Source organism: Mangrovibacter sp. MFB070, assembly GCF_000705335.1.
Classification (GTDB): Bacteria; Pseudomonadota; Gammaproteobacteria; order Enterobacterales; family Enterobacteriaceae; genus Mangrovibacter; species Mangrovibacter plantisponsor.
Genome location: NZ_JJMI01000053.1, coordinates 115,344 through 173,014 on the forward strand (window position 1 = coordinate 115,344; position 57,671 = coordinate 173,014).

The 57,671-nt window shown below is 50.1% G+C and carries 55 protein-coding genes and 4 tRNA genes (2 of these 59 cut by a window edge); 28 read left to right on the plus strand and 31 right to left on the minus strand.

What is annotated here, in order from left to right; translation table 11 throughout:
- A protein-coding gene (gene gltX, locus DT73_RS23635; protein WP_036116164.1) for a glutamate--tRNA ligase crosses the window boundary here: on the minus strand, window positions 1-1,041 show its 5' portion. 375 nt of this gene lie to the left of the window's left edge; only the first 1,041 of its 1,416 coding nucleotides appear in the window; the start codon lies at window positions 1,039-1,041; its stop codon lies off the left edge, out of view.
- 258 nt (window positions 1,042-1,299) lie between these two features.
- Here gltX and DT73_RS23640 point away from each other — a divergent pair.
- From DT73_RS23640 to DT73_RS23660, 5 genes are all read left to right on the plus strand, one after another.
- Window positions 1,300-1,375, plus strand: a tRNA-Val gene (locus DT73_RS23640).
- A 43-nt stretch (window positions 1,376-1,418) separates the two neighbouring features.
- Window positions 1,419-1,494 (plus strand) — tRNA-Val (locus tag DT73_RS23645).
- A 47-nt stretch (window positions 1,495-1,541) separates the two neighbouring features.
- Window positions 1,542-1,617, plus strand: a tRNA-Val gene (locus tag DT73_RS23650).
- A 4-nt stretch (window positions 1,618-1,621) separates the two neighbouring features.
- A tRNA-Lys gene (locus DT73_RS23655) sits at window positions 1,622-1,697 on the plus strand.
- Window positions 1,698-1,847: 150 nt separating this feature from the next.
- On the plus strand, window positions 1,848-2,885 hold the full coding sequence (locus DT73_RS23660; RefSeq protein ID WP_036116166.1) for an AI-2E family transporter: 1,038 nt from the start codon (window positions 1,848-1,850) through the stop codon (window positions 2,883-2,885).
- Between the two features lie 45 nt (window positions 2,886-2,930).
- On the opposite strand, the gene thiI is transcribed toward DT73_RS23660, so the two are convergent.
- The gene (thiI, locus tag DT73_RS23665) at window positions 2,931-4,379 is read right to left on the minus strand and encodes a tRNA uracil 4-sulfurtransferase ThiI (protein ID WP_036116167.1); all 1,449 of its coding nucleotides are present in this window, start codon (window positions 4,377-4,379) and stop codon (window positions 2,931-2,933) included.
- On the opposite strand from thiI, the gene DT73_RS26965 reads away from it, so the two are divergent.
- The 5 genes from DT73_RS26965 (at window position 4,366) to DT73_RS23685 (ending at window position 8,757) form a co-directional block, all read left to right on the plus strand.
- Complete coding sequence (locus DT73_RS26965; protein ID WP_255358370.1) at window positions 4,366-4,500, plus strand: hypothetical protein; 135 nt, start codon at window positions 4,366-4,368, stop codon at window positions 4,498-4,500. The two genes, thiI and DT73_RS26965, sit on opposite strands and share 14 nt — an antisense overlap.
- A gap of 89 nt (window positions 4,501-4,589) precedes the next feature.
- The gene (xseB, locus tag DT73_RS23670; RefSeq protein WP_036116168.1) at window positions 4,590-4,832 is read left to right on the plus strand and encodes an exodeoxyribonuclease VII small subunit; all 243 of its coding nucleotides are present in this window, start codon (window positions 4,590-4,592) and stop codon (window positions 4,830-4,832) included.
- Between the two features lie 2 nt (window positions 4,833-4,834).
- Complete coding sequence (gene ispA, locus DT73_RS23675) at window positions 4,835-5,734, plus strand: (2E,6E)-farnesyl diphosphate synthase (protein ID WP_036116169.1); 900 nt, start codon at window positions 4,835-4,837, stop codon at window positions 5,732-5,734.
- Between the two features lie 110 nt (window positions 5,735-5,844).
- Window positions 5,845-7,707, plus strand: a complete 1,863-nt coding sequence (gene dxs / locus DT73_RS23680) for a 1-deoxy-D-xylulose-5-phosphate synthase (protein ID WP_036116170.1) — start codon at window positions 5,845-5,847, stop codon at window positions 7,705-7,707.
- A gap of 75 nt (window positions 7,708-7,782) precedes the next feature.
- On the plus strand, window positions 7,783-8,757 hold the full coding sequence (locus DT73_RS23685) for an aldo/keto reductase (protein ID WP_036116171.1): 975 nt from the start codon (window positions 7,783-7,785) through the stop codon (window positions 8,755-8,757).
- Between the two features lie 171 nt (window positions 8,758-8,928).
- On the opposite strand, the gene pgpA is transcribed toward DT73_RS23685, so the two are convergent.
- The 6 genes from pgpA to nrdR form a co-directional block, all read right to left on the minus strand.
- Complete coding sequence (gene pgpA, locus DT73_RS23690) at window positions 8,929-9,450, minus strand: phosphatidylglycerophosphatase A (RefSeq protein ID WP_036116173.1); 522 nt, start codon at window positions 9,448-9,450, stop codon at window positions 8,929-8,931.
- Window positions 9,428-10,405 (minus strand): thiamine-phosphate kinase, encoded by a 978-nt coding sequence (gene thiL / locus DT73_RS23695; protein ID WP_036116176.1) that lies wholly within the window; start codon window positions 10,403-10,405, stop codon window positions 9,428-9,430. Before thiL ends, pgpA begins: the two co-directional genes overlap by 23 nt.
- 99 nt (window positions 10,406-10,504) lie before the next feature.
- The gene (nusB, locus tag DT73_RS23700) at window positions 10,505-10,924 is read right to left on the minus strand and encodes a transcription antitermination factor NusB (RefSeq protein ID WP_036116178.1); all 420 of its coding nucleotides are present in this window, start codon (window positions 10,922-10,924) and stop codon (window positions 10,505-10,507) included.
- Window positions 10,925-10,946: 22 nt separating this feature from the next.
- The gene (gene ribE / locus DT73_RS23705; RefSeq protein WP_036116180.1) at window positions 10,947-11,417 is read right to left on the minus strand and encodes a 6,7-dimethyl-8-ribityllumazine synthase; all 471 of its coding nucleotides are present in this window, start codon (window positions 11,415-11,417) and stop codon (window positions 10,947-10,949) included.
- Between the two features lie 140 nt (window positions 11,418-11,557).
- Window positions 11,558-12,670: a bifunctional diaminohydroxyphosphoribosylaminopyrimidine deaminase/5-amino-6-(5-phosphoribosylamino)uracil reductase RibD gene (ribD, locus tag DT73_RS23710; RefSeq protein WP_036116181.1), complete on the minus strand. Its 1,113-nt coding sequence runs from the start codon at window positions 12,668-12,670 to the stop codon at window positions 11,558-11,560.
- Between the two features lie 3 nt (window positions 12,671-12,673).
- Window positions 12,674-13,123: a transcriptional regulator NrdR gene (gene nrdR, locus DT73_RS23715; RefSeq protein ID WP_036116183.1), complete on the minus strand. Its 450-nt coding sequence runs from the start codon at window positions 13,121-13,123 to the stop codon at window positions 12,674-12,676.
- A gap of 150 nt (window positions 13,124-13,273) precedes the next feature.
- Here nrdR and DT73_RS23720 point away from each other — a divergent pair, with 150 nt between their 5' ends.
- Both DT73_RS23720 and DT73_RS23725 read left to right on the plus strand, forming a co-directional pair.
- Window positions 13,274-13,843: a DUF3251 domain-containing protein gene (locus DT73_RS23720; RefSeq protein WP_036116185.1), complete on the plus strand. Its 570-nt coding sequence runs from the start codon at window positions 13,274-13,276 to the stop codon at window positions 13,841-13,843.
- Between the two features lie 367 nt (window positions 13,844-14,210).
- On the plus strand, window positions 14,211-15,068 hold the full coding sequence (locus tag DT73_RS23725) for a nucleoside-specific channel-forming protein Tsx (protein ID WP_036116188.1): 858 nt from the start codon (window positions 14,211-14,213) through the stop codon (window positions 15,066-15,068).
- A 273-nt stretch (window positions 15,069-15,341) separates the two neighbouring features.
- Here DT73_RS23725 and secF read toward each other — a convergent pair whose 3' ends face one another.
- The 5 genes from secF to queA form a co-directional block, all read right to left on the minus strand.
- Window positions 15,342-16,313 carry a protein translocase subunit SecF gene (gene secF / locus DT73_RS23730; protein WP_036116190.1) on the minus strand — a complete coding sequence of 324 codons (972 nt, stop codon included), beginning with the start codon at window positions 16,311-16,313 and terminating at the stop codon, window positions 15,342-15,344.
- 10 nt (window positions 16,314-16,323) lie between these two features.
- Window positions 16,324-18,171 carry a protein translocase subunit SecD gene (gene secD / locus DT73_RS23735; protein WP_072007008.1) on the minus strand — a complete coding sequence of 616 codons (1,848 nt, stop codon included), beginning with the start codon at window positions 18,169-18,171 and terminating at the stop codon, window positions 16,324-16,326.
- A gap of 27 nt (window positions 18,172-18,198) precedes the next feature.
- Window positions 18,199-18,531: a preprotein translocase subunit YajC gene (gene yajC, locus DT73_RS23740; protein ID WP_036116194.1), complete on the minus strand. Its 333-nt coding sequence runs from the start codon at window positions 18,529-18,531 to the stop codon at window positions 18,199-18,201.
- A 22-nt stretch (window positions 18,532-18,553) separates the two neighbouring features.
- A complete protein-coding gene (gene tgt / locus DT73_RS23745; protein WP_036116196.1) occupies window positions 18,554-19,681 on the minus strand; it encodes a tRNA guanosine(34) transglycosylase Tgt in 1,128 nt (375 codons plus the stop codon).
- A 173-nt stretch (window positions 19,682-19,854) separates the two neighbouring features.
- On the minus strand, window positions 19,855-20,925 hold the full coding sequence (queA, locus tag DT73_RS23750; RefSeq protein ID WP_036116207.1) for a tRNA preQ1(34) S-adenosylmethionine ribosyltransferase-isomerase QueA: 1,071 nt from the start codon (window positions 20,923-20,925) through the stop codon (window positions 19,855-19,857).
- A gap of 95 nt (window positions 20,926-21,020) precedes the next feature.
- On the opposite strand from queA, the gene acpH reads away from it, so the two are divergent.
- On the plus strand, window positions 21,021-21,602 hold the full coding sequence (gene acpH, locus DT73_RS23755) for an ACP phosphodiesterase (protein WP_036116208.1): 582 nt from the start codon (window positions 21,021-21,023) through the stop codon (window positions 21,600-21,602).
- A gap of 129 nt (window positions 21,603-21,731) precedes the next feature.
- A complete protein-coding gene (locus DT73_RS23760) occupies window positions 21,732-22,097 on the plus strand; it encodes a FlxA-like family protein (RefSeq protein WP_036116211.1) in 366 nt (121 codons plus the stop codon).
- Here DT73_RS23760 and DT73_RS23765 read toward each other — a convergent pair.
- Window positions 22,094-23,029 (minus strand): LysR family transcriptional regulator, encoded by a 936-nt coding sequence (locus tag DT73_RS23765; protein WP_036116212.1) that lies wholly within the window; start codon window positions 23,027-23,029, stop codon window positions 22,094-22,096. The two genes, DT73_RS23760 and DT73_RS23765, sit on opposite strands and share 4 nt — an antisense overlap.
- A gap of 137 nt (window positions 23,030-23,166) precedes the next feature.
- Here DT73_RS23765 and DT73_RS23770 point away from each other — a divergent pair, with 137 nt between their 5' ends.
- The gene (locus DT73_RS23770) at window positions 23,167-24,180 is read left to right on the plus strand and encodes a bile acid:sodium symporter family protein (RefSeq protein ID WP_036116219.1); all 1,014 of its coding nucleotides are present in this window, start codon (window positions 23,167-23,169) and stop codon (window positions 24,178-24,180) included.
- Here the strand turns inward: DT73_RS23770 and DT73_RS23775 are convergent.
- The 3 genes from DT73_RS23775 to zipA all read right to left on the minus strand — a co-directional run bounded on the left by DT73_RS23775 (window position 24,177) and on the right by zipA (window position 27,480).
- Window positions 24,177-24,395, minus strand: coding sequence for a DUF3820 family protein (locus DT73_RS23775; RefSeq protein ID WP_036116220.1), 219 nt, complete (start codon window positions 24,393-24,395; stop codon window positions 24,177-24,179). The two genes, DT73_RS23770 and DT73_RS23775, sit on opposite strands and share 4 nt — an antisense overlap.
- Window positions 24,396-24,397: 2 nt before the next feature.
- Window positions 24,398-26,416: an NAD-dependent DNA ligase LigA gene (gene ligA, locus DT73_RS23780; protein WP_036116221.1), complete on the minus strand. Its 2,019-nt coding sequence runs from the start codon at window positions 26,414-26,416 to the stop codon at window positions 24,398-24,400.
- Window positions 26,417-26,478: 62 nt separating this feature from the next.
- Window positions 26,479-27,480, minus strand: coding sequence for a cell division protein ZipA (gene zipA, locus DT73_RS23785; RefSeq protein ID WP_036116222.1), 1,002 nt, complete (start codon window positions 27,478-27,480; stop codon window positions 26,479-26,481).
- A 295-nt stretch (window positions 27,481-27,775) separates the two neighbouring features.
- Between zipA and cysZ the strand changes: the two genes are divergently transcribed.
- From cysZ to crr, 5 genes are all read left to right on the plus strand, one after another.
- Window positions 27,776-28,546 (plus strand): sulfate transporter CysZ, encoded by a 771-nt coding sequence (gene cysZ / locus DT73_RS23790; protein ID WP_036116224.1) that lies wholly within the window; start codon window positions 27,776-27,778, stop codon window positions 28,544-28,546.
- Window positions 28,547-28,765: 219 nt separating this feature from the next.
- On the plus strand, window positions 28,766-29,737 hold the full coding sequence (gene cysK, locus DT73_RS23795; protein WP_036116226.1) for a cysteine synthase A: 972 nt from the start codon (window positions 28,766-28,768) through the stop codon (window positions 29,735-29,737).
- A gap of 383 nt (window positions 29,738-30,120) precedes the next feature.
- Window positions 30,121-30,378 carry a phosphocarrier protein Hpr gene (gene ptsH / locus DT73_RS23800; protein ID WP_036116227.1) on the plus strand — a complete coding sequence of 86 codons (258 nt, stop codon included), beginning with the start codon at window positions 30,121-30,123 and terminating at the stop codon, window positions 30,376-30,378.
- Window positions 30,379-30,430: 52 nt separating this feature from the next.
- Window positions 30,431-32,158 (plus strand): phosphoenolpyruvate-protein phosphotransferase PtsI, encoded by a 1,728-nt coding sequence (gene ptsI, locus DT73_RS23805; RefSeq protein ID WP_036116230.1) that lies wholly within the window; start codon window positions 30,431-30,433, stop codon window positions 32,156-32,158.
- Window positions 32,159-32,197: 39 nt separating this feature from the next.
- The gene (gene crr, locus DT73_RS23810) at window positions 32,198-32,707 is read left to right on the plus strand and encodes a PTS glucose transporter subunit IIA (RefSeq protein ID WP_036116237.1); all 510 of its coding nucleotides are present in this window, start codon (window positions 32,198-32,200) and stop codon (window positions 32,705-32,707) included.
- A 63-nt stretch (window positions 32,708-32,770) separates the two neighbouring features.
- Here crr and cysM read toward each other — a convergent pair whose 3' ends face one another.
- The 9 genes from cysM to DT73_RS23855 all read right to left on the minus strand — a co-directional run bounded on the left by cysM (window position 32,771) and on the right by DT73_RS23855 (window position 40,770).
- A complete protein-coding gene (cysM, locus tag DT73_RS23815; RefSeq protein WP_036116238.1) occupies window positions 32,771-33,679 on the minus strand; it encodes a cysteine synthase CysM in 909 nt (302 codons plus the stop codon).
- A gap of 63 nt (window positions 33,680-33,742) precedes the next feature.
- Window positions 33,743-34,828 carry a sulfate/thiosulfate ABC transporter ATP-binding protein CysA gene (gene cysA / locus DT73_RS23820; protein WP_036116241.1) on the minus strand — a complete coding sequence of 362 codons (1,086 nt, stop codon included), beginning with the start codon at window positions 34,826-34,828 and terminating at the stop codon, window positions 33,743-33,745.
- Window positions 34,818-35,690, minus strand: a complete 873-nt coding sequence (gene cysW / locus DT73_RS23825) for a sulfate/thiosulfate ABC transporter permease CysW (RefSeq protein WP_036116243.1) — start codon at window positions 35,688-35,690, stop codon at window positions 34,818-34,820. The genes cysA and cysW overlap by 11 nt, the downstream gene beginning before the upstream one ends.
- The gene (gene cysT, locus DT73_RS23830; RefSeq protein WP_036116244.1) at window positions 35,690-36,523 is read right to left on the minus strand and encodes a sulfate/thiosulfate ABC transporter permease CysT; all 834 of its coding nucleotides are present in this window, start codon (window positions 36,521-36,523) and stop codon (window positions 35,690-35,692) included. Before cysT ends, cysW begins: the two co-directional genes overlap by 1 nt.
- On the minus strand, window positions 36,523-37,539 hold the full coding sequence (locus DT73_RS23835) for a sulfate ABC transporter substrate-binding protein (protein ID WP_036116245.1): 1,017 nt from the start codon (window positions 37,537-37,539) through the stop codon (window positions 36,523-36,525). Before DT73_RS23835 ends, cysT begins: the two co-directional genes overlap by 1 nt.
- Before the next feature lie 584 nt (window positions 37,540-38,123).
- The gene (locus DT73_RS23840) at window positions 38,124-39,023 is read right to left on the minus strand and encodes a Dyp-type peroxidase (RefSeq protein WP_036116247.1); all 900 of its coding nucleotides are present in this window, start codon (window positions 39,021-39,023) and stop codon (window positions 38,124-38,126) included.
- A 100-nt stretch (window positions 39,024-39,123) separates the two neighbouring features.
- On the minus strand, window positions 39,124-39,699 hold the full coding sequence (locus DT73_RS23845) for an RpoE-regulated lipoprotein (protein ID WP_036116249.1): 576 nt from the start codon (window positions 39,697-39,699) through the stop codon (window positions 39,124-39,126).
- Between the two features lie 43 nt (window positions 39,700-39,742).
- Window positions 39,743-40,198, minus strand: coding sequence for a DUF2919 domain-containing protein (locus DT73_RS23850; RefSeq protein ID WP_036116251.1), 456 nt, complete (start codon window positions 40,196-40,198; stop codon window positions 39,743-39,745).
- Window positions 40,199-40,344: 146 nt separating this feature from the next.
- Entirely contained in the window at window positions 40,345-40,770 is a 426-nt protein-coding gene (locus tag DT73_RS23855) for a GNAT family acetyltransferase (protein WP_036116253.1), read from the minus strand.
- 218 nt (window positions 40,771-40,988) lie between these two features.
- On the opposite strand from DT73_RS23855, the gene amiA reads away from it, so the two are divergent.
- Both amiA and hemF read left to right on the plus strand, forming a co-directional pair.
- Window positions 40,989-41,864, plus strand: a complete 876-nt coding sequence (gene amiA / locus DT73_RS23860) for an N-acetylmuramoyl-L-alanine amidase AmiA (protein ID WP_036116255.1) — start codon at window positions 40,989-40,991, stop codon at window positions 41,862-41,864.
- 3 nt (window positions 41,865-41,867) lie between these two features.
- Window positions 41,868-42,770, plus strand: coding sequence for an oxygen-dependent coproporphyrinogen oxidase (hemF, locus tag DT73_RS23865; RefSeq protein WP_036116257.1), 903 nt, complete (start codon window positions 41,868-41,870; stop codon window positions 42,768-42,770).
- Window positions 42,771-42,929: 159 nt separating this feature from the next.
- Here the strand turns inward: hemF and maeB are convergent, their stop codons facing one another.
- Window positions 42,930-45,209: an NADP-dependent oxaloacetate-decarboxylating malate dehydrogenase gene (gene maeB / locus DT73_RS23870; RefSeq protein ID WP_036116259.1), complete on the minus strand. Its 2,280-nt coding sequence runs from the start codon at window positions 45,207-45,209 to the stop codon at window positions 42,930-42,932.
- 273 nt (window positions 45,210-45,482) lie between these two features.
- Here maeB and tal point away from each other — a divergent pair, with 273 nt between their 5' ends.
- Window positions 45,483-46,439, plus strand: a complete 957-nt coding sequence (tal, locus tag DT73_RS23875) for a transaldolase (protein WP_036116460.1) — start codon at window positions 45,483-45,485, stop codon at window positions 46,437-46,439.
- Between the two features lie 63 nt (window positions 46,440-46,502).
- Here the strand turns inward: tal and DT73_RS23880 are convergent, their stop codons facing one another.
- From DT73_RS23880 to aegA, 3 genes are all read right to left on the minus strand, one after another.
- A complete protein-coding gene (locus tag DT73_RS23880; RefSeq protein WP_051691533.1) occupies window positions 46,503-47,516 on the minus strand; it encodes a DUF1176 domain-containing protein in 1,014 nt (337 codons plus the stop codon).
- 171 nt (window positions 47,517-47,687) lie between these two features.
- Window positions 47,688-48,263, minus strand: coding sequence for a GDP-mannose pyrophosphatase NudK (gene nudK, locus DT73_RS23885; RefSeq protein ID WP_036116271.1), 576 nt, complete (start codon window positions 48,261-48,263; stop codon window positions 47,688-47,690).
- An 83-nt stretch (window positions 48,264-48,346) separates the two neighbouring features.
- A complete protein-coding gene (gene aegA / locus DT73_RS23890; protein WP_036116272.1) occupies window positions 48,347-50,317 on the minus strand; it encodes a formate-dependent uric acid utilization protein AegA in 1,971 nt (656 codons plus the stop codon).
- A 397-nt stretch (window positions 50,318-50,714) separates the two neighbouring features.
- Here aegA and narQ point away from each other — a divergent pair, with 397 nt between their 5' ends.
- From narQ to acrD, 3 genes are all read left to right on the plus strand, one after another.
- Entirely contained in the window at window positions 50,715-52,421 is a 1,707-nt protein-coding gene (narQ, locus tag DT73_RS23895) for a nitrate/nitrite two-component system sensor histidine kinase NarQ (RefSeq protein WP_036116273.1), read from the plus strand.
- Between the two features lie 17 nt (window positions 52,422-52,438).
- Window positions 52,439-52,849 (plus strand): response regulator, encoded by a 411-nt coding sequence (locus DT73_RS23900; RefSeq protein WP_051691529.1) that lies wholly within the window; start codon window positions 52,439-52,441, stop codon window positions 52,847-52,849.
- 220 nt (window positions 52,850-53,069) lie between these two features.
- On the plus strand, window positions 53,070-56,186 hold the full coding sequence (gene acrD / locus DT73_RS23905; RefSeq protein WP_036116274.1) for a multidrug efflux RND transporter permease AcrD: 3,117 nt from the start codon (window positions 53,070-53,072) through the stop codon (window positions 56,184-56,186).
- 130 nt (window positions 56,187-56,316) lie between these two features.
- Here acrD and ypfM read toward each other — a convergent pair whose 3' ends face one another.
- Window positions 56,317-56,376, minus strand: a complete 60-nt coding sequence (ypfM, locus tag DT73_RS26345) for a protein YpfM (protein WP_110025756.1) — start codon at window positions 56,374-56,376, stop codon at window positions 56,317-56,319.
- Window positions 56,377-56,580: 204 nt separating this feature from the next.
- On the opposite strand from ypfM, the gene DT73_RS23910 reads away from it, so the two are divergent.
- The gene (locus DT73_RS23910) at window positions 56,581-57,012 is read left to right on the plus strand and encodes a GNAT family N-acetyltransferase (protein ID WP_036116275.1); all 432 of its coding nucleotides are present in this window, start codon (window positions 56,581-56,583) and stop codon (window positions 57,010-57,012) included.
- Window positions 57,013-57,393: 381 nt separating this feature from the next.
- Window positions 57,394-57,671, plus strand: partial view of an ArsC family reductase gene (locus DT73_RS23920; protein WP_036116278.1) — the 5' portion only. It continues 103 nt past the right edge of the window; 278 of the gene's 381 nt are visible here — the first part of the coding sequence; it begins with the start codon at window positions 57,394-57,396; its stop codon lies off the right edge, out of view.

Here is a 57,671-nt window from a genome sequence, read left to right on the forward strand (position 1 = left end):
CAGCAGTTTCACCAGGTCGGCCAGTTGAGGGCCTGTCTGGGTATTAATATTTTGCTGTTCAATATGCCACTGCAAGTGCGTGGCAACATATTCAGCCGGTAAGGTATTAATGTAATGGTGGTTCAGCCACAACAATTTGTCGGTGTTGAAAGCACTGGCAGATTTACTCACCGCTTCCAGCGTGAACAATTGTTTCATTTCATCAATAGTGAAAATTTCCTGATCGCCGTGTGCCCAGCCCAGTCGAACCAGGTAGTTCAGCAACGCTTCTGGCAAATAGCCTTCATCGCGGTACTGCATAACGCTTACTGCACCATGGCGTTTAGATAATTTTTTACCGTCATCACCCAGAATCATAGAAACATGGGCGTATTCCGGTACAGGTGCTTTTAACGCTTTCAGGATGTTTATCTGACGCGGAGTATTGTTGATATGGTCTTCGCCACGAATAACGTGGGTAATCCCCATATCCCAGTCATCTACCACAACACAGAAGTTATAGGTCGGGGAGCCGTCGGTACGGCGGATTATCAGGTCATCAAGTTCCTGGTTGCTGAACTCAATAGGGCCGCGAATTTTATCATTAAAGATAACGGAGCCTTCCTGAGGGTTAGCAAAACGCACAACATGGGGTTCATTTGCGTCATGATGGCTGTGATCATGGAGGCAGCGCCCGTCATAACGTGGTTTATCACCCTTTGCCATCTGGTCTTCGCGCAGTTTTTCCAGGCGCTCTTTAGAGCAGTAGCATTTATATGCGGTCCCTTCTTCCAGCATTTCATCAATGACCTTGTTATAACGGTCAAAACGTTTGGTCTGGTAGTACGGGCCTTCATCCCAATCCAGACTCAGCCAGTTCATTGCATCCATAATCGCATCGATAGCAGGCTGCGTAGAGCGTTCAAGGTCGGTATCTTCAATGCGCAGGACGAACTCGCCCCCCAGATTACGGGCATAAAGCCAGGAATATAAGGCAGTACGGGCACCACCAACATGCAGGTAACCAGTTGGACTTGGCGCAAAGCGGGTTTTGATTTTCATTAAGTGGCCTTAGTACGTAAATATGCCGGAACACGGCAAATGCCGGGAAAACAAAGTGGGCAATATTCTACCACTGTATGCTGATTCCTCAATCTTGAGTCTGTCTGTGTGAACAGAAAGGTGACTTTTTGCTGGTTAATCTTATAAAAACGGGCATTTCGTCACCATGATGGCTAAATTTACGACGAACAAATAAAAACTTTAGAAAAGGCGTTGACTCATTTCGTTCTCTCCCTATAATGCGACTCCACACAGCGGGGGTGATTAGCTCAGCTGGGAGAGCACCTCCCTTACAAGGAGGGGGTCGGCGGTTCGATCCCGTCATCACCCACCACTTTTAATGTGGTTCCCGCAGTGTAAAGTAAGAAATTGAGATTGGGTGATTAGCTCAGCTGGGAGAGCACCTCCCTTACAAGGAGGGGGTCGGCGGTTCGATCCCGTCATCACCCACCAATCTCACCAGCTGGATTTCTTGCAATGAAGTAATGTAGTACCGAAGTGGGTGATTAGCTCAGCTGGGAGAGCACCTCCCTTACAAGGAGGGGGTCGGCGGTTCGATCCCGTCATCACCCACCACTTCGGGTCGTTAGCTCAGTTGGTAGAGCAGTTGACTTTTAATCAATTGGTCGCAGGTTCGAATCCTGCACGACCCACCAATGTAGAAAGGCGCCCTAAAGGCGCCTTTTTGCTATGCGTAAAAAGTGCAGAATGAGAACCTGCCTTTCCCCCGGACTCATCCCATATCTTCCTGCCAGCACAATCCGTATTATCATCAATAAAAAGGATTCAATCTGTCAGGAAAAACCATGAGTAAACCCATCATCACACTTAACGGGCTAAAAATTGTCATCATGCTGGGAATGATGGTTATCATCCTCACCGGTGTGAGAATTGCTGCAGAAATAATTGTGCCGTTCGTTCTGGCAATATTTATCTCCGTTATTCTTAACCCCGTCATCCAGTATATGGTGCGCTTACGCGTCCCCCGGGCACTGGCTATTTTTACATTGATTTCATTGACCATTTTTTTGGTCGTTGTGCTACTGGCTTATTTGGGTACCACGCTTAACGATTTGGCGCGCACCCTGCCCCAGTACCGAACGTCATTAGTGATACCTCTGCAGACCATTGAGCCCTGGTTGCAGCGGGCCGGGATAAAAGTCTCCGTTGAGGAACTCATCAAATATATTGACCCCAACTCCGCTATGACCTTTATTTCAACGTTGCTAACTCAGCTATCCAGTGCCATGACCAGTATATTTCTGCTGCTACTGACAGTGGTATTTATGTTACTGGAAGCCCCTCAGTTGCCAACAAAACTGCAATATACCTTGTCACGTCCCAATGCCGGTATGGCAGCTATGCAACGGGCTATCGACAGTGTGTCCCGTTACCTGGTGTTGAAAACTGCCATCAGCCTGCTAACCGGGTTAATCGTCTGGCTAATGCTACTGGTGCTTGGTGTACAGTTCTCCTTTATTTGGGGCCTGCTGGCGGTAGCGCTGAATTTCATTCCCAATATAGGATCGGTGCTGGCAGCCATTCCGCCGATTTTGCAGGTACTGGTCTTCCGGGGTGTGTACGATGCGCTGACAATAATGGCGGGCTATATGGTGATTAACCTGGTTATCGGTAATATTCTGGAGCCACGTATGATGGGGCGCGGATTGGGTTTATCCACTCTGGTGGTTTTTTTGTCATTGATCTTCTGGGGATGGTTACTGGGAGCCGTAGGAATGCTGCTCTCCGTGCCACTCACTATTGTGGTGAAAATTGCTCTGGAACAGTCTGAAGGGGGCAAGCGTATTGCCATGCTGCTGAATGACGTACCGAACTATAAGTAAAACAATCCCCCTGGAGCAAAGCTTCAGGGGGTTACATATGGGGGATTACGGGCGGTATACTTTTACATTGGCAAACCCTTGCTCACGCAGGTAAAGGGCCTGTAACCGGCTCATTACGCCACGCTCACACCACAACAAATAGTTTTTGCTCTGGTCGAGGTCACCAAATTTGGTGCTCAGTTTGTAAAAAGGCAGTGACGCCACCTCCACTCCATCCACAGCGAATGGTTTGTCTTCCTGCTCATCAACCGAACGAATATCCAGTAATACATCGTTTGGCCCAAAACCGTTTACGGTCTCAACTTCAACCACGACTTCATCGGTTTGTGTGGCGATATCGCGAATATCCATATTCACTGCATTCTCTACCACCTGGTCGAGGATGCTGAAATCAAAATGGGCTTCTTCCGCCTCAATTTTAGCTTTCACCGCTTTTACTGTCGGGCTTTTGGAGATAACACCGCAGTATTCAGGCATGGTACGGGCAAAATCTTCAGTACCAATTTCACGCGCCAAATCGATAATGTGTTCTTTATCCCAGGAGATCAGTGGGCGCAGTACCAGCGTGTCGCTTACATTGTCGATAAGCCGCAAGTTAGTCAGCGTCTGGCTCGATACCTGCCCCAGCGCTTCACCTGTCACAATTGCCTGGACACCGTAACGCTCTGCAACTTTGGATGCGGCGCGCACCATCATACGTTTCAGTACCACGCCCATCTGGCCGTCATCCACTTTTTCGAGGATTTCACCCACAACGGGCTCAAAGTTAATCGCAACAAAACGTACACGGTGCGAACTGCCGAAGCGGTTCCACAAATAGTGTGCAACCTGGCGAACCCCAATTTCATGGGCGGCACCACCAAGGTTAAAGAAGCAGTAATGCACCCGGCAACCACGGCGCATCAGCATATAACTGGATACACCTGAATCAAAACCACCAGAAATCAGTGACAACACATCTTCCTGGGTACCAATGGGGAAGCCGCCAATCCCTTCATAGCGCCCTTCAACAACCAACAGCCTGTCGTCTTCAATTTCCAGGTTGACCGTCACATCGGGTTTCGTCAACTTCACTTTAGCTGACTCGATATGCTGATTCAGGCCACCGCCAACATAGCGCTCAACCTCGATAGAGCTGAACGGGTGTTTGCCACGGCGCTTAACACGAACACAAAACGTTTTATTTTCCAGTTGGGAACGGTAACGCTCCAGCGTCTGCTCGAAAATATTGTGCATGTCAGTGAACGGCAGGTCTTCCACCTCAAGAATATGGTGGATACCAGGAATACGGGTCAGCGCATCACGAATTGTTTCGCGTTGTGTTTCGTCTTTCGCGCGTACAATGATGTGGTCCCAGTGGCGGACAACAGCAAGGTCTTCATCGTAATGCTTGAGAACGTTACGGATGTTTCCGGTCAGAATCTTAATGAAGCGCAACCGCACAGATTGGCTTTTGATGGTGATTTCCGGGAACAATTTAATGATAAACTTCATGGCGGCAAGGATTCGTTGGTCAGCCTGCATAAGCGGGCAGGAAAATGAAGTACTGCTGGCGAAAGGCCAGCATCCGAAAGCGCGACAGTATATCATCATCATTGTGAAACTGCGCACATAACCTGGCCTGGATACATTATTTGCTTATCATTTTTACTCCGCTACCATGTGGCTTAGTAAAGATGACTTAATCAGGAAGCTGTATTCGCTATGCCGAAGAAAAATGAACAACCCGCCAGCTTTGAAACGGCGCTGCAAGAACTGGAAACCATTGTTTCCCGTCTGGAAAATGGCGACCTTCCGCTGGAAGACGCGCTCAACGAGTTTGAACGTGGTGTACAACTGGCTCGCCAGGGCCAGCAAAAATTACAGCAAGCCGAGCAACGCGTACAAATTTTGCTGTCGGAAAATGAAAACGCACCGCTGACTCCTTTCAAGCCGGATGCCGAATAACAATGGATTTTAATCAGTTATTAACTGTGTATGCGGCCCGGGCAAATACGGCAATAGCCGGTTTTATCAATACATTACCTTTTCAGGGTTCTGCATTGGTTGGCGCAATGGAATATGGCGCACTCCTCGGGGGTAAGCGCCTGCGTCCTTTTCTGGTTTATGCCACCGGGAAAATGTTGGGTATGCCACTCAGTGTGCTGGACACACCTGCCGCGGCCATTGAATGTATCCACGCTTACTCATTGATCCATGATGATCTGCCGGCCATGGACGACGACGACCTGCGCCGTGGGCAGCCAACCTGCCATATTCGTTTTGGCGAAGCCACCGCCATTCTCGCAGGCGATGCCCTGCAAACCCTGGCTTTCTCTATTCTGAGTGATACCGACATGCCCGGTGTTTCTGATTCTTCCCGGGTGGCAATGCTCCGTGAATTAGCCAGTGCCAGCGGTGCTGCAGGAATGTGCGCAGGCCAGGCACTGGATCTTGAAGCTGAAGGTAAGCATGTTGATTTGGCGGCACTTGAGCGTATTCATCGCCATAAAACCGGCGCACTGATTCGTGCAGCTGTACGCCTGGGCGCACTGAGTGCCGGTGAAAAAGGCGCTGCGGCATTACCTTTATTGAGCCAGTTTTCAGACAATATCGGGCTTGCTTTCCAGGTCCAGGATGACATTCTGGATGTCATCGGTGATACCGCTACGCTTGGGAAACGCCAGGGGGCAGATATTCACCTTGGCAAAAGCACCTACCCGGCTTTATTGGGGCTGGAGCAGGCACAAGCCCGGGCACATGAGCTGTGTACTCAGGCACTTGAGGCCCTTGCCGGTTTACGTGCACAACATCTGGATACACAGCCGCTGGAAGCACTTGCACATTTTATAATTCAAAGGGATAAGTAAACACCGGGTTAGCATGATGTAAACGCATGCTAAATACGGGATAATGTCTCTTACCGGGAGGATGCCGCCGGGCGGTATCCTGTTTCCCATTATTACCATATGAGTCTCTGATGAGTTTTGATATTGCCAAATACCCGACCCTGGCGCTGGTTGACTCCCCGCAAGAGTTACGGCTGTTACCACGCGAAAGTCTGCCTAAAGTGTGCGATGAACTGCGCCGCTATTTGTTGGACAGTGTCAGCCGCTCCAGTGGGCACTTTGCTTCGGGCCTGGGCACCATTGAACTGACAGTGGCCCTGCACTATGTCTATAACACACCGTTTGACCAGTTGATTTGGGATGTCGGTCACCAGGCATATCCACATAAAATTATCACTGGCCGCCGCGATAACATTGGCACCATTCGTCAGAAAGATGGGCTGCACCCTTTCCCGTGGCGCGAAGAAAGTGAATACGACGTGTTAAGCGTCGGGCACTCATCCACTTCGATTAGTGCCGGGCTGGGCGTTGCTGTTGCCGCAGAAAAAGAAGGCAAAGGCCGCCGTACTGTGTGTGTTATTGGCGATGGCGCCATCACTGCAGGTATGGCGTTTGAAGCGATGAACCATGCGGGTGACATCAAATCCGACATGCTGGTTATTCTCAATGATAACGAAATGTCGATTTCGGAAAACGTGGGCGCGCTGAATAACCACCTTGCACAATTGTTGTCTGGCAAGCTCTACTCCAGCCTGCGAGAAGGCGGTAAGAAAGTGTTCTCTGGTGTACCACCTATTAAAGAATTACTGAAACGCACTGAAGAACATATTAAAGGCATGGTGGTTCCCGGAACCTTGTTTGAAGAGCTGGGTTTTAACTATATTGGCCCGGTTGACGGCCATGATGTGGCAGGGTTAGTGAGCACCCTGAAAAATATGCGCAGCCTGAAAGGGCCACAATTTCTGCATATCATGACCAAGAAAGGCCGTGGTTACGCTCCGGCTGAAAAAGATCCCATTTCATTTCATGCGGTACCTAAATTCGATCCGCAAAGCGGCACACTGCCAAAAGCGACTGCCACTCAGCCCAGTTATTCGAAAATTTTTGGTAACTGGTTATGCGAAACAGCGAAACAGGATGACAAGCTGATGGCGATTACGCCAGCCATGCGGGAAGGATCCGGTATGGTCGAATTCTCCCGCCAGTATCCTGACCAGTATTTTGATGTCGCCATTGCTGAACAGCATGCCGTTACTTTTGCAGCTGGCCTGGCAATTGGTGGCTATAACCCGGTCGTCGCCATCTATTCAACATTTTTACAACGTGCTTACGACCAGTTGATTCATGATGTTGCCATTCAGAAACTGCCGGTGCTGTTCGCCATAGACCGGGCCGGTATTGTTGGTGCCGATGGTCCAACTCACCAGGGCGCGTTTGACCTGAGTTTCCTGCGCTGTATTCCGGGTATGGTGATTATGGCGCCGAGTGATGAAAACGAATGCCGCCTGATGCTGCACACGGGTTATCACTACAAAGACGGGCCGTCTGCAGTGCGTTACCCGCGAGGCAACGCGCGTGGTGTTCCACTTACACCGCTGGAAGTACTGCCTTTGGGTAAAGGCCGCCTGTTACAGGAAGGCAAGGATATTGCGATTCTGAACTTTGGCACACTGTTGCCAGAGGCTGAGCATGCTGCGCAGGAGTTGAATGCCACCCTGGTGGATATGCGCTTTGTGAAACCCCTGGACGAAAGCCTGATCCTGGAACTGGCAAGCCGCCATTCTGCACTGGTCACGCTGGAAGAAAATGCGGTGATGGGTGGTGCCGGCAGTGGGGTTAATGACGTTCTGATGGCACACCGCCAACCGGTTCCTGTTCTGAACCTGGGGCTGCCAGATACCTTTATTCCGCAGGCGACACAGGATGAAGCCCGTAGTGCTCTTGGTCTTGATGGCCCGGGTATTACACAACGCATCCGTACATGGCTCGGATAAAACTGTCTTTTACTGCTCTCCTTTCCTCTCCTGCTATGCTTAAAGCAAACTTTTTCTCATTGCAGGAGAGGAGTCATGGAATATACCACGCTGGGTAAAACCCACCTTCGCATTTCCCGTTTGTGTCTTGGTTGCATGACATTTGGTGAGCCAGAGCGTGGGCGACACGCCTGGACCTTGCCGGAAGAAAGTAGCCGCGACCTGATTCAGTACGCCCTTGGCCGGGGGATTAACTTTTTCGACACTGCCAACAGCTACTCCGATGGCAGTAGTGAAGAAATCGTTGGCCGGGCATTGCGTGACTTTGCTCGCCGGGAAGATGTCGTCGTCGCCACCAAAGTCTATTTCCCTGTAGGCGATTTAACCGAAGGCCTGTCACGCAAGCAAATTATGCGCTCCATTGATGACAGCCTGAAACGCCTTGGAATGGAGTATGTAGACCTGTTGCAAATCCACCGCTGGGACTACAACACACCACTGGAAGAAACCCTTGAAGCACTGCACGATGTCGTTCAGTCCGGTAAAGCGCGCTTTATTGGCGCATCATCCATGCATGCCTGGCAATTTGCTAAAGCACTGTTCACCCAGCGCCAGCACGGCTGGAACGAGTTTGTTACCATGCAGGACCAGTACAACCTGATTCAGCGTGAAGAAGAGCGGGATATGCTGCCATTGTGCTACGACCAGGGCGTTGCCGTTATACCATGGAGCCCACTGGCTCGCGGGCGTTTAACCCGCCCGTGGGGAGAAAATACAGCCCGTTCAGTGTCTGATGAATTCGGTAAAAGTCTGTATCAGTCCAGTGAAGCAAATGACGAACAAATTGCCCAGAGAGTGGCCGCAATCGCCCGCGACAAAGAAGCCAGCCGTGCCCAGGTGGCCCTGGCATGGTTGTTAAGTAAACGAGGGGTTGCCGCACCAATTATTGGCTCATCGCGCAAAGAGCAGCTTGAAGACTTACTGAATGCTGTAGATTTGAAACTCAGTGAAGAAGATATTGCCGAGCTGGAAACACCTTACCAGCCGCATCATGTAGTTGGCTTTCGTTAACTATCGGCACAACCTCACGTCCGCACAGAACAAGAGGATGTCACCCAATAAAAAACCAGGAAAATCAATTCATTGATTTTCGGCCACTCACTAAAAAGAAGGAAAAACCACGCTTTTTCCTTCTTTTTCATCAATATGAACCAGCCCCCGGTTACAGGGCTGGTTCAGAGCTCAACTCAGTAAACCAATGGGCCAGTAATGGCCACATAAATAGAGTGCAGCAGCAGCGATAACCCCGGCAACAATGTCATCAACCATAATGCCCATGCCGCCATGCACATTTTTGTCAAACCAGCGGATGGGCCAGGGTTTCCACATATCGAAAATACGGAATAGCACAAACCCCACAGCCACCCAGCGCCAGTCATTGGTGGGCAGTGCCATCAGGGTTATCCACATGCCGATGAATTCATCCCACACAATACTCCCGTGGTCATGAACCCCCATATCACGAGCCGTTACGTGGCACAAATAGACCCCAATACAGATCCCCAACATTAGCACCAGTACATACAGTTGCCAGGGCAGAAAGCTCAGCAAATACCAGAAAGGAATAGATGCCAGGGACCCCATCGTGCCTGGGACTATCGGGCTTAAGCCACTGCCAAAACCGGTCGCCAACAAATGCCAGGGGTTGGATAACCTAAGGCGACGTTTGGCCGCGGCTTTTTCAGACGGTTGCAAAGTGGTCATATCCGTGTAACTCCAGTTGTACCGGCTTTCCTTGTTGCATCAGCATCAGCCCGTCGCTGGCAACTGTCATTTGCCCTACACAAGTCCAGGGAATGCCTAAATGACCAATTGCCACGTCCAGCGCTCCACGGTTAACTTCCGGCACCGTAAAGCATAGCTCGTAATCTTCCCCTCCGGCCAGCGCCCACTCCTGCGCCTGCTCCATTGAAGTGCTGGCTTTGAGTGCGTCAGAAAGCGGCAGGTTATCCAGCTCCAGGCGGGCACCACAGCCACTGGCTTTCAGTATGTGACCCAGGTCAGAAATCAGTCCATCGGAAAGATCGATAGCACTGCTGGCCAGATCCCGTAACGCCTGGCCGTGAAGAATCCTCGGTTTAGGGCGCAGATGCCGGCTCACCAGCCAGTCAGCATGAGCCTTATCTTCCACCTGCAAACGTTTCTGAAGAATTGCCAGCCCGGCAGCGCTGTCGCCAGGTGTACCGGTCACGTAAATCCAGTCTCCCGGGCGTGCGCCACTGCGCTTCAACGCTCTGCCATGAGGAACAAAGCCATGAATACCCAGAGTCATCGCCAGAGGGCCTTTCGTGGTGTCCCCACCGATTAACTGCATATCATAGTAACTGAGTTGCTCGAACAGACTGTCACTGAAGGCAGCAAGCCAGCTCTCGTCTACATTTGGCAGGGTTAATGCCAGGGTAAGCCAGGCTGGGTCTGCCCCCATTGCCGCAAGGTCACTAATATTTACCGCCAGTGCTTTACAGGCAATATCGGCAGGCGCCATATCAGGAAGAAAATGAATACCACTCACCAGCGTATCAGTGCTGATCGCGAGGGTCTGGCGTTCAGGAACAACCAGTAAGGCACAGTCATCGCCAATACCTGTTTCCACATCCCGCCGCGAACTGCTGACACGATTGAAATAGCGGTCTATTAACGAAAATTCACCGCAAGCCATACAAAAAGCCTCAACAGATAAAAAAACAAAGGCCGGGAAACCCGGCCAATGACAACAATGCTGGTGCTGCCTTACAAGACAACACGCCATGTATCAAACTTATTTCCGGTGTGGGCGCACCTGAGGCGCTACTTTGTCGAGAACACCGTTAACAAACTTATGGCTATCTTCTGCACCAAACGTTTTAGCCAGTTCAATCGCTTCATTGATGGCCACTTTATATGGGACATCATCACGTTTAGACAGTTCAAACAACGCAATACGCAGTACCGCTTTTTCCACCTGCCCCAACTCTTCGAGCTGGCGAGATAATACAGGCTTCATAAGCTCGTCGAGATATGCGCTGTTATTCGCCACCCCGGCCAGCAGTTCACGGAAGTACATGACGTCGACATCTTTCACGTCCTGTTCCGCCAGGAACTGGTATTCAACATCTGCGATGTCGTTCTGGGACAACTGCCAGGAGTAAAGCGCCTGGACGGCACACTCACGGGCGCGGTGACGAGCAGCAGGTTTCACGGAATTCCCCTTACTAAAAAAATCAGGCCTTAATGGCTTTCAATACATTGATCATTTCGAGCGCGGTCAGGGCAGCTTCTGCACCTTTATTACCGGCTTTCGTACCAGCACGCTCAATTGCCTGCTCAATACTTTCGGTAGTCAGAACACCGAAGGCTACCGGAATTTCGCTATCCTGCGCGACATGAGACAAGCCAGTGCTTGCACCACCTGCAACATATTCAAAATGGGCAGTACCGCCACGGATAACAGTACCCAGAGCAACAACCGCGTCATAACGGCCGGTTTTCGCCAGTGCGCCAGCAGCCAGAGGCAGCTCATACGCACCCGGGACCCAAACCACGGTGATATTTTCATCTTTTACCTGACCAATACGTTTCAGGGCGTCGATGGCACCGTCCAGCAGGCTGTCGTTGATGAAGTTGTTAAAACGCGCGATTGTGATGGCGACGCGAGCGTCCGGGGTAGCAACGGTAGCTTCAATAATGTTCATACTCTTCCTTACGAGTTTTGTGTGGCCCCCGCAGGGGGGCGGATTTTATCATAATCTTTCAGGCACTGCTTACTTTTATGCGCCTTATGCACTGAATGCCATCTCTTTGCTGGCATTCTGGCAAAGCGCATATTCCTGACTCAGTGACTGGTATCAGGCACCAAATGCAGGCAGAGGTCTGGCCCAACCTGGCGAACCTGGCTGAAAACCAGCTGTGGCGCATCGGCCAGCATGGTCAGCCCCGGTAATGCGCACAGCCCACGAGCATCATTGCCCAGCAGTTTTGGCGCCATATAGACAATCAGCTCATCCACCAGGCCTGCCTGTAATAATGCGCCGGAGAGTTGTGCGCCGGCTTCCACCCACACACTATTAATTTGGCGCTGGCCCAGTTGCATCATCAAAGCGACTAAATCCAGATGCCCTTTATGTTCAGGTAACACTAACTGCTCCACCGCCTCCGGCCATGGTTGTGTATCCGCTGTTGTTCTGGCAAGCCAGGTTTGCCCTGGCTGGCTGATAAGCTGGTGAGCCGGAGTCACGCGGTTATGGCTGTCGATAATCACCCGAACAGGCTGGCGCAAAGCCGATTGAGGATAAATACGTTGTGTATCAGCGCCAAGTTCCTGCCAGCGAACAGTCAGCGCAGGGTCATCAGCCAGAACTGTCGCGCTGCTGGAAAGAATAGCGGCACTCTGCGCACGCAAACGCTGCACATCACGGCGTGATTGCGGTGAAGTAATCCACTGGCTTTCCCCGCTGGACATAGCTGTGCGCCCGTCCAGTGACGCCCCAAGTTTCACCTGTATCCAGGGGAAACCAGTACGCATACGTTTTAAAAAACCACGGTTAAGACCTTCAGCTTCGCTATTCATTAACCCATGGCTGACATCCACACCAGCCTGCTGTAAATGATACAACCCGCGCCCGGCGACTTGCGGGTTTGGGTCTTGCATAGCCGTAACAACCCGGCTGACACCTGCAGCGACCAGAGCTTCACAACAAGGTGGGGTTCGCCCGTAATGGCTGCATGGCTCAAGCGTAACATATGCTGTTGCGCCGCGAGCTTTATCCCCTGCCATACGCAAAGCGTGTACTTCGGCATGCGGTTCGCCTGCACGGTAGTGAAAACCTTCACCGACGATTTCACCATCTCGCACAATCACACAGCCAACATTAGGGTTAGGATGGGTGGTAAAACGACCACGGCGCGCCAGCTCTAACGCCCTGGCCATGTAGCCTTCATCGTGCATTATTTAATCCTGTAAGCGGGCAATCTCTTCGCCAAATTCGCGAATATCTTCAAAGCTGCGGTAGACAGAAGCAAAACGAATATAAGCGACTTTATCGAGCTTGCGTAACTGGTCCATCACCAGATTACCAATCATTTTACTTGGGACTTCACGCTCCCCTGTAGCCCGGAGTTGTGACTTAATATGATTCAGCGCCATTTCAATGTCGTCTGAGCTCACGGGCCGTTTTTCCAGCGCTTTTTGCATACCGCTGCGCAACTTATCTTCGTTGAAGGGCTCACGCACATTGTCACTTTTCACTACGCGCGGCATAACCAGCTCCGCCACCTCAAAGGTGGTGAAGCGTTCATTGCATACCAGACACTGCCGCCTACGCCGCACAGATGAGCCTTCACTCACCAAACGCGAGTCGATGACTTTCGTATCCACTGCAGAACAAAATGGGCAATGCATAAGGCTTCCTGATTGATTGTTGCAATAGTTGGATAGTTTACCCTGGAGTTTTCAGACGACAAACCCGGATGATTTGAGATAAAGGCGCTATGCCTTTCATTACGCGCCCGCTACCCTGAACATAACCTCGTTATTATGGATCATTTTCCTATGAAAACCTGTTACCAGTCAGGGCTATTTATCCTGGTCACCACATTGATGGTAAGTGGTTGCACACCTCAGGCCGAAGTCAGCAGTGTGCACCAGGACGTACAAACGTTAAGCCACGAAATGCGCACACTGCAAACAGAAACCCGGGATGTCGCCTGGCAGAACGCACTGAATGCCCGCTCAACTGAAGGCGCCTGGTTAATCCCGGGGGCAAACACACCAGCCCGGCTTACCAGCCAGTTGGGGTTATTAACCTTCACACTGTCCCGTGTTGGGCCAACAGGAAATGGTGTCACGGTTTATATTCATATTCACCGGGATGGTGATAAAGGTTTACCGGCATTTAACGGCAATCTGGTATGGGGAAAGCTCTCTGGCACACTTGAGCATTACCAGCAAGTGAATACCCACTCACTGCAATTTCAGGCACCTGCCGCGCTGTCAGCACCGGTTGACATTGATCTCGCCATTCACCTGCCAGACACCCAACTCAGCGATGTTGGCTTTATCCGTATTCATGGATTGTCACCGTCTGACACCAGCATGGATACGCCAGATACCACCCAATAGAGCACCACATATTCTCTTGCAGCCACTGGCGGATTGATACCGCTGGCTGCAACCTCCCCATTCGGCTACTGCTCACTCATGACAATAATGAGATTCACGTCACATTTTTAACGCAAACATTTAAGCTTATTGCAGGAATGCTTCAGCAAAAAGTATTTTGTATTGGACTGTAAAATTAAACCAGATAGAATTTCGTTGTTTTATTAGCACAAACGTGAACGCAATCGATTTCGCTTATGCAAGTTATATTAACTAAACATATATTTGTGAGGCAGAATAAGAATTGTGACGTGCTAAAAAACAAACATATCTGGCAATAGCAACTGCCTTCCCATGCATTTGCGACATCTAAAACAGTGGTCACTACATGAAAAAAACACTTTTAGCGGCAGGCGCAGCTGTCGCACTTTCTTACACTGTATCTGCACAGGCTGCAGACAACAGTGGTGAATACCTCTCAGACTGGTGGCATCAGAGTGTTAACGTGGTGGGCAGTTACCACACACGCTTTGGGCCACAACTCCGTAATGACACATACCTGGAATATGAAGCTTTTGCCAAAAAAGACTTCTTTGATTTCTATGGCTATGTGGATTTACCCCGCTTCTTTGGTGGCAACTCCACTTCTCAGGGTATCTGGAACCACGGCTCCCCGCTTTTTATGGAAATCGAACCACGCTTTTCCATCGATAAGCTAACCGGAACCGACCTGAGTTTTGGGCCGTTCAAAGAGTGGTATTTTGCCAATAACTACATCTACGATATGGGCCGGAATAAATCTGGTCGTCAGAGCACCTGGTATATGGGTTTAGGTACCGATATCGATACCGGCCTGCCAATGGGACTGTCTCTGAACATTTATGCCAAATACCAATGGCAGAACTACCTGGCAGCGAATGAGAACGAATGGGATGGTTATCGCTTCAAAGTGAAATACTTTGTTCCGATTACTGACCTGTGGGGCGGTAAGCTGACTTATATCGGTTTCACCAACTTTGACTGGGGTTCCGATTTAGGTGATGAACCTAACCGTACCAGCAACTCAATTGCTTCCAGCCACATTCTGGCACTGAACTATGACCACTGGCATTATTCTGTTGTTGCCCGTTATTTCCATAACGGCGGCCAATGGGATGATGGTGCAGGCTTGAACTTCGGTAAAGGTGATTTCAACGTGAAATCAACTGGCTGGGGCTATTACCTGGTTGTGGGTTATAACTTCTGATAACAGAATGTGATTCCCCCTCACCCTGTGCCTGCCAGGCGGGCATGGGGTGAGATTTTCCTCCTGAGCTTTAATTCGCATTTATTCTTCACTTCATTTCTTTTACCTGCTGTTCTGTTTACCACCAGACTGTGCCAAAGGATTTATTCCCCGTAGCCAGCACTCATCAAGCGTAAGCTGTTTGTTATTCCCCTTGCCAACCCTGGTGTAACAGGCAAAAAAAACCACGGTGTTTAACCACCGTGGTTTTTACCAGCCAACAACAAAGCAGGGTTAAGGCAGAATGCGCGGTTGATCCGCCCCTTCTTTCTCAACTTTCTGTTGCAGCATATGCTCACGACGCATGCCCAGTTTCAGAGCCAGCGCAGAAGCCACATAAATAGATGATGCCGTACCGATGGTGACACCAATCAACATGGTCAGCGAGAAGCCTTTCAGCACCGGGCCGCCAAAGAGATACAGCATCAAAATAACCATCAAAGTGGTACCGGACGTAATCAAAGTACGGTGCAGCGTCTGGGTCAGTGACACGTTAAAAATTTCGTAAGGTGTACCGCGGCGGATCTTGCGGAAGTTTTCACGAATACGGTCAGAAACCACGATGCTATCGTTCAGTGAATAACCGATAACCGACATCAACGAGGCCACAATAGTCAGGTCTATCTCAATGTGAAACAGAGACAGAACCCCCATGGTGATAACCACGTCGTGCGCCAGTGCCAGAACAACCCCGGCAGCCAGACGCCATTCAAAACGGAAACCCACGTAGATAAGGATACAGATAAGCGCAGCAAACAATGCCATACCGCCTTTCTGCGCCAAATCAGCACCTACGCTCGGGCCAACAAACTCAATACGTTTTACCGTTGCCTGTTGGTGAGTGGTTTCATTAATTACACTAACCACTTTATTACCCAGTTCCTGGCTGCCATTAGCGTTATGCACTGGCGGCATACGAACCATGATGTCGCGGCTGCTACCAAAGTTTTGCAATAACGGGTCAACAAAACCCGCTTTTTGCAGAGCAGAACGCATCAGATCCATATCTGCAGGTTTTTCGAGGTTAATTTCAATCACCGTACCACCGGTGAAATCCAGACCCCAGTTAAACCCACGAACCCCCATTACAACCAGGGAAATAACCAGCAGCAAACCAGAGATGCCGAAGGCCAGGTAATCCCAGCGCATAAAGTCCCAGACTTTACGGCCGTGGTTCAATTGTTCAACAGTATATTCCTGTGCCACAACGCACTCCTCAGATAGACAGCTTTTTGACGCGTTTGCCGCCATACAGCAGGTTCACGATGGCGCGGGTACCGACAATTGCGGTAAACATTGACGTTGCCACACCAATACCAGTGGTAATTGCAAAGCCCTTGATTGCCCCGGTGCCCACGGCGTACAGGATAATGACCTTGATAAGAGTGGTAATGTTCGCATCGAAAATCGAGCTGAACGCACCTTTGTAACCTTCATCAATGGACTGTTGTATTGTACGACCGTTACTCATTTCTTCTTTAATACGTTCGTTAATCAAAACGTTCGCATCGACGGCCACCGCAAGGGTTAACACGATCCCCGCAATACCAGGCATTGTCAGTGTCGCGCCAGGCAACAAAGACATAATCCCGACAACTAACACCAGGTTAGCCAGCAGAGCAGATGTCGCAATCAGGCCGAATTTCTTGTAGAAGAAAATCATAAAGATGATGGAAATAGCCAAACCAGCCAGGCACGCTTCCAGGCCCTGCTGGATGTTTTGCATCCCAAGGGTTGGCCCAATGGTTCTTTCTTCAACAATCTGGATTGGCGCAATCAACGCACCGGCACGCAACAGCAGTGAAAGCTGGCGAGCTTCTGTTGGGTTGCTTATCCCGGTAATACGGAAACTGTTACCCAAACGCGACTGAATATTCGCCACGTTGATAACTTCTTCCTGTTTCACCAGAATGGCGCGACCATTTGCATCTTTCTTACCACTGTCTTTGTATTCCACAAACAGCGTCGCCATTGGGCGGCCAATGTTATCTTTTGTGAAATTAGACATAATGCTCCCGCCCGCGCTATCCAGTGAAATATTCACCTGCGGTTGGTTGTATTCGTCCATGCTCGACGTGGAGTCAGTGATATGGTCACCGGTCAGAATCACGCGTTTGTACAGCACAATTGGCTGGCCTTCACGGGTATATTTCACTTCTGAATCACCCGGTATACGCCCGGCAGCCGCAGCAGCCTGATCCACACTGGTATTCACCAGACGGAATTCCAGCGTTGCTGTTGCACCCAGAATTTCTTTTGCACGCGCGGTATCCTGAATCCCGGGCAACTCAACCACAATGCGGTCTGAACCCTGGCGTTGAACCAGCGGCTCCGCAACACCCAGTTGGTTTACACGGTTACGCAGAATGTTGATGTTCTGCTGTACGGCGTACTCACGGGCTTCACGCAGACGGTCATCGCTCATTACTGCACGTAACCCGTTGTCACCCTGGCTGGAAATCACTAAGTCACGGTGGCGCGGTGTGAGGTAAGAAATGGCTTCATCGCGTGCGGATGAGTTAGGGAAGGTAATACTGAGCCCGTAGTTATCGGTTTTGCGTACACTGGAGTAAGGAATATTTTTGGTACGCAAATCACTACGCAGTGTATCAATATTCTGTTCCTGCAGTTTGCCCAGCGCAGTATCCATATCCACTTCCATCAGGAAGTGTACGCCACCACGTAAATCAAGACCGAGTTTCATCGGCTCTGCAGAAATGGCAGACAGCCAGCGCGGTGTGGCTGGCGCAAGGTTCAGCGCGACAACATATTGATCGCCTAATGCACTTACCAGTGCTTCCCTGGCGCGTAACTGGGTATCTGTTGAATCAAAGCGGGCAAGAATCGCTCCTTGTTCCAACGCCACAGATTTCGCGGTGATATTATCTTTTTTAAATTCAGACAGGACCTGGTCCAGCGTTTTCTCACTGGCGGCGGCACCGCGCGCACCAGTGATCTGAACAGCCGGATCCTCGCCATAAAGGTTGGGAAGCGCATACAGCAGGCCGACGATAAGTACGACGACCAGCATAATATACTTCCACAAAGGATAACGGTTTAACACGGCAGTTCCCTTTGGGAAAACAGAAGATTACAGCGCCTTCATAGTGCCTTTCGGCAGGACAGCTGCGACAAAGTCACGTTTGATAACAACTTCAGTGGTATCGTTCAGCGCAATGGAAATATAGCCATTTTCGCCCACTTTGTTTACACGACCTACCAGCCCGCCATTAGTCAGCACTTCATCGCCTTTCGCGATAGAGTCCATCAGTTTTTTATGGTCTTTAGTACGTTTTTGCTGTGGGCGCAGAATCATGAAATAGAAAATCAGGCCGAATACCACCAGCATCAGAATCAGTGACATCGGGCTGCCCTGAGCAGGCGCACCAGTTGCCGCTACCGCATCAGAAATAAAAAAGCTCATTAAAAATCCCTCATTTATTTAATTAATCAACATTCAAAGGTGGAACGGGCTTACCCTGACGTTGGTAAAAATCCACAACGAAGTGCTCTAATTTACCCTCTTCAATAGCCTGCCGTAAACCAGCCATTAAACGCTGATAGTAGCGCAGGTTATGAATTGTATTGAGACGAGCACCCAGTATTTCGTTGCAACGATCAAGATGATGCAAGTACGCGCGTGAATAATTGCGACAGGTGTAGCAATCACACTCTTCATCCAGCGGACCAGTATCACTCTTGTACTTCGCATTGCGGATTTTCACCACACCATTGGTCACAAACAAGTGGCCATTACGCGCATTACGTGTCGGCATGACACAGTCGAACATATCAATACCGCGACGAACGCCTTCCACCAGATCTTCCGGTTTCCCGACACCCATCAGGTAGCGAGGTTTATCCGCAGGAATTTGTGGGCAAACATGTTCCAGAATACGGTGCATATCTGCTTTTGGCTCACCCACTGCCAGGCCGCCGACAGCGTAGCCATCAAAACCTATCTCTACCAGTCCTTTAACGGAGATATCTCGTAAATCTTCGTAAACACTGCCCTGAATGATGCCAAATAACGCGTTTTTGTTCCCGAGGGAATCAAAACGGTCGCGGCTACGCTTCGCCCAGCGCAGTGACATTTCCATGGAGCGTTTCGCATAATCCCAGTCGGCCGGGTAAGGCGTACATTCATCAAAGATCATCACGATATCAGAACCGAGATCATACTGAATTTCCATTGATTTTTCTGGATCGAGGAAAATCGGATCGCCGTTGATCGGATTACGGAAATGCACACCGTCTTCAGTTATCTTGCGAATGTCGCCGAGGCTGAATACCTGGAAACCACCGGAATCTGTCAGGATCGGGCCTTTCCACTGCATGAAGTCATGTAAATCGCCATGCAGTTTCATAATTTCCTGGCCAGGACGCAGCCACAGGTGAAAGGTATTGCCCAAAATAATTTGTGCACCAGTGGCTTCGACTTCTTCCGGTGTCATACCTTTTACCGTGCCATAAGTGCCAACAGGCATAAATGCAGGGGTTTCCACTACCCCACGTTCGAACACCAATTTACCGCGGCGGGCACGGCCATCGGTGTTTTTTAATTCAAATTTCACATATCCTCCGCATCAGAGAAACAGTCTGATGGTTAATCAACCACAGCAGTATCGCTGCTTGTGGGCTGTCATTTTTCGCCTGGTTTCAGGCAAGGCCCGCCAGAGACAAAAACGCTCCGCATAGCACTACGCGAAGCGTCTGGCTGGCAAAACACCAGGAACCTTACTACAGGTTATTTCCCTGGCCGTTCATTAATGGCTTCGGGATTGTACGTGATAAACATCGCATCCCCATAGCTAAAAAAGCGATACTCGGATTTTACAGCCTCATGGTAGGCATGCATGGTGTGCTGGTAACCCGCAAAAGCAGAAACCAGCATAATCAGAGTGGATTCGGGTAAGTGGAAGTTGGTAATCAGCGCATCGATGACCTGATACTGGTAACCCGGGTAAATAAAGATTTGAGTGTCGCCGAAGAAAGGCGCAATCAGCGCCTCTTTTGCTGCCGTGGCCGCACTTTCCAGTGAGCGCACAGAGGTGGTACCTACGGCAATCACCCGGTTACCACGCGCTTTAGCGGCCAGAACGGCATCAACGACTTCTTGCGGCACTTCGGCATATTCGGAATGCATAATGTGGTCTTCGATGCTGTCCACCCGCACTGGCTGGAAAGTCCCCGCCCCCACATGTAACGTGACAAAGGCCATTTCCACGCCTTTCTCACGCAACGCCGCCAACAAAGGCTCATCAAAGTGCAGGCCTGCAGTAGGCGCCGCGACAGCCCCCGGGCGCTCGCTGTATACCGTCTGATAAAGTTCTTTATCTGCTTCTTCATCTGGCCGGTCGATATACGGCGGCAACGGCATATGCCCAATCTGGTTTAAGATATCCAGTACCGGGCGGCTTTCTTCAAATACCACTTCGAATAATGCATCATGGCGTGCCACCATGGTTGCTTTAATGCTCTCGTCATCTCCCAGCAACAGCTCTGCGCCAGGTTTCGGGGCTTTGGATGCCCGAATATGTGCCAACACACGGTGCTCATCCAGCATCCGTTCAACCAGCAATTCAATTTTGCCACCACTGGCTTTTTTGCCAAATAAACGAGCCGGGATCACGCGGGTGTTATTGAACACCAGTAAATCACCGGGGTTGAGTTTATCGAGCAAGTCGGTGAAAGTACCGTGCGTGAGAGCACCCGTCGGCCCGTCCAGGGACAGTAACCGGCAGGCACTGCGCTGGGCTTGTGGGTAGTGGGCAATTAAAGATTCGGGTAATTCAAAAGAAAAATCGGCAACACGCATGGCTCTTCACTTAGACTTAAAAACAGGCGGCTTAGTCTAGTGCCAGGGGCGTTTCCCTGCAACCACCAGCCGCAAATCCGTTACAGAGTGGTGTTATGAATTTTCTTGCACATTTACACCTGGCGCACCTCGCCGAGAGTTCGCTGCCTGGTAATTTGATGGCTGATTTTGTTCGCGGTAAGCCAGATGGTATTTATTCGCCTGCATTATCAGCAGGTATTCACCTGCACCGGCGTATTGATGTTTTTACCGATAACTTGCCTGAAGTGAAGCTGGCCTGTTCGTGGTTTCGCCCGCAAACCCGCCGGGTTGCGCCTGTCAGTCTGGATGTCATGTGGGATCACTTTCTTTCCCGCCATTGGGCTCAGCTATCGCCCCAATTTGCACTGACTGATTTTATTGATCACGCACGGGAAACCATTACCCCTGTATTGCCAGATTCACCAGAGCGTTTTGTTAACCTTAACCAGTATCTTTGGGCTGAGCGCTGGCTGGAACGCTACAGTGATATGGGGTTTATTGCTTCAGTGCTGAATGGGATGGCTAATCGCCGCCCGCGCCTGGCGAGTTTGCGTGACTCCTGGCAGGATTTGGATACCTGTTACCCGCAACTGGAAACCTTGTTCTGGCAGTTTTACCCGGTCATGATGGAAAAAGCCCGGAATAAGCAGCTGTAAAAGCGACTCAGCCGTACTGGTGGCAGGTTGTTTTCCCCTTCCCCACGCAAGCTCTGAAACCAGATAACTCAAGCTCAGAGGCAGAATGCCGATATTCATTCTGGTTATTGCGAAAAAAAGGAGAAAAAAATGTCCACCATCAGCTCGTCTGTGACGTCAGCTGTGCAGAGTAGCTACAGTTCATCGGGTTCATCCGGTAGTGATGTATCGGGGCAAATCAGTCGAATTCGTCAGCAGATCACTCAACTCACGCAACAGCTGAAAGATCTGTCCAGCTCTGATGCAGATGCAGATACGAAAGAGAAGCAACAGGAGCTTATCCAGTCCGAAATCGAAATGTTGCAAGCGCAACTGGCGCAGCTTGAGCAGCAACAGGCTCAAAAAGCGGCAAACAGCCAGACTCAAAACCAGACCCAGAATCAGGTTCAGGCGGAGAAAAAGGCTGAAGGCGTAAATTATCCTTCTGCTACAAACAAGATTGATATTTACGTTTAACCCGATCCTGGTTGATACAAAGGATCGTTTTCCCGGGCCTGGTCAAGCTGACAGGCCTGCTCTGCAATCACCGACCAAATTGCCTCGGCGGCAGCTGATAATGAGCGATTCTTACGCCGAATCAGCATAATTTTTCGCTCAATAACCGGCCTGAGTTGCCTGACAACCAGTGAGTCTCCACCCGGAAGTGGCAGTGCCAGCGCAGGCAAAATACTGATACCAATACCCGCCTCAACCATTGGGAAAAGTGTTGCCGGGTGCCCTATTTGCTGAACAATATGTGGTTCAATATTTTGCCCGGCAAACGCCGCGTCAATGAGTGGCCGGCTGCCGGAAGCATAGTCCTGCAAAACCAGAGCCTGCCCTGCCAGATCCTGCCAGAGAATATTGGCTTTCTGGTTGAGTGCGCTGTCACGGCGGCACAATAAAAAAAACGGTTCTGATAGCACTGTGGTACACAGCAAATCAGTGACTGGCCCGGGATCAATCACAATGCCGAAATCAACTTCCCCCTGGCGCACACTTTCCAGCACCCACTGTTGCGGGCGGTCATGCAGCATGAAGGTGATGTCGGGAAATTGCCGCTGGCTTTGTGCGATAGACTGCGGCATTAGGTGTGCTGAAATCGTCTGGCTGGCAGCCACTCTGACAATGCCGCTTAAGGTGTAACTGTGAGCACGGCTGTCGAGTAACACACTGTGCAGCTCATCCAGCACGCGTGACAGGCGCATCGCCATTTGTTGCCCGGCTTCAGTCAGGACCACTTCGCGGGTGGTTCGGTCCAGCAATTTTACTTCCAGCGCCAGCTCGAGTTCTTTAACACTATGGCTGACAGCCGACTGGCTCAGGCCAATTTCTTCCCCGGCACGGCTAAAACTCTGGGTACGGGCAACCGCCACGAAGATACGTAACTGGCGCAGAGTATAATTCATTTAACTTCCTCATGAATTCATGAAACCAATCAATTTTATTTCTTAAAGATAACCCGGCACAATCCTGACTGTTAGCTTTGCGTTCTCATTGCTTTGCCACTATGTGCAAGGCATTAAATATTAAGAAGGTTATCCTGATGAAAATACTGCGCATACTCGACCCTTTTACACTGACACTGGTATGTACAGTGCTGTTAGCCACCTTTTTGCCTGCACAAGGGCTTTATGTGGGCTTTTTCGATGGTCTGACTAATGCGGCAATTGCCCTGCTGTTTTTTATGCATGGTGCCAAGCTTTCCCGCGAAGCGATTATGGCCGGCGGCAGCCACTGGCGTTTGCACCTGTGGGTAATGTGCAGCACGTTCGTCTTATTCCCAATACTGGGCGTGTTATTTGCCTGGTGGGCTCCCTTTCCAGTCAGCCCGGAGTTGTATAACGGTTTTCTCTACCTGTGTATTCTGCCCGCCACAGTCCAATCCGCTATCGCGTTTACTTCGCTGGCTGGCGGTAATGTTGCTGCGGCAGTCTGTTCCGCTTCAGCATCCAGTCTATTAGGGATATTCCTGTCGCCGTTACTGGTCGGTTTGGTGATGAATGTACACGGCTCAAGTGGTTCCACCCTGCACCAGGTGGGTTCAATTATGCTGCAATTGTTACTGCCTTTTGTTCTGGGACACTTGTCTCGCCCACTGACAGCCGGCTTTGTTACCCGCCATAAAAAATGGATTGGCAAAACAGACCAGACTTCCATATTACTGGTGGTTTACACCGCATTCAGCGAAGCCGTAACCCACGGTATCTGGCACCAGGTGGGGTTGGGCAGCCTGCTGTTTATTATCGGCAGCAGCCTGGTATTACTGGCTATTGTTATCTTCGTGAATATTCAGGTTGCCCGCCGTGCCGGGTTTAATAAAGCGGATGAAATCACCATTGTGTTCTGTGGTTCGAAAAAGAGCCTGGCAAATGGTATTCCCATGGCAAATATTCTGTTTCCAGCCGCAACTGTTGGGATCATGGTGCTGCCACTGATGTTGTTTCACCAGATCCAGTTAATGGTATGCGCTATGCTGGCGCGCCGTTATAAACGCAAAGCAGAGCAGGAAATGCAGCAGGCGAGCCAGGAAGCAGCCCGCCCGGTCATGGAAGGTTAGCGAGGGCGGCGTAAGGGCTGAACCAGAGATGTCAGCCCTTCAGTTTTAATCAACAGTGCCAGCGACATCAGTTCACCCAGTTGCCCGGCAGGAAAAGCTTCCTTGCGGGCAAACCACAACAAATACTCCTCAGGCAGGTCAATCAGAACCCGCCCTTTGTATTTGCCAAACGGCATCACCGTATTGGCAACCTCAACCAGTTGGGCTTTATCCATTGTTATACACCCAATAAACGGAGCATTTCGGCTTCATCAATAACCTCAATGCCAAGCTCCTGTGCTTTCTGCAACTTGGAACCTGCTGCTTCACCGGCAATCACCAGGTCGGTTTTCTTCGAAACACTGCCACTGACTTTAGCCCCCAATGCCGCCAGGCGCGCTTTGGCGTCATCACGGGACATTTGGCTTAGCGAGCCAGTAAGCACGACTGTTTTCCCGGCGAAGGGGCTGTCTATCTCTTCAGGCTTCACCACTACCGGGTCTGGCCAGCTAATACCCGCTTTATGAATCAGTTGTTCAATGACATCCCGGTTGCGCTGTTCCAGGAAAAAGTTGTGCACATGAGTGGCAACCACAATGCCGACATCCGGGACTTGCTGCAACTGCTCAACCGAAGCCGCCATTAGCGCCTCCAGTGTGCCAAAATGCGCAGCAAGACCTGCCGCTGTTGCTTCGCCAACTTCGCGAATCCCCAACGCATACAGGAAACGGGCAAAGGTGGTTTGTTTTGCTTTTTCCAGTGCATTAATTACATTTTGCGCCGATTTCGGCCCCATGCGGTCAAGACCGGTAAGTTTTCCGGCAGACAACGTGAACAGGTCAGCCGGGTTATCGATGTACTCTTTTTCCACCAACTGGTCGATAATTTTATCGCCCATGCCATCAACATCCAGTGCACGACGCGACACAAAATGCTTCAGTGCTTCTTTACGTTGTGCGGCACAAATCAGCCCACCAGTACAACGCGCTACAGCTTCGCCTTCAACCCGTTCGACATCTGAGCCACACACCGGGCAGTGCGTCGGGAACTCAATTTCACGGGTCTCTTCCGGGCGTTCTGAGAGCACTACGTTCACAACCTGTGGAATTACATCACCTGCGCGGCGAATAACCACGGTGTCGCCAATTCTCAGGCCCAGACGTTCGATTTCATCGGCATTGTGCAACGTAGCATTGCTGACCAGCACCCCGGCAACCTGTACCGGCTCAAGGCGAGCCACCGGAGTGATTGCCCCTGTACGCCCTACCTGAAACTCGACATCACGCACCGTCGTCATCTGTTCCTGGGCCGGGAATTTAAATGCCACAGCCCAGCGTGGAGCTCGTGCCACAAACCCCAGTTGTTCTTGCTGCGCAAGAGAATCCACTTTAATCACCACACCATCGATATCAAAACCAAGGTGGGGGCGAATTTCTTCGACATGACGATAAAACGCCAGTACAGCTTCCGGCGAATCACACAACCGAATGCGGTCGCTTACAGGCAAGCCCCAGGCTTTAAACTGTTGCAAACGCGCCATATGGCTCGCAGGAAGTTCACCACCTTCAAGCACACCCACGCCATAGCAGAAGAAAGTAAGTGGCCGCTTCGCGGTAATACGGGAATCAAGCTGGCGTAATGAACCGGCTGCTGCATTACGCGGGTTAGCAAACACTTTCCCGCCAGTGCGACGCGCTTCATCATTAATTTTCTCGAAACCAGCCTGTGGTAAGAAGACTTCACCACGCACTTCCACGCGTGCAGGAATGTTGTCGCCCTGCAGGCGCAACGGAATGGCGCGGATAGTTTTGACATTTGCGGTAATATTTTCCCCGGTAGTACCATCACCACGGGTCGCCGCCTGAACCAGCACACCATTTTCATACAGCAAACTGACAGCCAGACCGTCCAGTTTCAGTTCACAGCAGTACACAACGTCCTGGGTGTCACTCAGGCGGTCGCGGATACGTTTATTGAAAGCCAGGAAGCTCTCTTCATCGAATACGTTGTCCAGCGAAAGCATGGGAACTTCATGAGTGACCTGAGTAAAAGCAGTTAACGGTGCAGCTCCAACTCGCTGGGTAGGGGAGTCAGGGGTTACTTTTTCAGGGTGTGCGCTTTCCAGTTCACGTAATTCACGCATCAGCCGATCATATTCGGCATCCGGAACTTCCGGGGCATCCATAACGTGATAAAGGTATTCGTGATGGCGAAGAGTGGTTCGCAGTTGATTGAGTTTTTGTTCGATAGGTTCCATAACACACCATCAATATAAAAAACCCCCGACTAGCGGGGGCCTTGTTAAGAAAAGCGAAAAGGTTACGCGTTGGCCTCTTTAACTTCGCGAATCAGGTCCTGATACTCGCGCAGTTTCTGTGGCGTCATCATCCGGCGTTGGTCATCCATCACTACTCCGCCCATTTCATCTGCAATGTGTTGCGCAGACTGAAGCATCAGCTTGAAGTTTTGCGAGGCATCGCCGTAAGAAGGAACCTGCATAAAAATAGTCACGCCCGGAGTCATGAACGTGGACATTTCATCAAGGCTGAATGAGCCGGGTTTTACCATGTTTGCCAGGCTGAACAGAACAGGGCCACTACCATCCGGGCTGAGGTGCCGGTGGAAAATATTCATTTCGCCAAACTGGAAGCCCGCCTGCTGAATACTGTTCAGCAATGCCTCACCATTAAACTGCCCCCCGGTATGGGAAGACACGTTCATAATAATGACAGCTTCTTTCGTTTGCGATTTAGCTTCAGGCTGTGGTGCAGAGTGTTGCTGCTGTACCGGCTGCGGAGCGGGTTCTGCCTGAGGTGCCTGTTCCGGTTCACGATGAACAGGCGCCGGCTCACGGTAATGCGAGACTTCCACATCAACGTGTTTCTGTAGTTGCGGATGGCGCACGGGCTCCGGCGCTGGCTGAGCATGAGTGACAGGCTGAGCGTGATGCACGACTGGCTCGCGTATTTCAGGTTCTTTCTCTGCCTGAGGCGCAGGTGGCTGCTGCGCTGGAGGCTGGCGACGAGGTTGTGCCGACTCATAAGGCGGCTGATAGTTATGCTGAGGTGTGGGTGGTGCTACAGGCTCATTGTGGTGCTCAGGGGTTACCCGGTGAACACGAACCTCGCCGACACCTTCTTCTTCCTCGTCGTCGTAATTTTCACTGTCTTCGTCGTCATGCAACGACTTCATCCGTTTTAAAGGGCGATCGCGGAACACGGAAGAGCGCTCTTTACGGCTGGTCCACAACCCATGGACCAGTAACGCAATAATCGCAATCGCACCAACAATGATTAATATCAGACGCAAATCCTGCATCATTATATTCTCGGTTGTTCTAACACCTTGCCACAGCGGCAAACATTTACTCACTAAGAGTATTTGTCCATCACAACAAGTGCAAGTGCAGGCGTGTTTTTCCAGACAGAAAGATGAAATAAAACGTGTTCTTTGCTGTTTTTTCGACCATTCTCAGATTCATCCTGCTACCCTGCACGCAAATTTTTCAGCTTAGTCCATATCACCTTAGGAATTCGACGGCTTGAAGTCTGAGCCGGTTTCAGGGTTATGATACACGGGCGATATAATCCGGATGACTCAAGGAGTACTGACCAATATGGTTTCATCATCCCCTGCGGCTTCACGTAGCGGCATTTTTTACTTCTCGCAAGGATGGAAACTCATCACTGCACCTGGCATTCGCCGGTTCGTTTTTATGCCTTTACTGGTAAATATAGTGTTGATGGGCGCCGCATTTGGCTGGCTGTTTACCCGGCTTGACCAGTGGATACCTGCCCTTCTGAGCCATGTTCCCAACTGGTTACAATGGCTGAGCTATTTACTCTGGCCGCTGGCTGTCATCTCTATTTTGCTTATTTTTGGCTACTTTTTTTCAACTATAGCCAACTGGATAGCCGCACCTTTTAATGGATTGCTGGCCGAACAACTGGAAGCCCGCCTGACTGGCAATACTCCACCTGATGCCGGCTTGTTAGATATCGCCAAAGATGTCCCGCGCATCATGAAGCGCGAATGGCAAAAGCTGGCCTGGTATTTACCCCGGGCAATTGTCCTGTTATTGCTCTACCTGATTCCGGGAATAGGCCAAACTGTCGCCCCCGTATTGTGGTTTTTGTTTAGTGCCTGGATGCTTTCAATCCAGTACTGTGACTACCCTTTCGATAACCACAAAGTACCTTTTAAAGAGATGCGAGTGGCTCTGCGCAAGCGGAAAGTCATGAATATGCAATTTGGTGGTTTGGTCAGCCTGTGCACTCTGGTGCCGGTGCTTAACCTGGTTATTATGCCGGTTGCAGTATGTGGTGCTACGGCAATGTGGGTTGATCAGTATCGCACTAAGCATGGCCGCTGGCCTTCAGCGCAATAAAACGGTTTTCGTGGCCCACTATGGTGTGGGCCAGTTTCAGCCCGGCAATAATCCCTGCGCGACACGTTTGCACTCAGGGCAACTTATGCCATCCTTTATTCCATCCTGCTGGTTATTATTTCTCATCTGAATATAGATATGCGAAATCCGTCCTTCACCCGCGATACTGAGAAGGTATGCTGGGACGGTTCCCAAATTTCATACAGTTAAGGACTGGCTATGAGTAAGATTTATGAAGACAACTCACTGACGATTGGTCATACGCCGTTAGTTCGCCTCAACCGCATCGGTAACGGTAAAATTCTGGCTAAAGTCGAATCCCGCAACCCGAGCTTTAGCGTGAAATGCCGTATCGGTGCCAATATGATTTGGGATGCCGAAAAACGCGGTGTACTGAAACCCGGCGTTGAACTGGTTGAGCCTACCAGTGGTAACACCGGTATTGCACTGGCTTACGTTGCAGCTGCCCGTGGTTACAAGTTAACGCTGACTATGCCTGAAAGCATGAGTATTGAACGCCGTAAGCTGCTCAAAGCGCTGGGCGCCAACCTGGTGCTGACCGAAGGCCCTAAAGGGATGAAAGGCGCCATTCAGAAAGCAGAAGAAATTGTTGCCAGCAACCCAGAAAAATACCTGCTTTTGCAGCAGTTCAGTAACCCGGCAAACCCAGAAATTCATGAAAAAACGACGGGGCCGGAAATCTGGGAAGATACCGACGGCCAGGTTGATGTGTTTATCGCAGGTGTGGGCACCGGCGGTACACTGACCGGTGTAACGCGTTACATCAAAAACACCAAAGGTAAGAAAGACCTTATCAGCGTGGCGGTAGAGCCAACTGATTCTCCGGTTATCACCCAGGCGCTGGCTGGCGATGAAATCAAACCAGGTCCGCATAAAATCCAGGGTATTGGTGCTGGCTTTATTCCGGGCAACCTCGACCTGAAACTGGTCGATAAAGTGGTAACCATCACTAACGACGAAGCTATCTCCACCGCACGCCGTCTGATGGAAGAAGAAGGTATCCTTGCAGGTATCTCTTCTGGTGCGGCTGTTGCGGCTGCGTTGAAGCTTCAGGAAGATGAAGCCTTTATCAACAAGAATATTGTTGTTATTCTTCCTTCATCCGGCGAGCGTTATCTCAGCACAGCATTGTTTGCAGACTTGTTCACAGAGAAAGAATTGCAACAGTGATGCCAGTCCAGGCAAAATGAACAAAAAAGCACCCGGTTGGGTGCTTTTTTGTGGCACAGTTCAAATTTTTACGCTACCCGGCATTGCTTCATTTGCCCGGGTCTGGTATTTAACCTGCAACTTTATTTCGAAGCTCGAAATTAATCGCTAATGCGTGATCTGGCTTGCTGAATCGATTTACTGATTTGTTACAGGTTACACATTAGCGGCATAATACATAATGTTTCAGACGAGCGATGTGCAGGGCAGCCAGCCAGCGCTATTTAGCGCTTTTCTGCTTTTGACACGGTTTGTCTACGCGCAAGCGACAGATACAAGCTAAAGTTATGCCACACGGCTCTACTTTAGATCCAGACACTAAACCTATAAGTTGGGGAAAAACAATGTTCCAGCAAGAAGTTACTATTACCGCTCCGAACGGTCTTCACACCCGCCCTGCCGCCCAGTTTGTTAAAGAAGCAAAAAGCTTTAACGCCGAAATCACTGTGACTTCCAATGGCAAAAGCGCCAGCGCTAAAAGCCTGTTCAAGCTGCAAACTCTGGGTCTGACTCAGGGCACCGTTGTTACCATCTCTGCTGAAGGCGACGACGAACAAAAAGCAGTTGAACATCTGGTTAAACTGATGGCGGAACTCGAATAAGTTTTTGTTATTCGAGCGAATTCTCTATATCAGTCACAAGTAAGGTAGGGTTATGATTTCAGGCATTTTAGCATCCCCGGGTATTGCTTTTGGTAAAGCGCTGCTTCTGAAAGAAGATGAGATTGTCATCGACCGGAAAAAGATTTCTGCCGACAAAGTCGACCAGGAAGTTGAGCGCTTTCTGAATGGCCGCGCACAAGCTGCGGCACAGTTAGAAGCCATCAAAATCAAGGCTGGCGAAACGTTTGGTGAAGAAAAAGAAGCCATCTTCGAAGGCCACATTATGTTGCTGGAAGATGAGGAGCTGGAGCAGGAAATCATAGCCCTGATTAAAGATAAACTGGTTACTGCTGATGCAGCAGCTAACGAAATTATCGAAGGTCAGGCTACCGCCCTGGAAGAGCTGGACGACGAATACCTCAAAGAACGTGCTGCAGACGTTCGTGATATCGGTAAGCGTTTGCTGCGTAACATTCTGGGCCTGGCTATCATCGATTTAAGTTCAATTCAGGACGAAGTTATCCTGGTTGCCACTGATCTGACTCCGTCAGAAACTGCACAGTTAAACCTGAAGAAGGTCCTCGGCTTTATTACCGATTTAGGTGGCCGTACTTCCCATACTTCTATCATGGCGCGTTCTCTGGAACTGCCTGCCATTGTGGGTACTGGCGATGTAACCACTCAGGTTAAAAATGGCGATTATCTGGTTCTGGATGCAGTAAACAACAAAGTTTACGTTAACCCGGACAACGAAGAGATCGAAGCATTGCGCGCAGCTCAGGCTCAGGTTGCTGAAGAAAAAGCTGAGCTGGCAAAACTGAAAGACCTGCCTGCTATCACTCTTGATGGCCACCAGGTAGAAGTCTGTGCCAACATCGGTACTGTGCGTGATGTCGCGGGTGCTGAACGCAATGGCGCGGAAGGTGTTGGCCTGTACCGTACTGAATTCCTGTTCATGGACCGTGACGCACTGCCCACTGAAGACGAACAATTTGAAGCCTATAAAGCCGTTGCTCTGGCATGTGGCGACCAGGCTGTAATTGTTCGTACCATGGACATCGGTGGCGATAAAGAGCTGCCTTACATGAACTTCCCGAAAGAAGAGAACCCATTCCTTGGTTGGCGTGCAGTACGTATCGCTCTGGATCGTCGCGAAATTTTGCGTGACCAGTTGCGTGCCATTCTGCGTGCTTCTGCTTTCGGCAAACTGCGCATCATGTTCCCAATGATTATTTCCGTTGAGGAAGTGCGCGAACTGCGTGCCGCTCTGGAGTCTTACAAAGACGAGCTGCGTGCTGAAGACAAAGCATTTAATGAAAATATTGAAATCGGCGTAATGGTGGAAACACCTGCTGCGGCAACCATTGCCCGCCATCTGGCGAAAGAAGTCGATTTCTTTAGTATCGGTACCAACGATTTAACGCAGTATACTCTGGCGGTTGACCGTGGTAATGATATGATTTCACATCTTTACCAGCCGATGTCACCGTCTGTACTGAACCTGATCAAGCAAGTTATTGATGCATCTCATGCAGAAGGTAAGTGGACAGGTATGTGTGGCGAGCTTGCTGGCGATGAACGTGCTACACTTCTGTTGCTGGGGATGGGCCTCGACGAATTCAGTATGAGTTCCATTTCTATCCCGCGCATCAAGAAGATTATTCGTAACACGAACTTCGAAGATGCCAAGGTTTTAGCAGAGCAGGCTCTTGCTCAACCGACTACGGACGAGTTAATGAAGCTGGTTAACAAGTTCATTGAAGAAAAAACTATCTGCTAATCCACGAGATGCGGCCCAATTACTGCTTAGGAGAAGATCATGGGTTTGTTTGATAAACTGAAATCTCTGGTTTCCGATGATAAAAAAGATACCGGAACTATTGAGATTATTGCTCCGCTGTCTGGTGAAATCGTAAACATCGAAGATGTACCGGATGTGGTGTTTGCTGAAAAAATTGTGGGTGATGGTATTGCTATCAAACCGAATGGTAACAAAATGGTTGCTCCGGTTGACGGCACTATCGGCAAAATTTTTGAAACTAACCATGCCTTCTCTATTGAATCTGACTCTGGCATCGAACTGTTCGTCCACTTCGGTATCGACACTGTCGAACTGAAAGGCGAAGGTTTCAAACGTATTGCTGAAGAAGGTCAGCGCGTGAAAGCCGGTGACACTGTCATCGAATTCGATCTGCCGCTGTTGGAAGAAAAAGCGAAATCTACACTGACTCCGGTTGTCATCTCTAATATGGATGAAATCAAAGAGTTGGTGAAACTGACTGGTTCTGTAACTGTGGGCGAAACCCCGGTTATCCGCATCAAAAAATAACCAGGCCTGTTCTGTAAAAACGGCACCTCATGGGTGCCGTTTTTTTATGCCCAAAGGGGAAACTCAAATCCCGGCACCTTGTGTGTAGTGCTCTTCACCAAACACACCGGTGGACAGATAACGGTCGCCGCGGTCACAAATAATAGCCACCACCAGAGCATTTGGGTTCTCACTGGCAACCCGCAATGCCCCTGTCACCGCCCCGCCAGAGCTAACACCACAGAACAGCCCTTCTGTTGCAGCAAGTTTGCGCATGGTGTTTTCCGCGTCAATCTGGTTTATATCCAGCACCTGGTCAACCAAAGACGCATCAAAAATACCTGGCATCCACTCTGCTGGCCAGCGGCGAATACCGGGAATGCTGCTCCCTTCTTCCGGTTGCAGGCCAACAATACGCACAGTACCAGACTGGCTTTTTAAATAACGGGCCGTGCCTGTAATAGTACCGGTGGTACCCATACTGGAAACAAAATGGGTAATTTTCCCTTCTGTCTGCTGCCAGATCTCCGGACCGGTAGTGGTGAAATGTGCCAGCGGGTTATCCGGGTTATTAAACTGGTCGAGAATCTTACCCTCGCCATTGTCTGCCATGTTCTGAGCCAGTTCCCGCGCACCTTCCATGCCCTGCTCCCGGCTCACCAGAATCAGCTCTGCGCCATAGGCCTGCATAGCTGCTTTGCGTTCCAGGCTCATATTGGCCGGCATCAGCAGCTTCATCTTGTAGCCTTTCATGGCTGCAATCATCGCCAGTGCAATACCCGTATTGCCACTGGTCGCTTCAATTAGTGTATCGCCAGGTGCGATATCACCGCGTTTTTCAGCCTGAGTGATCATAAATAACGCGGCACGGTCCTTTACTGAGCCAGCCGGGTTATTGCCTTCCAGTTTTACCCAAATTTCACTGCCGTTATTCAGCCCGGTGTGCTGCAAACGCACCAACGGCGTATGGCCAATGGTCTGTTCAAGTATCATTGCGCGATTTTTCCCAATAAAAAAACGGCCTTGCGGCCGCTTAAAGGTATGCTTATAAAATTATCAGGCTGACTGCGCCAGAGCAAGGCTCTCAATGCGCAAATCGCCGTGATAGATGCGCGCATGTTGCAGGCCCACGAATAAGCGTTCACCGCGTTGCGGCACCACGTCATCACGCATGACAACGGTCAGAGGGTCTGTGTACCAGCCAACCGGCTGCACAACCAGCTGCATATAGTGCCCTTTCGGGCTGACTTCCAGTACCTGAACAGGTAACGGAGAATCCAGGCTGGTTCGGCGGCTTACATCCACTTCCCAGGGGCGCAGGAACAAGTCTACCGGGCCCTGGTAACCCGGGGTAAAACCGAGAGGCCAGCGGTGAGCGCCAACGTGGAACTGGCTACCCTGCACAGATCCTTTTAACCGATTAACTTCGCCAAGGAACTCAAGAACAAAGCGAGTTGCAGGTTCACGCCAGACTTGCTGAGGTGCATCAGCCTGTTCAATATTCCCCTGGCTCATTACGACAACCCGGTCTGCAATTTCCATCGCTTCTTCCTGGTCGTGAGTAACAAAGACACTGGTAAATTGCAGCTCTTCATGTAACTGACGCAACCAGCGGCGCAATTCCATACGCACCTGGGCATCCAGTGCACCGAAAGGTTCATCGAGCAGCAGAATTTGTGGCTCTACCGCCAGTGCGCGCGCCAGAGCAACACGTTGTTTTTGCCCGCCGGAAAGCTGAGCAGGGAAACGGTCAGCAAGGTGAGAAAGCTGGACCATTTCCAGTAAATTAGCCACTTTCTGCTTAATAACCGCTGCAGACGGGCGCTCACGGCGTGGCAAAACAGATAAGCCGAAAGCGATGTTGTCGAACACTGTCATATGGCGAAACAGCGCATAGTGCTGGAACACAAAACCAACCCGCCGGTCACGCGCATGCAGCTTACTGACATCATTACCATGAAAGCTGATACGGCCACTGGACTGGTGTTCAAGGCCTGCAATTATCCGCAACAGTGTGGTTTTCCCGGAACCAGAAGGACCAAGCAGCGCCACCATTTGCCCGCCTGGAATATCCAGCGAGATATCATTCAGCACCTGAGTCCGGCCAAAAGATTTTTTGATGTTGTTTATCTCAATGCTCACTATTACCTTCCTGTTGCAGGTGTTTTTCCTGGCTGTTCAGGCGCCACTGCACTGCACTTTTCAAAAACAGAGTCAGAATTGCAATTAATGTCAGTAATGCGGCGGCAGTAAATGCCCCCACCGTATTGTAATCCTGTTCCAGCATCTCTATTTGCAGTGGCAAAGACAGCGTTTCACCACGAATAGACCCGGAAACCACTGATACCGCGCCAAACTCACCAATCGCACGCGCATTGGTCAATACCACGCCATACAGCAAGGCCCAGCGGATGTTTGGCAATGTTACCCGGCGGAACATTTGCCAGCCGGATGCACCTAACAGAATTGCGGCTTCATCTTCCTGGCTGCCCTGGCTCATCATCACGGGCACCAGCTCACGCACCACGAACGGGCAGGTAACAAACACGGTCACCATAATCATGCCCGGCCAGGCGAACATCAGTTGCAGGTTATGTGCCTCAAGCCAGCTGCCAGCAATACCGTTAGCGCCGTAGAACAGCAAGTAAACCAGGCCCGCAACGACTGGTGATACCGCAAAAGGGATATCCAGCAGTGTCAGCATTAACTGGCGGCCAGGGAAGGTAAAACGGGTGACCAGCCAGGCAAGCAATGTACCGAACACCAGGTTGACCGGAACTGTGATAACAGCAATCAGCAACGTTAACCAGATAGCAGTACGCATATCGGGGTCAACCAGGTTTTGCAGCACCGGCATAATGCCTTTAGAAAAGGCGATGGCAAAAATCGATGCCATTGGCACAACAAGAATAAAGGCTGATATCACCACACCCAGGCCAATCAGCGACCATTTACCCCAGTTGATGGGTTCACGCCGGGGGCGCAATTGTGAAATATTTGCCATTAATGCCCTACCACACGCCGACCAAAGCGACTCTGTAACGTGTTAATCCCAAACAGCAAAATCAGTGATGCCGCCAGAATAACTGAGGCAATTGCACTGGCTGCCGGGTAATCGAACTCTTGTAAGCGCACAAAAATCATCAATGATGTCACTTCTGTTTTCCAGGCGATGTTGCCGGCAATAAAAATGACTGCGCCAAATTCACCCAGACTGCGGGTGAATGATAATGCGATACCCGCAATTAACGCCGGTGATAATTCAGGCATCACTACGCGGCGGAAAGTCTGCCAGCGGGTTGCACCCAGGGTTTCTGCCGCTTCTTCATATTCCGGCCCTAACTCTTCCAGCACTGGCTGCACAGTACGCACCACAAAAGGAATACTGGTAAAAGCCATGGCAACCGCAATACCCAACCAGGTATAGGTAACTTTGATACCAAAATGACCCAGCCATTCGCCATAAAGACCATTGACCGAAAACAACGATGCCAGTGTTAACCCCGCAACAGCAGTGGGTAACGCAAAAGGTAAATCCATTAAGGCATCCAGCAGGCTGCGCCCGGGAAACTGGTAGCGGGTTAACACCCAGGCCATCAACAAGCCAAACACACCGTTAAACAGGGCGGCCACACCAGCAGACAGCACTGTCACTTTATACGCGGCAACCATCTGCGGGTTTGAAATAACCTGCCAGTACTGCGCCAGAGTCATCTGGCTTAACTGCATCACAAGCGCACTCAGCGGTAATAACAACACCAGGCAGATAAAAAGCAGGCTGGTGCCCATACTGAGTGTAAAACCCGGCAAAACACGCCGGGAAGAGATGGCAAACATTAGCTACGCCCTGCTGCTAACAACTGATCCAGTTCACCGCCACTGGCAAAATGCTTGCTCATGGCGTCTTTCCACGAACCAAATTTGTCTTCTACGCGAAACAGTTTGGTTTCCGGGAATTTGTCTTTCATTTTGCCCATTAGCTCAGGGTTATTTACCCGGTAGTAATAGCTGGTAATAATTTCCTGCGCTTGTGGGCTATAGAGGTAATTCAGGTACGCTTTGGCGGCTTTTTCGGTGCCATTGGCTTTCACGTTACGATCAACCCAGGTCACCGGGAATTCAGCAAGAATATCCACTTTGGGTACCACAACTTCGAACTGCTCGTTCGGGTACTGTTTACGGATATTGTTCACTTCAGATTCAAAGCTAATCAGCACGTCGCCAAGGCCACGTTCAGCAAATGAAGTGGTTGCCCCACGGCCTCCGGTATCAAATACCTGGACGTTTTTCAGAAACTGGGTCATGAAAGCTTTGGTTTTGGCTTCATCGCCGCCGTCAGCCTGGTCGGCTGCGCCCCAGGCGGCAAGATAGGTGTAACGGCCATTGCCTGAGGTTTTCGGGTTCGGGAACACCAGTTTTACATCACTACGGGCCAGGTCGCTCCAGTTGTGAATGTTTTTCGGGTTACCTTTACGCACCAGGAAGGCCATGGTGGAGTAAAACGGTGAGCTGTGGTTTGGCAGGCGGCTTTGCCAGTCTGCAGGGATCAGATTGCCTTTGTCATGCAGGATCTGAACATCGGTTACCTGGTTGTAGGTGACAACGTCGGCTTTCAGGCCTTGCAAAATAGCCAGCGCCTGGCGTGATGAACCGGCATGGGATTGCTTGATAGTCAGTTTGTCGCCGTTGTTATCCTGAGCCCATTGTTTCTCAAATGGCGGGTTCAATGAGGCGAATAACTCGCGTGCGACATCATAGGAACTGTTCAGCAGTTCCGTCGCGTGCGCACTGCCCGCCAGGACCAGAGACAGCGCCATTGCACTCAAGACACGTTTTACTGACTTACCCGCCATTTTGCACCTTCACTCAAACCTTATGAAATAGAACTCCAGTGTATTGAGAAGCGAGTCAAAAGTTATAACGGTTTTATATACCGTTTCGTGATTTTCAAGCGCAAAAGGGAATAAGACAAGGCGGGAGAAAACAGCATAGTTGCAGTCTTCATCAAAATGGGGAAAAGGTTAGTTTTAACCTGTTTATTTACACATCATAGTAATAATTTCAAACCGTTAGAATACATCTGTCGCCGGGTACCAGGCTCCTTTGGCAGCGATTTATAGTACCAGGCAAGACACATATCCGGGCCACCGGGCTTAACAAAGTTTTGCAGGAGGAGTACTGGTATGTGGAACACAAAAGTGACCAGCAACCAGCGGTGCGAAGAGTTATTTAAGGTGAAGATGGTTTCCCAGGTGAAAACCGTAATTACAGATTCAGCAGGTTAATTTATGGGGTAACAACTCAGATAACCAGAACAGTGATTAAGGCTTATTTTTGCCAGTACCAGGATGGAACAAAACCTTTCTGACTTGCGTATTTGACAGTTCAGTTATTCCACACCAGCACTTAACGTGCCGGTGTGTGATCCAATACCTGGTTACAGGTTAGCCAGGCGCTCACGCGAAGGCGCGAAATAATAGCCCCCGGTGACCGGGCGGGTAAAACGCAGCATCGCATCGCGTTTTCCGTCTGCCTCGCCAAACATACTCAGCAGTTGTGCTTCAATGTTATGTAGCCGTGCACAGTAGGCGCAAAAGTAGAGGCCATGCGTGCCACTGGCAGTACCATAAGGCAGGCTCTGGCGCACAATTTTCATGCTTTTGCCGCCTTCTTTCAAATCAACACGGGTCAGGTGCGAAGTCACCGGGCGCTCATCCGGGTCAATTTCTTCATTAGCGACTTTGGTTCGCCCAAACACCATTTCCTGCTCAGGAACTGCCATGCGGTTCAGTTGTTCCAGGTTGTGTTCCCAGCGCTGAACCAGAACATAGCTGCCGCCAGCATCAATGCCGCTATTGATAACAGCGACTTCACGACGAAGCGCGTCACCTGCCGGGTTTTCTGTACCATCAACAAAACCACTCAGGTCACGGTCTTCAACCCACCGGAAACCATGGGTTTCTTCAACAAAACTCACCACAGGGCTGAACAGTGACACAACAGCCTGTGCCACAGTAAAGTTCACGTCATGGCGCAATGACATAATATGAATCATTACATCGTGCTGAGTTGCCGGTGCCAGCCCTTTGCCTAAAGGGGTAAAGTTTTTCAGTTCTTCTGCGCCTTTGCCGCCACTCAATTCACGCCAGGTATCATGCCCAAACGCAACAACCGCACCTAAATGCGCATCCGGGAACTGCGCTTGCAGTTCACTCAGCTTTTCGCTAAAGCGCTTGCTCGCTTCACGTAATGCGCCAACCTCTCCCTGAACCTGGCCTTCCAGCCAGACTGCGGCCCGACAATGTTCAGGCAAAATACCACTTTGTGCCTCAGACATAACGCCTCCTGAAATAAAATTGTGCCGCCTGATGCGGCACTTTTGGGCATGATTATATTCTTTTTTGAGTAACACTCTTTGCGACTGCGCAAATCAGGACTCAACGCACCCAAACAATTTGCGCGACTGTCCAGTTCCTGAGTGTTTCATCCGGTGGGATAAGCCCTTCCGGCCCTTGCCATTCACCACTGAAGACATAGTGAATATGCTGGCTGCCAGGAGCCGTGCAATCTACATTACCCCGTTCATCTCCGGTTCCAGCCAGGCAATGCCCCTGTGCTTTATCAAAAATACCACTAAAGGGCGCGCCAATTTGCACGCCAGCATTGCTGCTAACGTCCGGGTCGGTAACCACAATACGCGCCAGAGAGCCTTTGTCACCACTAATGACTAACATCACCTTGTTATCTTTGAGTGCTTCAAAGTAGCGAACCACTTCACCATCTTGCATTTTCATCCCTTCACGCAAGTGGTAGTCACTGCCAATGGCAGCACTGATGCCTTCGCTGGTTAACGGTGTGCGGGTGGTGAGAGTGCCAAGCCCTTGCTCAGTTACGGATAAATCACTGCCAAACCAATTCCAGGGCGCAAGGGAAGACCACTGAAAAGAGGAGAAAGAAGCGCAACCACTCAACAACAGCGGTATTGCGCAAATCAGAATGCGTCGTGTATTCATCTACAGGGTTCCTTATCCTGATTGTATTGCTGCACTGGTGGCTTTACTCCATGGGGGCGGAAAAGCACTGCCGTAAGCGGGGATTCGTCACCCACCAAAAAAGCGCGACAACGTCAGCAACACAAAACAGTAACGACACCGGCGAACTGGCATCGTCCTGAAAAAAATGGAATGCCGTCTGGCACATGATAACCACTTGAACCACCAGCAGAATCCAGTACGCGTAGTGCCAAAGCCTCAGAAAATGCTGGCGCCATGCACACAAGAAAAAACCGGCAAGCGCAGGCAGCCCCATTAATAAGCCGCCCCAGAATGCCTGGTGATCAGGGTAAAAAAGCGTAAGTAAGGTATCACCTTGCTGGCGGGAGGCGCCAGCCATAATAAACAATACCCAGGTCCGGGCCTGTAGCAGTAACACGCACCAAAATAAGACAGGTAAGCGTAAACGCCCTGCTGCATCGTAATCATCGGGCGTAACCTGAGTATATTTATTTTTCATCGTGCTCAACCTGGGGCCGTAGGGATAAATAAGCGCCGGAGCCACCGGGCTTTACCCTTAATAAAACAAAGGATAAAAATGCCATTCACCTGCTAACAGATGTAAGAAAACGCCACTAAATATAACAATAATCGGCACAAACAGGCTTAGTATTCCTGGTCTTCTATCAGACGTTTCCCCATACTAATTGAATCATGCACTTCATAACCCAGGTGTTCATACATTGCCAGAACACTGTCATTTTCTTCCCGCACCAGCAGATTAATTTTGGGGCAACCGCGGGCAACCAGCTTTTTCTCCAGGCGATTCAATAATGCATTCGCGATACCGCGCCCACGGAACTCCGGGTGAACCCCCAGATAATAGGCCGCACCACGATGGCCATCATAACCACCCATGACAGAACCGACAATTTCACCACCCACTTCAGCTACCAGAAATAGCTCAGGGTCGTGATTCATCTTACGTTCAATATCCATTTCCGGATCATTCCATGGGCGCAAAAGTTCACAACGTTCCCACAGAGTGATCACCTCTTCGAAGTCGTCCTGGCGAAAAACGCGTATCTCCATGGTTATCCTCACTAAGTTAACCCAAAGAGATGATTATGAACGTTAGCGCAGCAATAGCCAATATCAGACACATCTATGTTGTAAAAATGGCATAATGCCTGGCTGTCATCCATTGAAATGAAACGTAAAACTTTTTTAATGCAGCGATTGTCGTTCAAGAGTTGACGATACGATATAACAATAATTCAGGAATCCACTTAGCATATATTTCAGGCCGCATGAGTAAATTAAAACTGTTTAAACAACTTACTTCCCGCCGCCAGTTACTTCTGACGGGCCTGGCGGCGCTGACCGTAGCAAGCACCACAAAAGCACTTGCGAAAGAAACGGCTCAGCCACTGAAAACACACAATGCCCACAGCAAGGCAAAAACCAGCAATAAAAGCGCCAGGCGTATTGTGATGATTGACCCGGGGCATGGTGGTATTGATTCAGGTGCCATCGGGCACCATGGTTCAGAAGAAAAACATGTCGTTCTGGCTATTGCCAAATATGTGCGCGGGATGTTGCGCCAGAAAGGGTTCGACGCACGTCTGACCCGGACTACCGATACATTTATTCCGCTGTACGACCGGGTTGAGATAGCACATAAACATGGCGCAGACCTGTTTTTATCCATTCACGCCGATGGGTTTACCAGCCCACAGGCTGCTGGCGCATCGGTGTTTGCGCTTTCCAACCGTGGTGCCAGTAGTGCCATGGCAAAATATCTTTCTGACCGTGAAAACGCCGCAGATGATGTAGCCGGTAAGCAAGTAAAAGACCGCGACCATTATTTGCAGCAGGTGCTGTTTGACCTGGTGCAGACCGATACCATTAAAAACAGCCTGACGCTCGGCTCACATATCATTCGCCAGATAAAACCGATTCACCATCTGCACAGTAATCACACCGAGCAGGCCGCGTTTGTCGTGTTAAAATCGCCGTCTATTCCTTCAGTGCTGGTTGAAACGTCATTTATTACCAACCCGGCTGAAGAGCGCCAACTTGGTACCACTGCGTTTCGCAAAAAGATAGCCACAGCCATTTCCGATGGTGTTGACAGCTACTTTAACTGGTTTGAAAACCACAAAGCCCATACGCGGCACGGATAACTTATGGAACAGCCTGATTTCAATGCCGTTAAAAACTGGCTGCTGGGGTTACAGGACCACCTGTGCCAGCAATTAAGCGCCCAGGACACGGCAGAATTTAGTGAAGATAACTGGGCCCGAGAGGGCGGTGGCGGTGGGCGTAGCCGCGTGCTGCGCGGCACGGTGTTTGAACAGGCTGGTGTAAATTTCTCCCATGTTCATGGCGACACAATGCCCGCTTCAGCAACAGCACACAGGCCAGAACTTGCCGGGCGGAGCTTTGAAGCAATGGGCGTTTCGCTGGTTATTCACCCGCACAACCCGTACGTGCCCACCAGCCATGCCAATGTGCGTTTTTTTATGGCAGAAAAACCCGGAGAAGACCCGGTATGGTGGTTTGGTGGCGGGTTTGACCTTACGCCGTTCTATGGTTTTAAAGAAGATGCCGTGCACTGGCACCGCACAGCACATGACTTGTGCGCGCCCTTTGGCAATGAGGTGTATCCACGTTATAAAAAGTGGTGTGATGAGTACTTCTGGTTGCGCCACCGCAACGAAGCCCGGGGAATTGGCGGCTTATTTTTTGATGACCTGAACACCCCCAACTTCGACCAGTGTTTTCGCTTTACTCAGGCAGTAGGTGAAGGCTTCTCTCAGGCTTACCTGCCCATTGTTGAACGGCGCAAAGGTATTCCCTGGGGGGAACGTGAACGCCAGTTCCAGTTATACCGCCGCGGGCGTTATGTTGAATTTAACCTGGTCTGGGACCGCGGTACGTTATTCGGTTTACAAAGTGGCGGGCGCACGGAGTCTATTTTGATGTCTATGCCGCCGTTAGTACGCTGGGAGTACGACTGGTCACCGGAAGAAGGCAGCCCGGAAGCCGCACTTTATACGGATTTTCTGCCTGTCAGGGAATGGGTGTAATTATACCCAAAAAAGCCCCACTACAATGTGGGGCAAACAGACATCAACGTTGTAATACTAAAATTCGGTTATAACGCCAGGCGTGTAACAGCCAACGGACGGGATACTCTGTGTGTTGCGGTATTGCCAACAGCACAACCAAAGTATCCCGCAGAGCCGTTAAATTGGTGACGTTTGCGCTTCTACTACAGCCAGTGCCACCATGTTCACAATACGCCGCACAGAGGCGATTGGCGTCAGAACATGCACCGGTTTGGCTATACCCATCAGCACCGGCCCTACCGTGACACCTTCAGAGCTGGAAACCCGCAACAGATTGTAGCTGATACGTGCAGCTTCCATGTTTGGCATAATGAGAATATTGGCCGCACCTTTCAGCGGGCTGTCTGGCATCCGTTCATGGCGGATACTTTCCATCAAGGCCGCATCACCATGCATCTCACCATCAATCATCAGGTCGGGTGCACGCTCGCGAACTCGTTTCAGGGTTTCACGCATTTTTATCGCTGCTGGTGCATCAGAAGAGCCGTAGTTTGAGTGCGACAACAATGCCACACGCGGCTCAATCCCAAACCGGCGTACCGTTTCAGCCGCCAGCAAAGTGATTTCCGTTAATTGTTCCGGGTTGGGATCATCATTGACGTAAGTGTCAGCAATAAAGGTATTACCGCTGGGCAGCAATAACGCATTCATCGCCCCTGCTGCTTTTACTTCATCACGGTAGCCAAATAATTTTTCCAGAATGGTGAAATGTTCGTGGTATTCCCCAACGGTGCCGCAAATCAGCCCATCGGCTTCACCACGATGCACCATAATCGCGCCAATCACCGTTGTGTTGCTGATAACGGTACGCTGAGCCTGCTCCTGAGTAACGCCACGGCGTTTCATCAGGTTGTAGTATTCCGTCCAGTAGGCTTTAAAGCGCGGGTCGGATTCATTATTAACAATATCGAAATCTTTACCCAGTTCAATTTGCAGACCGAGTTTTTTGATACGCATGTCGATAACACCCGGGCGACCAATCAGAATCGGGCGGGCCAGGCCAAGGGTAACCAGCTCTTGCGTGGCATGCAGCACACGTGGCTCTTCCCCTTCGGCCAGCACAATGCGTTTCGGGTCTTTGCGTGCCTGAGAGAAAATCGGTTTCATAAACAAGTTTGTTTTATACACAAACTCAGTCAGTTTCTCCCGGTAGGCATCCATATCTTCAATAGGGCGGGTCGCCACACCAGAATCCATCGCAGCTTTCGCCACCGCAGGGGCAATTTTGACAATCAGGCGGGGGTCGAAAGGTTTCGGAATCAGGTAATCCGGGCCAAAACTCAGTTCCTGGTCGCCATAAGCCGATGCCACAACTTCGCTTTGTTCTGCGTGAGCCAGTTCAGCAATAGCCTGCACTGCAGCCAGTTTCATCTCTTCGTTAATGGCGGTGGCTCCCACATCCAGTGCACCGCGGAAAATAAACGGGAAGCACAAGACGTTGTTCACCTGGTTAGGGTAATCAGAGCGGCCGGTACAAATAATGGCATCAGGGCGAACTTCTTTAGCCAGTGGCGGGAGGATTTCTGGTTCCGGGTTTGCCAGGGCAAGAATCAATGGCGCTTCGGCCATCTTTTTCACCATGTCCTGCGTCAGAACTTTCGGGCCAGAACAACCCAGGAAAATATCAGCACCAGCAATAACATCATCCAGGGTACGGCGGCCATCATCGACCACGGCGTAGGCAGCTTTAGTTTCCACCATATTCGCATCACGCCCCTGGTAGATAACGCCTTTGGAATCGCACACCACAATATTGTGCTTTTGCATTCCCAGTGCCACCAGCAGGTTCATACAGGCAATTGCGGAGGCACCAGCCCCGGAAACCACCAGCCGGACATCGCCAATATTCTTTTTCACTACCCGCAGGCCATTTAATACCGCTGCCGTACAGATAATAGCCGTGCCATGCTGGTCATCATGAAAAACCGGGATCTTCATGCGTTCGCGAAGTTTCTTCTCAATGTAGAAACACTCTGGCGCTTTAATATCTTCCAGGTTGATCCCGCCAAATGTTGGCTCCAGAGCCGCCACCACGTCGATCAGTTTGTCCGGATCGTGTTCATCCACTTCAATATCGAACACATCAATACCGGCAAATTTCTTAAACAGAACCCCTTTACCTTCCATTACGGGTTTTCCGGCCAGTGCGCCTATATTCCCCAACCCCAAAACCGCAGTACCATTAGAAACTACTGCCACCAGGTTGCCGCGCGCAGTATATTTATGCGCGGCAAGCGGATTTTCGGCAATTTCCAGGCAGGGTGCAGCCACGCCCGGTGAATAAGCCAGTGCCAGGTCGCGTTGGGTTGCCAGTGGTTTGGTTGGCGAAACCTGAATTTTACCCGGTACGGGGAATTCATGAAAATCGAGGGCACTTTGCTTTAGTTGTTCGTCCATTTTGTAGTCCTGTTAGTTTCAAGCAGGCGATGAAAAGAAGCGGTACGATGTAACCCGCCAGGCCCGACAAGTATTACCTGGCGGTGCAACCTAAACTTTGAAGGCAGTTAGATTCCTGAAAATAGTCAAAGATTTGTTAGCTAATTATAAATGGTATGTTACCCGGCTGCGGAGCCACTGCATGGGTTGTTTGCTACGCTTTTTGTTAACCAGGTCTCGTTTTTTACCTGGCGTGCGGAGAAAGCGCCGGTTCTGAATACAGGAGAAGTCAACATGAACCAACTTGATGCAATTAAACAGTTTACGACCGTCGTCGCCGACAGTGGCGATATCTCATCTATCCTGCACTACCAGCCGCAGGATGCGACCACCAACCCGTCTTTATTGCTCAAGGCTGCCAGCCTGCCGCAATATCAGCATTTGATTGAAGACGCTTTGGCCTGGGGCAACAAGCAAGGTGCAACCCAGGAAGTTCAAATTAAAGCCGCCTGTGACAAACTGGCAGTAAATGTCGGTGCGGAAATTCTGAAAAATATCCCGGGCCGGGTTTCAACCGAAGTGGATGCGCACCTCTCTTTCGATACACAGAAAAGTATTCGTAAGGCACATGAGTTGGTGGAAATGTATGCCGCTCAGGGGTTTGATACGTCGCGTATTCTTATCAAGCTGGCAGCAACCTGGGAAGGGATCCGCGCAGCAGAACACCTGGAGCGCGATGGTATTCATTGTAACCTCACCTTGTTATTTTCACTGGCTCAGGCCAGAGCCTGTGCTGAGGCGGGTGTTTTTCTTATCTCGCCTTTTGTCGGCCGTATTTATGACTGGTTCCAGACCCGCACGCCGTTATCGCCTTACATCGTGGAAGAAGATCCAGGTGTGAAATCGGTGCGTAATATCTACGATTACCTGAAACGCCACCGTTACCCGACCATTGTCATGGGTGCCAGCTTCCGCCGTATTGAACAAATTCTGGCACTGGCCGGTTGTGACCGGTTAACCATTTCACCGGCGTTGCTGGAAGAACTGCAGAATAGTGATGAACCGGTTATCCGTAAATTGATCCCGTCTTCTGAAACGTTCTCAACGCCACAACCGTTAAGTGAAGCGGCATTCCGTTGGGATCAAAACCTGGATGAAATGGCGACAGATAAACTGGCCGAGGGAATACGATTATTCGCCGCCGACCAGCGCAAACTGGAAGATCTACTGGCAGCCAAAAACCAGCAGTAGCAGGCTCACCAGGTGGCGGGGCCGTGATGATATTCGGCCTCAGCTACCTTACCAGCACAGGTTTTAGTTGGCCACCCACAGCGTTGGCCAGGCATCTGCGGTTTCCTGCCCGTCACACACGGGCTGTGAAGCCAGGCGCACCAGGCTGAACTGATCGTCAGTATAGCGCCAGCGGGTCGTCACTCCGCAATCAGCAAACCCACGCCCTTTATTCAGAGTAACAAACTCCTGGTCATGGTCATCAAAACGGGTGTTCATCAGTTCCACATCCCTGTCGTGATCTTCCCAGTTAAAAGGCAGGCGCAGGTGAATACGCCGGGCATGAAAAGGTTTTTCACGGTTCAGAACCCACACCAGATCAACCACGTTATAGGCACCGGACTCACAACTCACCATCAGAATGGCTTTATTACCGGACAGTGGAGCGACACGAACTTCACGTTGCGAAGGATCCATTGAACAACGGCTGTTTGCCATGCGCCATGATCCATAATCGAGTAGATCGTTAAGCTCAGTTGCGCTAAGTGGCGTTACGGGAAGTTCAGGTTTATTAATGGCCACTAAACCAGGGGCTGGTGGTGTTTTCTCTGGCGGTAAGCCACCAGGATCAATCCAGGCGCTTTGGTTACCCAGGCGTTGTTGCACGGTATCGATAAATTCCAGAGCACTTTTCAGGCCATCAAGGGAAACCGAACCCTGCGCATGCACAAGCGTTATGGGGGAATTATCCGTGTCTGCCACCAGGTTGCGTAACAAGTCCGTTATCACACCCGGGTTGGTGGTTTTTACCCGATGAGGTGTAATTTGCCAGGATTTTTTATCCAGTTGTAATGGTTTCCCACGCCATAACAGGCGGCCATTAATCGCCGGGAGCTTTGTTGGCGGCGCATAAAGTGAGCCCAGTTCAATACGTAAAGACATATCGTCTTTGGCACCGGCACTGCGCGACAGCGCCATTATCAGCCCGTGATGGTGGCTTACATTACGGGCCTGGCAAAAATTTTGGTTATTACAGGTGACCAGCCAGTCAGCAAATTGCTGCTGCGCGGGGCCAGCCAAAGCAAGCCCCGGCAACATGCCGGATAATAAAATACCCAGAAAAAAGAGACGACCGGATGATAAGCGCACAGACAATCCTGTAAACCAGAATGAGCAAAATAACGTCGCCGTATCTTCGTTCCCCTTGCGGGCTGGCTCAATAAGATTTGTCGGATTGAAAAAAAACGAATCTCAAAATGAATGTGGCCGTTAATCCATACAGCCACTTAGCTTAAGATGTTGCAGTAAAATCACTGTCTTGCCATCGCAAATTTCGCCACTACGCACTTTTTCCATTGCATCATCAAAAGCCATTTCAATGACATCAATGGCTTCATCATCAACGCCCCCCCCGGCACTTTTCTTCAATTGCGCGCTATAAGGTGCAATAAAGAAATAAACAACTTCTGTTACCCCGCCAGGAGACATATACAGTTCAAAGACTTTTTCGACCTCACCCACCTGGTAACCCGTTTCTTCCATGGCTTCTTTACGGGCGCAGGCTTCAGGTGCATCGTTGTCCAGTAACCCGGCACAGGCTTCAATCAGCCGCCCATCCTCGTTACCATTCACCCAGGTTGCCACACGAAACTGACGGGTCAACACCACACTGCGCTGGTCGCGGTTATACAGCAAGATTGTTGCGCCGTTTCCCCGGTCGTAAACCTCGCGCTTTTGGCGAATAACTTCGCCATTATTACGGGTCAGTTCGTAGGTGATGTTGCGCAGAATAAAGTAATTATCAGAGAGGACTTTGTCTTTGATGATAGTAATTTTTGGCGGCATAGCGGCTCCTGAAAACAGACATGAGTCACCATACTACGCCGCCAGAGGCAATTTGTCGTTGCCGTTTTATTACCGTAAAAACGCTATTGCAGCCAGGCCTGCTGAGGCACAATACTGAGGTAATTCATAATCCCCTGAGCCGCATGCCGGCCTTCAGCCATGGCGGTGACGACCAGGTCGGCCCCACGGACTGCATCACCACCAGCAAAGATTTTCGGGTGGCTGGTCTGGTAACGATAAGTGCTGGTGACATGCGCCAGAATACGCCCACGGTTATCCAGAGAAACGCCCTGCTCTTCCAGCCAGGGTAAATTGTGTGGATGGAAACCAAATGCCATTAACACTGCGTCAGCCGGTAACACGAACTCACTGCCTTCAATGGGAACAGGGCGCCGGCGGCCAGCGCTGTCAGGTTCACCCATACGGGTGCGCTGCATACGAATTCCTGCAACACTGCCCTGTTCATTGAGCACAATTTCCAGCGGCTGGACGTTAAACTCAAATGCAGCCCCTTCTTCCCGGGCATTTTTTACTTCTTTTTTCGAACCAGGCATATTGGCTTCATCGCGCCGGTAAGCACAGGTGACATTGGCGGCATTCTGCCTCAGGGCAGTACGCACACAGTCCATTGCGGTATCCCCACCACCCAGTACTACCACATCTTTCCCGGCCAGGTTCGCATAAGGTTCATTGGGTGATTCGGGCAGGCCCATAACATTACGCGTGTTGGCAATTAAGTACGGCAGTGCATCATGGACGCCTGGTGCGTCTTCATTTTCCAGGCCAGCTTTCATTGAACGGTAGGTTCCCACACCAACAAACACCGCATCGTACTCTTCGAGGATTTGTTGTAACGGAATGTCTGCGCCCACTTCGCAATTCAGATGGAATGTAACACCCATTTCAGTGAAGATTTCCCGGCGGCGTTGTAAGAGGCCTTTCTCCAGTTTAAACGCCGGAATACCAAACGTGAGCAACCCGCCAATTTCAGGGTGGCGATCAAACACAGTTACCGAGACACCATTACGAGTCAGGACATCCGCGCAGGCAAGCCCTGCCGGGCCGGCACCAATCACAGCGACAGATTTATTGGCTGGTGAAATATTACCCAACTGCGGTTTCCAGCCAGCGGAGAAGGCCTGGTCGGTAATATAACGCTCGATGTTGCCAATAGTGACAGCTCCGGATTTGTCACGCAAGGTGCACTGGCTTTCGCACAGGCGGTCTTGCGGGCAAACACGCCCGGTAATTTCAGGCAGGCTGTTGGTCTGGTGTGAGAGCTCAACGGCTTCCATCACCCTGCCTTCTTTGACCAACTCTATCCACTGTGGAATATGGTTATGTAACGGGCAGGACCATTCACAGATGCTGTGTTCGCCACAAGTCAGGCAACGACGAGCCGCATTGCTGGCCTGGTCGCGGTCATAAGTCAGGTAAATTTCATCAAAGCAGCGTTTACGCCGCTCAGCATCAAGTTTGACAGCCTCTTCACGGTGGGCGGTAGTGCGCATTTGCTGCACTTTGGTATTCACCCCCACTTTAATCGGAACACCGCCCCCCGCTTCACGCCCTGCTGCTTGCTGGCGGCGTTGTTTGGCAAGAGATGTCAGCATTTGTGGGGTAATTAGCTTTAATGCCCCGCTTGGGCAATTTTCCACGCAGGCCGGGCCGGATTCTCGCCCTGCACATAAGTCACATTTCTGGGCAATCCCCCGGCCTGCGGCTGCCGGTGCATCAACCACAATGTCCATCGCCCCGAACGGGCAGGCGACAACACAAGACTTGCAACCAATACATCTCTGGTTGCGCAACTGGATAGTGCCAGATTCACGATAAATCGCATCGTTTGGGCAGCTTTGCAGGCAAGGGGCATCTTCACAATGGCGGCAAGTTACCGCACTGCGCTGCTCACCTTGCGCAATCACATGAATTCGCGGCAAAAACTGTTCCGGCGCGACAACATGGTGTTCATTATTATGGGACATCACGCAGGCAACTTCACAGGCATGGCACCCCAGGCAGTCCTGGGTGTTGGCAATCACAAAACGATTCATCATTATTCTGGCCATTATCAATAGGTACAGTTTTTATAAGCGCCCGCACTTCAGCAGAAGAACTACCAGCAGACCAGACTGCCACCTTCCCCTTGCAGGTCACGATACCCTTCACGAAAAGCAATAAGGGTATAAACTCATTTAATTACCCGACCTGTTTGTGGTAAGGCAATGTTCAGTTGCCCAGGTTTATCTGGAAAATGCAGTTATACTGTGTTGGATCAAATAATTGTCGTTTTTTATAAAACATAGTTTTATTTAATATGGACTTTTCTGAGGGTGGCTCTGTACCCCGTTACGCAGCAATATCAAAAAAGATTCTGCAAAAGTGGCAATTCTTCCGACATAATTACTTTCTGGTAACGTTTTATTGATACGTTTGTTAAAAGGACGGCATGTGATCGTTAAGCAATCAGTATCTTCAACCCTTGCCCGTGCATTCCTGTATATTGTTCTGGTTTCGCTGCTGTCCACTGGTCTGGCGCTGGTAACGCTTTCCAGCAGCCTGAGTGATGCACAAGCCGTGAATATTGCCGGTTCACTACGCATGCAAAGTTACCGAATGGGCTATGATCTCCAGGCCAACCCGGCGATGTTGCCTGAGCACCAAAAGAAATATACCGCTTCTCTTAACTCCCCTGTTTTTCACGCGCTGAACCGTTGGTATGTTCCCGCCAATGTGCGCGAACGGTATGCTCAAATCCATGCCGCATGGGGGGAAATGCAGCAACAACTGCAGGCAGGAAACCAAACCTGGTACCAGCAAAATATTGCCAACTATGTTGGTAACATCAACGAATTCGTTTTTGCGCTCCAGCAGTATGCGGAAAAGAAAGTGATGCTGGTGGCGGTATTCGCCGCACTCGGTTTTATGACCATTTTACTGGTTATCTTTTTTACGCTGGAACGCATTCGCCTGCATGTGGTGTCTCCGCTGGAATCTCTGGTTGTTGCCAGTAAAAAAATTCAGGAAGGCGTGTTCCACATTCCACCACTGCATACAGACTTACCAAATGAACTGGGTATGCTGTCGCGCAGCTTTACTGCGATGACGAATGAACTGCACAAGTTTTACCGCTCGCTGGAAGAAAAAGTCTCAGAGAAAACACTAGATTTACAGCAGGCCAACCGTATGCTGGAAGTGTTGTATAACTGCTCTCAGGCAATGAACACCAGTTCGATGGACCCGCTGAGTTTTCGCCACATATTGCAGATAATCCGCCAGCATGAACATGTTGAGTGTATTGAGATGTTGGTAGGGGAAAACTGGTCCATCCGTGAAGGTAGCGAGGTAACAGACGGAAACTGGCAGACCATTCCGGTCACTATGCAGGATACAGTATTTGGCCAGTTACGCTGGCAGGCAGAACCCAATACGCCACCTGCACAGATGATGCAAAGTGTCTCTAATATGTTAGGCCGTGGGTTGTTTTTCAACCAGGCACAAAAACACTATCAGCAACTTTTGTTGATGGAAGAACGGGCCACTATTGCCCGTGAATTGCATGACTCCCTGGCTCAGGTGCTTTCTTACTTACGTATTCAGATGGCTCTGCTTAACCGGAGTATTCCTCAGGAAAACCCGATGGCGCGGCAAATCATTGAGGATTTCTCTAAAGCGCTGAATGATGCCTACCGGCAATTACGTGAACTGCTGTCAACATTCCGCCTGACGCTGCAACAAGCCGATTTGTCTGCAGCCCTGCAGGAAATGATTGAACCTTTACGTGCGCAAACCCCGGCACAAATCCACCTTGACTGCCGAATGCCTACACAGGCCCTGGATGCTCAACAACAAGTCCATTTACTACAACTGGTACGGGAAGCGGTACTCAATGCCATCAAACACGCGAATGCCAGTGAAATATCGGTAAGTTGTATCTCATCTCCCGATGGCGGGCATGCTGTTTATGTTCGTGATAATGGTCGCGGGATCCAAAGCCTTGATGAACCCGCCGGGCATTATGGCTTAAATATTATGCATGAACGGGCGCAACGCCTGGGCGGGAAACTGGCTATCTCACGCCCGGTAACGGGGGGGACGCTGGTAAGCCTGAGTTTTTCAACTGATACCGGCAGCGCAAGCGGTGCAGCAGCATCGTGATTATCATAGGGGGAGTTATGCCACAGACTGATCCATGCCGTATTTTAGTTGTTGATGATCACCCATTAATTCGTAAAGGGGTTCGCCAGCTTATCGAGCTGGAAGATGATCTGGTTATCATTGGCGAAGCAGAAAACGGGCAGCAGACACTGGACCAGGTTGCTGCACTGATGCCGGATTTAGTCATTCTTGATTTGAATATGAGTGGTATGAGCGGGCTGGAAGCTTTACGTATTTTACGCGCTCAACAAACCATTGCTCATGTATTGATTCTTACTATCTCAGATGCACCGGAAGATATGCAGGCAGCCCTGGCTGCAGGCGCCGATGATTACCTGGTAAAAGATAACGACCCGGAATTGTTACTTTCAGCAATTAAAATTGGTGCCACAAGAGGACGTGAGAGACGCCAAAACCAGAAAAAATAAGAATTTGTCACTTTGTGAAAAATCGCACTTTTATCACTTTTTGCTTTTTTGCAGATATGATATTTAATGCCTTTCGGCAAACAATTGTAAAAATGAAACCCTATTTCTAAAAAAATACATACACTCATTTCCTGTTTTCTCCATGTTGTGGCACATGTGCGAAGTTAACATGGTGGGTAACTGATAATAATGAATTGCCTTCTTTGAGGATTCCGCCAACATGGCGAACTTTTTTATTAATCGCCCAATTTTTGCCTGGGTTATCGCCATTCTGTTGTGCCTTACAGGCCTGATGGCAATCATTTCTCTTCCCGTTGAACAATACCCCGATCTGGCTCCCCCCAATGTTCGTATTACTGCGAATTACCCCGGTGCTTCTGCTAAAACCATGGAAAACACCGTCACGCAGATTATTGAGCAGAACTTAACGGGTATCGATAACCTGATGTATATGTCTTCGCAAAGTACCAGTTCTGGTCAGGCGATTATTACACTCAGTTTTCAGGCCGGAACCGATCCAGATGAAGCCGTGCAACAAGTCCAGAACCAGTTGCAAACTGCGATGCGTAAATTGCCCCAGGCAGTCCAGAACCAGGGGGTAACAGTACGTAAAACCGGTGATACCAATATTCTGACCATCGCGTTTGTTTCCACAGATGGCAGTATGGGTAAGCAGGATATTGCCGACTACGTCGCCAGTAATATTCAGGACCCGATAAGCCGTATTGATGGCGTGGGTGATATCGACGCTTATGGTTCCCAATACTCCATGCGCATCTGGCTCAACCCGGTAAAACTCAACAGTTACCAGCTCACTACCGCTGATGTGGTCAGTGCAATCACTTCCCAGAACAGCCAAATTGCAGTCGGGCAATTAGGAGGGTTACCTTCCCTCGACACGCAGGCGCTGAACGCTACGATTAATGCGCAATCGTTGTTACAAACCCCGGAACAGTTCAAAGCAATCACGCTGAAAGTTAACCAGGATGGTTCAATGGTAACGCTCGGTGATGTCGCCAATGTTGAACTGGGGGCTGAAAGTTATAACTACCTGAGCCGTTATAATGGCCAGGCTGCATCTGGCCTGGGAATCAAACTGGCATCCGGCGCCAATGAAATGGAAACCGCGAAACGGGTGCTGGCTAAACTTGATGAGCTGGCTCCTTATTTCCCCCACGGTCTTGAATACCGTGTCGCTTACGAAACGTCATCATTCGTTAAGGCATCCATTACCGATGTTGTGAAAACGCTGGTGGAAGCAGTTTTCCTGGTGTTTTTGGTCATGTACCTGTTCTTGCAAAACTTCAGGGCAACGTTAATCCCCACCATCGCAGTTCCTGTTGTCTTGTTAGGTACCTTTGCTGTGTTGTATACCTTTGGATACAGCATCAACACACTCACGATGTTTGCAATGGTGCTGGCAATTGGGTTATTGGTTGATGATGCCATTGTCGTGGTGGAAAACGTCGAGCGTATTATGGCGGAGGAAGGGCTGTCTCCCAGAGCCGCCACCCGAAAATCGATGAAGCAAATCCAAAGTGCGCTGGTTGGGATAACCATGGTGCTTAGCGCAGTGTTTATTCCCATGGCGTTTTTTGGTGGTACTACTGGCGCAATTTACCGGCAGTTTTCCATTACTATCGTTACGGCCATGGTGTTGTCAGTACTGGTTGCGATGATTCTCACTCCGGCATTGTGTGCAACGCTGCTTAAACCGCTTTCTCAAGGGCATTCCCACGGGCAGAAAGGTTTCTTTGGCTGGTTCAACCGGGCGTTTACCAAAAATACCTTACGCTATGAGCGCGCTGTTGGCAGCATTCTGCAACACAGCCTGCGCTGGATGCTGCTTTATGTGCTGCTGATTGGCGCAATGGCTGTCCTGTTTTTACGGTTACCCACTTCGTTTTTACCCACTGAAGACCGGGGGATGTTCCTGGCTTCAGTACAGCTCCCCAGTGGTTCCACGCAGAACCAGACTCTGAAAGTGGTTGAGAAAATAGAGCACTATTTCCTGCATGAAGAGAAAAAGAACGTAACCTCTGTTTTCGCCACAGTTGGTGCTGGCCCGGGGGGGAATGGGCAAAACGTCGCTCGTTTGTTTATTCGCCTGAAAGACTGGGATGAGCGGGCATCCAAAGCGGATACCGCCTCTGCCATTATTCAGCGTGCGACAAAAGCGCTGTCCCATATTCGTGAAGCTCGTATTTTTGTGAATAACCCTGCCCCAATCAGTGGGCTGGGCAGCGCCGCCGGGTTCGATATGGAGCTTCAAGACCATGCAGGCACCGGCCACGATGCACTGATGCAGGCCAGAGACCAACTTCTTGCCATGGCCGCCAATAACCCGGACCTGGTGCGAGTGCGCCACAACGGGCTTGATGACAGCCCGCAACTGCGCATTGATATTGACCAGCGTAAGGCTCAGGCTCTGGGCGTTTCTGTCGATGACATCAACAGTATTTTGCAAACTGCCTGGGGTTCCAGCTATGTGAATGACTTTATGGATCGCGGGCGCGTGAAAAAAGTTTACGTGCAGGCCGAAGCCCAGTATCGCATGCTACCTGATGACATTAACCAGTGGTATGTCCGCAACAGTAGCGGCGGTATGGTGCCATTTTCCGCTTTTGCCTCTTCCCGCTGGGAAACCGGCTCACCAAGGCTTGAACGCTATAACGGTTATTCCGCAGTGGAGATCCTCGGTGAAGCAGCACCGGGTGTCAGTAACGGGACGGCCATGAATATTATGGAAGACCTGGTGAGAAAACTTCCGGGTAATTTTGGTTTCGAATGGACAGCCTTGTCGTACCAGGAACGCCTGTCTGGTGCTCAGGCACCGGCACTGTATGGCTTATCTTTACTGGTTATCTTCCTGTGCCTGGCAGCACTTTACGAAAGCTGGTCGGTGCCATTCTCTGTCATGCTGGTGGTTCCGCTGGGCGTGATTGGCGCACTGGTTGCCACCTGGTTGCGAGGGCTGGAGAATGATGTTTACTTCCAGGTTGGGCTGTTGACTGTCATAGGGATATCCGCGAAGAACGCCATCCTGATTGTGGAATTTGCCAATGAGCGCAACGCCAACGGAGCAACATTGCTGGACGCTACTCTGGAAGCCTGCCGCCAGCGCCTGCGCCCTATTCTGATGACCTCACTGGCCTTTGTATTTGGGGTATTACCAATGGCAATCAGTTCTGGCGCGGGTTCTGCCAGCCAGCACGCTGTTGGCACCGGGGTGATGGGCGGGATGATTTCAGCCACCATTCTGGCTGTGTTCTTTGTTCCGCTGTTCTTTACGCTTATCCGGCGCCGCTTCCCACTGCCGCCACCTTATGAAGACTGACAGATAACCATTGAAGTAAAAACAGAGCAACAAAAAGGCGACATTCAAGTCGCCTTTTTCATTTGATCGTTTGTTCGCTATAGCAGCGATGGACGATCACCACACTGCTTCTTCTTTAAAAACAGAAAGATTATTTACGCAACATGCCTGCGATAAAATCTTTCCAGTTCCCCAGTTCACGTTCAATCATAACAACCTCTCTTATAATTGACTTAATAATACAAAAAATTAACAATGATGTGAAGAAAATTTATCCAATTGCTGTGATAAGATTTTTCTCTGTTCGCCGGTGATTACCTTTGCGTCTTGCTAATAATATCGGCTTCTGATGAAAAACTTTATGTGACGCACCGCAATAATTGCGGTATGAAATGAAAAAAAAGGTGATCCAGATATGATTATTTTGACAGATAAAAATGATGCCAAAATTAATTGGCAAGAAGTGGCAGACCTTATTGAATCGGGAGGGTTAAATAAACGTAACCCTTCAGAGGTACAGCAGGCATTTATGCACAGCACCTTTACCTGGTTTGGTTTTGAAGCAGATAAACTGGTCGCGACCGCCCGTGCAATCAGTGACTTAACCTGGGCGAGTTATTTAGCTGATGTCGTTGTTTCCCCAGGTTTTCAGGGTACCGGATTAGGGAAGCAATTGATGCTGACGATTAAAGAAACCTTGTTTCCCTACGGCAAAACTTTCATTTATGCGGTGCCGGATAAAATTCCTTTTTATGAAAAGCACGGCTTTTGCGTATTGTTAACTGGAATGGTATGCGATAAGAGTGAAAATTTATTCAGTCTGCGGAAGAATGGTTATATTCGGTAAATAGTTTGTCATGCTATTTGAATAACATGGTTAATTATTTTGATGGTGATGACAACAGAAAGTATTTCCGCATAATTCATCATTGCCATTATCAGCCAATAACATGGGAAAGCATATAATAACAATATATAAAAAGTGGTTATTGGTTTGCACTGGCACAAGGTAAGCCTGCTGCTCATGGTAATGGCTAACAGGTTGCTTTCACAGGAAACTGGCGCCGCGATTACCCTGCTGTGGCGGCGAACACAATGGCGGTTATTTAACCAACTTGTCGTTCAGCTATGGATCTGCCGCGGTGTGTACGGCATTATCAGCGGTTAGGTTTTTACCTGCGGGATAAAACAAAGCAGAAACATCAAATATAACAGGTGATACAGATTCATGGTAACCCCGGCAAACACGACAGCATTAATACTTTACGGCATTAAAAATTGCGACACGATTAAAAAAGCACGCCGCTGGCTGGACACACATCAGGTCGCTTATCAGTTTCATGATTACCGTGCAGATGGTCTGGACGACGCGCTACTGGATAGCTTCATAGCAGAACTGGGGTGGGAAGCGCTGCTGAATACCCGGGGCACAACCTGGCGTAAACTGGATGAAGCGCACCGGGCGTCAATTACATCTGCGGAAACAGCGAAACAATTGATGAAAGA

Excerpts from the sequence above, each read along its gene's own strand:
- DT73_RS23660 (WP_036116166.1), top strand. The coding sequence starts at position 1,848 with ATGAGTAAACCCATCATCACACTTAACGGGCTAAAAATTGTCATCATG.
- DT73_RS26965 (WP_255358370.1), top strand. The coding sequence starts at position 4,366 with ATGATAAACTTCATGGCGGCAAGGATTCGTTGGTCAGCCTGCATAAGC.
- thiI (WP_036116167.1), bottom strand. The coding sequence starts at position 4,379 with ATGAAGTTTATCATTAAATTGTTCCCGGAAATCACCATCAAAAGCCAA.
- xseB (WP_036116168.1), top strand. The coding sequence starts at position 4,590 with ATGCCGAAGAAAAATGAACAACCCGCCAGCTTTGAAACGGCGCTGCAA.
- ispA (WP_036116169.1), top strand. The coding sequence starts at position 4,835 with ATGGATTTTAATCAGTTATTAACTGTGTATGCGGCCCGGGCAAATACG.
- dxs (WP_036116170.1), top strand. The coding sequence starts at position 5,845 with ATGAGTTTTGATATTGCCAAATACCCGACCCTGGCGCTGGTTGACTCC.
- DT73_RS23685 (WP_036116171.1), top strand. The coding sequence starts at position 7,783 with ATGGAATATACCACGCTGGGTAAAACCCACCTTCGCATTTCCCGTTTG.
- pgpA (WP_036116173.1), bottom strand. The coding sequence starts at position 9,450 with ATGACCACTTTGCAACCGTCTGAAAAAGCCGCGGCCAAACGTCGCCTT.
- thiL (WP_036116176.1), bottom strand. The coding sequence starts at position 10,405 with ATGGCTTGCGGTGAATTTTCGTTAATAGACCGCTATTTCAATCGTGTC.
- ribE (WP_036116180.1), bottom strand. The coding sequence starts at position 11,417 with ATGAACATTATTGAAGCTACCGTTGCTACCCCGGACGCTCGCGTCGCC.
- ribD (WP_036116181.1), bottom strand. The coding sequence starts at position 12,670 with ATGCACGATGAAGGCTACATGGCCAGGGCGTTAGAGCTGGCGCGCCGT.
- nrdR (WP_036116183.1), bottom strand. The coding sequence starts at position 13,123 with ATGCATTGCCCATTTTGTTCTGCAGTGGATACGAAAGTCATCGACTCG.
- DT73_RS23720 (WP_036116185.1), top strand. The coding sequence starts at position 13,274 with ATGAAAACCTGTTACCAGTCAGGGCTATTTATCCTGGTCACCACATTG.
- DT73_RS23725 (WP_036116188.1), top strand. The coding sequence starts at position 14,211 with ATGAAAAAAACACTTTTAGCGGCAGGCGCAGCTGTCGCACTTTCTTAC.
- yajC (WP_036116194.1), bottom strand. The coding sequence starts at position 18,531 with ATGAGCTTTTTTATTTCTGATGCGGTAGCGGCAACTGGTGCGCCTGCT.
- queA (WP_036116207.1), bottom strand. The coding sequence starts at position 20,925 with ATGCGTGTTGCCGATTTTTCTTTTGAATTACCCGAATCTTTAATTGCC.
- acpH (WP_036116208.1), top strand. The coding sequence starts at position 21,021 with ATGAATTTTCTTGCACATTTACACCTGGCGCACCTCGCCGAGAGTTCG.
- DT73_RS23760 (WP_036116211.1), top strand. The coding sequence starts at position 21,732 with ATGTCCACCATCAGCTCGTCTGTGACGTCAGCTGTGCAGAGTAGCTAC.
- DT73_RS23765 (WP_036116212.1), bottom strand. The coding sequence starts at position 23,029 with ATGAATTATACTCTGCGCCAGTTACGTATCTTCGTGGCGGTTGCCCGT.
- DT73_RS23770 (WP_036116219.1), top strand. The coding sequence starts at position 23,167 with ATGAAAATACTGCGCATACTCGACCCTTTTACACTGACACTGGTATGT.
- DT73_RS23775 (WP_036116220.1), bottom strand. The coding sequence starts at position 24,395 with ATGGATAAAGCCCAACTGGTTGAGGTTGCCAATACGGTGATGCCGTTT.
- ligA (WP_036116221.1), bottom strand. The coding sequence starts at position 26,416 with ATGGAACCTATCGAACAAAAACTCAATCAACTGCGAACCACTCTTCGC.
- zipA (WP_036116222.1), bottom strand. The coding sequence starts at position 27,480 with ATGATGCAGGATTTGCGTCTGATATTAATCATTGTTGGTGCGATTGCG.
- cysZ (WP_036116224.1), top strand. The coding sequence starts at position 27,776 with ATGGTTTCATCATCCCCTGCGGCTTCACGTAGCGGCATTTTTTACTTC.
- cysK (WP_036116226.1), top strand. The coding sequence starts at position 28,766 with ATGAGTAAGATTTATGAAGACAACTCACTGACGATTGGTCATACGCCG.
- ptsH (WP_036116227.1), top strand. The coding sequence starts at position 30,121 with ATGTTCCAGCAAGAAGTTACTATTACCGCTCCGAACGGTCTTCACACC.
- ptsI (WP_036116230.1), top strand. The coding sequence starts at position 30,431 with ATGATTTCAGGCATTTTAGCATCCCCGGGTATTGCTTTTGGTAAAGCG.
- crr (WP_036116237.1), top strand. The coding sequence starts at position 32,198 with ATGGGTTTGTTTGATAAACTGAAATCTCTGGTTTCCGATGATAAAAAA.
- cysM (WP_036116238.1), bottom strand. The coding sequence starts at position 33,679 with ATGATACTTGAACAGACCATTGGCCATACGCCGTTGGTGCGTTTGCAG.
- cysW (WP_036116243.1), bottom strand. The coding sequence starts at position 35,690 with ATGGCAAATATTTCACAATTGCGCCCCCGGCGTGAACCCATCAACTGG.
- cysT (WP_036116244.1), bottom strand. The coding sequence starts at position 36,523 with ATGTTTGCCATCTCTTCCCGGCGTGTTTTGCCGGGTTTTACACTCAGT.
- DT73_RS23835 (WP_036116245.1), bottom strand. The coding sequence starts at position 37,539 with ATGGCGGGTAAGTCAGTAAAACGTGTCTTGAGTGCAATGGCGCTGTCT.
- DT73_RS23840 (WP_036116247.1), bottom strand. The coding sequence starts at position 39,023 with ATGTCTGAGGCACAAAGTGGTATTTTGCCTGAACATTGTCGGGCCGCA.
- DT73_RS23845 (WP_036116249.1), bottom strand. The coding sequence starts at position 39,699 with ATGAATACACGACGCATTCTGATTTGCGCAATACCGCTGTTGTTGAGT.
- DT73_RS23850 (WP_036116251.1), bottom strand. The coding sequence starts at position 40,198 with ATGAAAAATAAATATACTCAGGTTACGCCCGATGATTACGATGCAGCA.
- DT73_RS23855 (WP_036116253.1), bottom strand. The coding sequence starts at position 40,770 with ATGGAGATACGCGTTTTTCGCCAGGACGACTTCGAAGAGGTGATCACT.
- amiA (WP_036116255.1), top strand. The coding sequence starts at position 40,989 with ATGAGTAAATTAAAACTGTTTAAACAACTTACTTCCCGCCGCCAGTTA.
- hemF (WP_036116257.1), top strand. The coding sequence starts at position 41,868 with ATGGAACAGCCTGATTTCAATGCCGTTAAAAACTGGCTGCTGGGGTTA.
- maeB (WP_036116259.1), bottom strand. The coding sequence starts at position 45,209 with ATGGACGAACAACTAAAGCAAAGTGCCCTCGATTTTCATGAATTCCCC.
- tal (WP_036116460.1), top strand. The coding sequence starts at position 45,483 with ATGAACCAACTTGATGCAATTAAACAGTTTACGACCGTCGTCGCCGAC.
- DT73_RS23880 (WP_051691533.1), bottom strand. The coding sequence starts at position 47,516 with ATGTTGCCGGGGCTTGCTTTGGCTGGCCCCGCGCAGCAGCAATTTGCT.
- nudK (WP_036116271.1), bottom strand. The coding sequence starts at position 48,263 with ATGCCGCCAAAAATTACTATCATCAAAGACAAAGTCCTCTCTGATAAT.
- aegA (WP_036116272.1), bottom strand. The coding sequence starts at position 50,317 with ATGAATCGTTTTGTGATTGCCAACACCCAGGACTGCCTGGGGTGCCAT.
- DT73_RS23900 (WP_051691529.1), top strand. The coding sequence starts at position 52,439 with ATGCCACAGACTGATCCATGCCGTATTTTAGTTGTTGATGATCACCCA.
- acrD (WP_036116274.1), top strand. The coding sequence starts at position 53,070 with ATGGCGAACTTTTTTATTAATCGCCCAATTTTTGCCTGGGTTATCGCC.
- DT73_RS23910 (WP_036116275.1), top strand. The coding sequence starts at position 56,581 with ATGATTATTTTGACAGATAAAAATGATGCCAAAATTAATTGGCAAGAA.